Genomic DNA, 57671 nt, shown 5'->3' with positions numbered 1-57671 from the left:
CAGCGCAATTCCGCCTGGTTTAGTCACACGATAAGCTTCAGCGATCGCCCGTTGTGGATCGGGCCAATACTCAATGCTGCCAGCAGAAATGTAGCGATCGAATGTATCGGTAGCAAAGGGTAAATTCTCCACATCTCCGAGAAACTTCTCACAGTCATTAATTGCAGCTTTTTGTTTCGCTTTAGCTAACTGATGCGGACTTTGATCGAGCATTTTAACATGGTTAGAATTCACTTTTTCGACAATGCCACAAGTAGTGAATCCTGTTCCGGCTCCAGCATCTAGAACTTGTAAATCAGGGCGATCTAGTTGCGCGAGTTCCAGAGATTTCTCCCGCATGGGAATCGTCCAGAAAAACGGATTAATCAAATTATCGTAGCCAATCGACACAAAACGGTAAAACCAGAAGGCTTCTTTTTTATGTTGAATAAGTCTTGCCATTGTTGCTTTTTCCTCTAACGAATGTTGAACAGTTGGGATTCTTCCCATCTTTGAAAGTGAGTATTCATCATGTTTAACTTGAATGGGAAGGGTTGACGGAAGATTTATATTCAGAGCGTCGATCGCAGTTTCAAAAAGATTTACCGCGAAATATCAGTACGCTTCACAACAGCATCCGTTTCTAGTTGAAAATCTTCCCAGTGCTTGCACACAGTTTGGTAACAATCTGGAGGTGAAATCGGAAGATTTCTCAGATTCAAAAAGATAGCTTGATTGGCGCATTCCAACAGGAGAATAATATCCTTAAACGGATTATAATTATCCACTTCTTGAAGGATATGAGCATTCATGTGATGATGCTGAAGGATCACCGTATCAGGAGCAGCCAGCCACGCATTTAGGAATGGGGCGAGACGGGAACGCGGAACAAAATAGGAGTTAAATGTTTCACCTGCTACTCCTAAAAGTGGAGAATTAAGACTGCAAATTACTGCTCCGCGTTCACCTCCTAAGTAACCTATCCAGGCGTTGTAACCCAACGCCAATAAATTAGTAGCAATAAAGTCTTGCTGCCAATCGCAACCGTTCATTTCACTGTCCATCTTTTTCTAACAACTGCCAAAGCTGGATTTGATAACAGAGATTTGGTTTAGGCATTGGGAGAATAGGGTAAGTTTTAGGAACTCGGGCTTGGTGAGAATTCGTCCCAGCGTCTACAGACTTGTTCGTAACAATCAGCAGGTGCGATCGCCATTTTTCTTAATAAATTGACCTCGATTTGACGATTAACTTTCAGCACCAGCAGAATATCTTGCTCGGGATTGTAGGTGGCAACTGTTGCTTGAATAGATGAAATAGCCTCTGAGTCAAGGGATAGCGATCGCAAGTAAAATCCCATCAAATTCGAGGGGATAAACTGGATTGCGAACGGAACAGGTTCAAGATTTGTAATTGTAGAATGAATAACTTTAGTATCCACATCACAAACCACAACTCCCCGTCCAAAAGACTGAAATCCCTTCCATCCTGTATAACCAATCATCAGCAGATTTGTGTGAATGAAGCCATGTTGCCAGTAGCCAAAGTTTCCCTGCCAGATGCTATTTTCCGGTCGCATTTACTTCCTCCCGCAGCGTTTTGGCAGCTTCCACCATATTTTTTAAAGCCGGAATTACTTCTTCCCAACGCCGTGTTTTCAGGCCGCAATCGGGATTTACCCAAATTTGCTGCACAAGTAAATTGGCAATTCCAGTTCGCAACTGCTGCAAAATCTGTTCTGTTGTTGGCACTACTGGACTGTGGATGTCATACACGCCGTTACCCACTTGATAGGTGTAGCCTGCAGCGATGATTTCATGCAGCGTTTGGTTGTTGCTGCGACTATTTTCAATCGAAATCACATCGGCATCTAACCGTTCAATGTCTTTGATAATGTCGCCGAATTCGCAGTAGCACATATGCGTGTGAATTTGAGTCTGGGGATGAGCGACTGCGGTTGCCAAACGAAACGCATCTACTGCCCAAGACAGGTATTCACTCCAGCGCTCTAGCTTCAGAGGTAAACCTTCGCGTAATGCGGGTTCATCTACTTGAATTACCCTCGCTCCTGCTGCTTCTAAATCTGCCACTTCATCGCGCAATGCCAGCGCAATTTGAAACGCTTGTTCCTGTCGTGAAATATCGGTGCGCGGATATGACCAATTTAAAATTGTTACGGGAGCTGTTAGCATTCCTTTAACTGGTTTTTGCGTCAATGATTGCGCTACTTTAAACTCGCGTACAGTCATTGGGGCAGTACGAACGACATCACCGTAAATAATCGGCGGACGCACGTACCGACTGCCATAGCTTTGCACCCAGCCATTTTGCGTGAAGGCAAATCCATCTAACTGTTGTCCAAAGTATTCCACCATATCGGTGCGTTCAAATTCGCCATGCACTAGCACATCCAGCCCAATTTCTTCTTGGAGTTTAATGCTGTTGGCAATCTCAGCATCAATAGCTGCTTCATACTCTGGCTGACTCAATTCACCCTTTTTATACCGTACTCGCAGTTGTCGCACTTCTGATGTTTGAGGAAATGAGCCGATCGTTGTGGTGGGAAAAATGGGCAGAGAAATCTGTTTTGACAGCCGCAAACCGTAGGATAATTCCCGTAGAAAGTCATTTGTCGTAATGCTTTTCATGCGTGACTGCACGGCAGGATTGGCTGGACTAAATTGCTCGAATTTTGTCCAGGCATCGGTAATCTTGGCGCGATCGCTCTCAGTTTCTTCTCCTGTTAAACTGCGTGCCAAAAACTTCACCGCTTGCAGTTTTTGTTCTGCAAAACTCAACACATTGCGGAGAGGTTCTGGCAACTTTGTTTCCCGTTTGGCATCGTAGGGAACAAACTGCAATGATGCCGACGGCTGAATGACGATATTAGGCGTAATTCTTTGAATGTCTTGCAGCACTGGCAGCAATTGTTCTGGACGGATTTGCCAGATGTTGCGGGCATCCACAATGCCAACGCCCAGATGCTTATCTGGGGGAAATCCATATTGCTTGAGTAAATCTAAATTGCGTCCGCGAGTGAAGTCTAAACTAATCGCGGTAACAGGCAATGCCATCACCCAAGAATAAGCTTCACCCAAGTCATCAAAGTAAGTGACAAGATGCAGCGGTAAATCGACTTTAGCAAAGGCTTGATAAGCAGTTTGATAGTGTGCTTTGAAGTTGTTTGCATCTCCCAGAACTAAGGCAGGTTCATGTATCTGCACTTCGGCAACCCCAAGGGCTTTTAATTGCGTCAAGAGTTCGATGTAGCGCGGCAGCAATTGCGCTAGAGAATCTTCCATTGCGCCATCTAACCGACTCAACCGCAGTAGCGTACAGGGGCCAAGAACGATCGGCACTGCCCGCTCCCCTAACGTCGCTTTTGCCCGCTGCACCGTCTCCAGAAAATCGCTGAAATCTGCTGGTTGCAGTTGGGTTGGAATTTCAGGCACGAGGTAGTGATAGTTGCTATCAAACCATTTGGTCATCTCTAGGGCCGGAATTCCTTCTTTGCCCCGTGCCATTGCAAAGTATCGATCGAGTCCTGATAACCCCTGAAAGCGTTTGGGAATTAGACCTAAACGAATTGTCCAGTCAAGCACGTGATCGTAGAGTGTAGTATCGCCTACACCGATGCGATCGATGCCTGTCTGTAGCTGTGTTTTCCAGTTTTCTATTTCTACAGTTTGAACAGTAGACAGTAAAGTATTTGCCTCTAATTTGCCACTCCAAAAACCTTCCAAAGCTTTCTTGACTTCACGGTTTTTACCAATGCGGGGATATCCAAGAGTTGCCGTTAAAATTGACATAATTGCTCCTAATTTGGGGTTGTCAATTGATTCATCAGTCAATAGAAACTCTGTCGGAAACCAAGAGGTATCCGATGCCGAATTTCCGACAGCAATGCCATTAGATTGCAAGGCGCATCAAAGGCAAAAGCATCTGAATTTCCAACAAAGCTATAAAAAAGCTGTTAGAAATTACAGCAGGCAAAGGCCCAGCAAGATTCCTTGCATCTGAAACTAGATAATGCTGTTCATGTTAGTTTTTCAAACTTGCTATCTCGCCCTAGAAACCAATTCCACCACAGGTTTCTCACGGGTTAAGGAGTATAATCGCCGATCGCGCAGCGTCTCTGAAAGAGAATCGAATTGAAAACAAAATGCTGAATACATCCGTACCTCGCAGATGGGTTAAATGAAACGATACAATCGGCGGGCATCCTGACTAAGAAACGATTGTACGCTTCATCACAGTTGCGGGACAGCGCCGGGTTCGCACCGGACTTTCCCCGTTTCCTCTAGTGGGTGATCTCCACCAGAACCGATTACTTCTGACAATACCACATTTCTGAAAATTTGCAACCCCTCAGACAAATAGCGCGATATGTAGAGTTTTTCGATCGTCGGCTGTTCATCTGCTCCCACGGTCGCCGCCTTCTGGTAAATGGGTTATTGTAGTTAACGAGTTCGATCGTTCCGCAAATCTAAACGGAGGACATATCGCACTTTATTTTTTAAATTCAAGTGGTGTAATCTAGTGAATTTGCAAAAAATCTGGCTAAAATATCGAGTTTTTCAGGCAGTTATATTCTTAGGATTGGGTTTGCTGTTAACCATCGCTCTTTCGCTTTCTTTTGGTGCGGTACCGATGAGTACCGATCAATTGTGGCAAGCATTTCTGCACCGAGGCGATGCTGTCAATCAGACTATTTTCTGGGAATTGCGTTTGCCCAGAGTTGGGGCAGCGCTGACAGTTGGTGGGGCTTTGGGAATGTCGGGGGCTTTGCTGCAAGGTTTGCTCCGCAACGGTTTAGCCGATCCTTTTGTATTAGGAATTTCGGCTGGTGCAGGGTTGGTTGCGATTACCATGCTGACTTTGGGAATATTTCAAACTTGGGTGCCTTTGGCGGCTTGGATAGGTGCTATTTTAACTTCGATGCTGGTCTACTTTTTGGGAAAAACTAAAACGGGGATTTCTGTTGAACGTTTAGTTTTAGCTGGTGTGGCTGTGAGTTCTCTGTTTGGGGCAATACAAACTACACTGCTGCTGTTAGCTGAAGACAGCCGCTTGCAAGCTGCTTTGAATTGGTTGATCGGCAGTTTGAACGGTCGCGGTTGGTCAGATTTGCAGGTTGCTGCACCTTATATTTTGGCTGCTTTGCTGTTAGGATGTTTTTTGGGGCGATCGATAAATTTGCTGGCTTTGGGCGACGATTTAGCTGTTGGTTTGGGGGTTTCGCTGGTACGATCGCGCTTGTTGATTGGGGGTGTTGCTACTTTGCTAGCTGCGAGTGCTGTCAGCATCGGCGGATTAATTGGTTTTGTGGGATTGGTTGTGCCTCACGGGGTGCGTTTGTTGGTTGGTAATGATTATCGGTTTGTGTTGCCGCTGAGTGCGATCGGCGGTGCTTGGGTGTTGACTTTTGCGGATTTTTTGGCTCGTTTGGGTGCGGTAGAATTGCCTGTGGGTACGGTTACGGCTTTGTTGGGTTCTCCGCTGTTTGTCTGGCTGCTTTATCGGCGTTCTAGTCAGTAGGAAAGAAGGAAGAAGGAAGAAGGAAGAGGGAAGAAGGAAGAGGGAAGAAGGAAGAAGGAAGAAGGAAGAGGGAAGAAGGAAGACGCAAAATTAATTACCGATTACCGATTACCGATTACCAATAACCAATAATAAAATATAATGTCTTTACAAATTCAAAATTTAACTGGGGGTTACGGCGAAGTTGCGATCGCCCACAACATCACTTTATCTTTGCAACCTGGTGAGTGGTTGAGTCTCATCGGTGCCAACGGTTCTGGTAAGTCTACTTTCTTGAAGTTAGTTAGCCGCATCCTAACTCCGCAGCAAGGAAGTGTGTTGCTTGATGGCAAGGCTATTCATACTCAACCTGCGGCTGTTGTCGCTCAAAAATTAGCGATTTTGCCGCAGCAGCAAACAGTACCGGAAGGTTTGACGGTAAGGCAATTAGTTAGTTTGGGGCGTTCTCCTCATCAGGGTTGGTGGCAGTGGGAATTGAGCAAGGAAGATGCGGAAAAGGTGGAAGTTGCGATCGCTCAAACTGGGATTGAGGAATTTCGCGATCGCCCTGTCGAACAACTCTCAGGAGGCGAACGCCAGCGCGCGTTCCTCGCCTTAGCTTTGGCTCAAAATCCGCAAGTTTTGCTATTAGATGAGCCTACTACTTATTTAGATATTTGCTATCAGTTGCAATTGTTAGAGCTGCTTAACCAACTAAATCTAGAACAAAAATTGACGATTATTACGGTGCTGCATGAAATTAATTTAGCGGCTAGGTACAGTTCGCGGATTGCCATGTTAAATAAAGGGGAACTTTTTTGTGTAGGAACTCCCGCAGAAGTTTTAACTCCTAATAATTTAGCTAAAATTTTTGGCGTAGAAGCTATCATTTTAGAAACTTCTGTAGGCTTGCAGATTTGTGCGATCGCTCCCACTCTTCACACTTAATACTTTTATGATAAGTATAACCTTTTCCTCGCACTAAGTTCCAAACTTATTCAGAATTATTTCTATTAACTTATTGCCCCAATCCGCTATTCTATACTGAGTGCCACAGGCTTTAAACTATTGCCTAGTAGTGGTTCTAAAGGGTAGAATAAAACTTAAGAGATACTTAAAAAATCCGAGTGCAGGCAAGAAAGGCGGTTTTTTATACAAAATCTACCGTAAACTATTGATATTTAAATCATTAAGCGCTAAAGTGCGATCGAACTTCCCATCCGATCGTTTCCGGTTGCATCGGTATTGTTCAAATATCCAAACAGTCAACAGTCAACAGTCAACAGTCAACAGTCAACAATCATTTCGTGCGATCGAACTTCCCGTCAATTCTGTCTCAACCTGGCCTACACTTGCTGTAACTCCCGCCTAAACTATGTACAAAACTTTGTTTTCTCGTACCGCTATCCTGTTGCTGAGTTTAGCATTTACCGCTTGCTCCGCCGCCACTTCACCCCAAATTCAGCCATCAACTCCTACTGTTTCGCCGCCAGTTAATCAACCACAAACAACTAACAGGGAATCAGCACAAAAAGTTGTAGCTTTAACACCTTTAACTGCCGATATTATCCATCAACTCGACCCAACCAAACTTGTAGGAATTCCCGGCAGCGCATTAGTCAGCAGCAACCCCAAATTTACAGGGATTACCGCAGTCACTGCCGAACGCACCCCTCCTAATTTAGAAAAAATCATCGCATTGAAACCGGATTTGGTAGTAGGTGCGTCGGGATTTCATGACCAAACAATGCAAAAATTGCAGCAGCTTGGAATTAAAACTTTACTCACTAAAGTTGATAGCTGGAAATCCCTAGAAGAGTTAACAACAACCTTAGCTAAATCCCTCAATACGAATCCCGAACCTCTGTTAAAACGCTACCAAACATTTTTAACAGACATTCCGAATCAAAGCCCCGCCACTTTAGTTTTGGTAAGCAGACAACCGATTTTATCGCCGAATCAAAGCAGTTGGGCTGGAGATTTGCTGGGTAAGTTTAACGTGAAAAATGTCGCAGCCCAATTGCAAGGAGATAGCCCTATGCGAGGCTACGTGACGCTTTCAGCGGAAAAGGTTTTAGAGGCTAATCCTGAAGTAATCATTATAGTCGATCGGGGAGAAGGAATTTTAGATCAATTTAAATCTGATTCATTTTGGAATAAACTAACAGCCACAAAAAATAATCGAGTTTACGTTTTTGACTACTACGGATTGGTCAACCCAGGTAGTATAGAAAAAATTGAGCAAGCAACTGCTCAACTTAAACAAGTTCTAGCTAAAAAGTAGAGACCCGGTTTTGAGAGATAAAAAATCTCTAGAAATCCTGCAACAAATTGACTACAATTTCTTTAAAAGTGAGAAAGCTAAAGGCATTCCAAAGCCCGCAGCGATCGGAAACCAGGTTTTTGAGACTGACTCCCAATGCTGTTTGATCGATCGGCCTCAAGTCAGATCCAGAGGCGGCACACCGCGTAACTGTCGCAGCCTGTTGATACACGCCTGGCAGTCGCAGCCAAACAGCACCGCCGCCGCATCACTTTCTTCTTCCGAAAAATCCAGCATCGCCACCCGTTCTTCGCCCGGGCGCTGCCAACTAATTCTCGGCTTAGAAGCCGCAGCAGCAGACTTGCCAGGAAGCCGCACGCAAGTCAGGCGCTGAGTGTGAGGCGATCGCACGCAGTTGGGCGAATCAGCCGATTTGCCTGGTGTTTCGCCAATTTGAGCGGGATTTGCGATCGCGCTCAAAGACATCACAGATCCAAACAGCGTCGGACTTACCAATAAAGTGAGGAGCAATCGATTCATTTGTCGTCCTTCAGAAGTTCAACGTATACAGTAGCGGATTATCTGTTGCAATTCAACAAGGTTTTCGCCCGAAATCAGTACATTTTGCCGCTATTAAGGCTTAAAAGCTCAATATTTGTCGCCCAAATATCGAATATTTTTCCGGGTATTAGCAACCAGCATTTTCTGATAAGTATCACTTTGCCTCCCCAGTTTAAGATTTGTTGCAATTTGAGTAAGTTTAGCTTGCCAGTGATAACAAACTCATCCAAGGCGGGTAAACTGATTTCAGCAAGGGTTACTCGAAGCAGCGAACAAGTTTACCTCAGAAACCAGGTGGGTAGTGATGAGTACAGTTTTAGTGGTGGAAGATTCCCGCAGCCAGCGGGAGTGCATTTCACATCAGTTGAGATGCAGCGGATTGAATGTAATTCAGGCATCTGACGGTGTGGAAGCGCTGGCTAAACTTGAGAAAAATTGCCCTGATTTAGTATTATTAGATGTCATAATGCCCCGTCTGGACGGCTACGGGGTTTGTCGTTTAATTAAAGCTAATCCCGAAACTCGGAACATACCCGTGGTATTTTTAACAGGCAAGGGACAGCAGTTAGCTTTATTTGCGAGGTTCCAGGGCGATCGCGCGGAGGCTTATGTTAGCAAACCTTGGCAGCCAAGGGAACTTTTGGCAACGATCAAAAAAGTTTTGCTCAATGCCAATATTAAGTTCGATCGAGCTTCAGCGGACGCTTGGACAGAATACGGAATTTTAAATTTAAGTACAGTCGAACTGTATCAAAGCCATGCCGATGCTTGGACAAAATACAGTTCTCAAATTATTAAATTGTACGATTCCAGCTTAGCAGCTTTCGAGCAAGCGTTGGCAATTGAACCGAGTCACTCGAATGCCAACAAGTATCGCAACCGAGTCCAGACAATTCGGGCAATTTTGATGAAAAAATTAGAGCAAACTAAACCCTGCAAAGTGTGCGATTATTATTACGGCAGGGATGGCATCACTTGTGCAGTGCATCCTGCTGGCCGCCCTCAAGAACTGTGTCGCGATTGGGAATTTAATTAAACTAAACCAAAATGAAAACAAATAACCGCGCTAACTTGGAAAAGTTGCTGCAAGAAAGAAACGAATATCCCGAAAGAATTGCTGAAATTGATGAAAAAATTAATGCCACTTTTCGCAAAAATTACGCCATTTTAGTAATGGATATGTCGGGATTTTCGCGCACGACAGTCCGCTACGGAATTATTCATTTTTTGGCAATGATTCACCGGATGCACGGAATTGTCAAACCGCTAATTTCCGAATACGGTGGCACTGTAGTTAAGGAGGAAGCAGACAATATTTTTGCAGTTTTTCCAGATGTAAAATCAGCGGTGGAAGCTGCGATAGACTCTTTGAAACACACGGCGGCTGTCAACACGACACTGCCCCCGGAAATGGATATTTACCTCTGCATTGGTATTGGCTGTGGCGATGTTTTGATGCTGGAAGGAGAGGATATGTACGGATCGGAATTTAATCTGGCATCAAAGCTGGGAGAGGATTTGGCGGAACGCGGAGAGATTTTGCTCACCTCAGCAGCCTTTGAAAAGTTGGAAGGTGACAAGGAAGACTGGGAAAAAGTGGAACTTTCGGTTTCAGGTTTGGAGTTGGTGGCATATAAACGGATACTGTCTGCTTAATTTATACATATCGGCGATTAAAATCGCATTTACACAAACTCTCGTCCGCCTGTACAGACTAAAAAATAAGTGGGATTTGGTATTAAATGATTGACGATCGCAAAAATTGGCAACTTATGAATTTAGCTGCCATTCAACAGCGGCTGGCTTGGCTGCAGCAACAGCCAGACAAAGTTATTTTTTGCAAAGAGTCTGGTGTTCACTATGTTGCAGTCACAAAAGAGCGATCGCACATTAAGCTATCTTTAGTAGAAAAAGTAAATCAGCAAACAGATTTACTACAATCTGTTTTGGATTTAAACAATCCTTTACATCTAGTGTCTGAATATACTCAGGCGATGATGTTGGGTTTAGTGTGGCAAAGCCAACCTCAAAGAATCTACATAGCTGGATTTGGCGGCGGCAGAATTCCCTTAGTTTTGCACCACTATTTGCCGGAAACTGTTATAGAATGTACGGATGTCGATCCGATCGCGATCCAAGCAGCTACACAGTGTTTCGGGGTGCAGTTTGACGATCGGCTGACTGTAACAATTCAAGACGGCAGAGAGTATTTAGAGCAGCAAAAATCAGATACTCAGTACGATATCATCATGATCGACGTAGCTTTTGGCAACGGCTACTTTCCGCACCGCCTAGCCACCAAAGAATTTTATCACCTCTGCGAAAAACGCTTGTCAAGCGAGGGAGTTGTGCTAGTAAATATGCTGCAAAGAGATAAGTTTTATGCCGATAAAATCAAGACTTTTCAAAGTGTGTTTTCTCACGTGTGCGTGTGTGTTTGCCAGGAAAGTAATAGCATTTTAATTGGTAGCAACAGCCAGATTTTGGAGAAAGATGAGATTGTTGCTAAGGCAAAACATTTGCAAGATAGCCATCAATTTTCCTTTCCATTAACAGACAGGGCGCTTGAGGTAAAAGTAGGTAGAGAATTGGCGGAGGCTGTACCTACTTTAAACAAAGCTCAAATTTTTCATGACAATTCGCCGCCCGCTGGTTATTTTGATTGCTGGTTATTCTGATAAGTGAGCAACGGCTCAAAAAACAGGATATCCTGAACCCCGCAGCACTGTAAGGGCTGCAGGTATCGAACAGCAATTGCATTCATTTTACATTATCCTTTCATACATTCACCCATCTGCTGTTCCAGCTTAGCCAACAATGTATCAACATCTGTTGCGGCTTCCTCAAAACAAACAGGAGGTTCAGGCTTAGGTTCAAAAAAAATCAACTTAATTTGACCTTCGCCGATCGCCAAAATCGCCACTTCCTTCTCAGGTTTGTGAGCGTTCAACACACCTACAACTTCCTGAATATGACTTTTTACTTGACGGTTCAACTCCTCAACCGCCTCTTTCTTACAATACACAAAACGCGCAGTTTCTGCAATATCAATTGCTAAAATCTCCTCGCTTTCCTCTCCCCTTTCCAGAAATAGCCCCCAAGCCAAAGCAGCCAATTCATGTTGATTAGCTTTCACGAATTTATCTAATTTGCGGCTCCAGCTATTTTCGTTGGGTTTGGACTCAGGGCTATCAAATAGAAACATTTTCTCTTCTTGTTTGTATAAACTAATATTTTGCAGTCAGTTGTCAGTTAGCAGTTGGCAGTTGGCAGTTGTCATTAGTTAGGATTCAAATTACCAACTATATCATGTCTGGTTGATTCGCGATCGGATAATTTTCGATCTCGTAGGGGCGGGTTTTACCAACAATCTACCTGTCAAACTAATTATCTCATAAACCCGCCCCGCCCATATACTTATGATGCTACCAGACATGATATTACCAATTACCAATTACCAATTACCAATTACCAATTCCCAATTCCCAATTATTCAAAACCGCTGCGTTTCTATCTTATACCAGATTGCACGCGCCAGAGCGCCGCATAAATTCCGTCCTGTTCGATCAGTTGTTCGTGCTGCCCCGATTCTACCACCAGCCCCTCTTCCATGACACAAATGCAATCGGCATTGCGGACAGTAGAAAGACGGTGGGCGATCGCAATTGTAGTGCGATTCTTGGTAATTCGTTCGAGCGATCGCTGAATTGCCGCCTCAGTCTCGTTATCCACCGCTGAAGTAGCTTCGTCAAGAATCAAAATCGGCGGATTCTTCAAAACAGCCCTGGCAATTGCAATTCGCTGCCGCTGACCCCCCGACAATTTTTGACCGCGTTCCCCTACAATAGTGTTGTAACCATCCGGCAATTGGGCGATAAACTCGTGAGCCTCCGCAATTTTCGCAGCATTTACTATCTCTCGATTGCTTGTCTCAAAACTGCCGTAAGCAATATTTTCTGCCACCGTACCGTGAAACAAAAACACATCTTGACTCACCAATCCGATCGATCTCCGCAAATCTTTTAAATTCAGGTTATTTAATTCTATACCGTCGAGATAAATATTGCCGTACTGTACCTCGTACAGCCTCAAAATTAGCTTCACCAGCGTACTTTTTCCCGAACCAGTAGCCCCAACAATCGCAGTAGTTTTTCCCGCCGGCAGAGTCAAGGAAAAATACTGCAAAATCGGTTTTCTTTGATTATAAGAAAAGGTAACATTTTTAAATACCAACTCGCCCTTAATCGAACTAACCGGCAGCCGAATATCGCCCGTGCGAATGGCGATCGGAGTATCCAACAACTGCATCACCCGATTAGTAGAAGCCATGGCGCGTTGGTATTGATCGAGAGTATCTCCCAGACGAGTCAGCGGCCACAGCAACCGCTGCGTCAGAAACACCAAAACGCTGTAAGTTCCCACAGACAATCGGCCCGCCACCACCTCCAAACCACCCAGAAATAGTGTTGCAATAAACCCCAAGAAAATCACAACCCGAATCAGCGGAATAAAAGCTGCCGAAAGTACGATCGCCCGCCGGTTGCTTTGCTGATAAGCTTGGCTTTGTGTTTCGATGCGCTTAATTTCATAATCTTCGGAAGTAAAACTTTTAATAGTAGTAATTCCCATCAAATTATTCGACAGTTGCCCGTTCAGAAAACTCACCTTGTCCCGCACGTCAGCATACAGAGGAGCAAGGCGATTTTGAAAGGCTATCGAACCCCAAATAATAAAAGGTATCGGTAGCATTGACAGCCCAGCCACACCAGGAGATGCAGCAAAAAAAGCCGCGCCAATCACAATAACCGTTGTAATTACCTGAATCACCTCATTAGCGCCGTCGTCCAAAAAACGTTCGAGTTGATTGATATCATCATTGAGAATAGAAATCAAACCGCCCGTGCTGCGTTCTTCAAAATAAGCTAATTCTAATTCCTGCAAATGGCTGTAAGCTTCCAGACGCAAATCGTGTTCAATATCCTGAGCCAAATTGCGCCACAAATAATCATAGGCATATTCAAAAACCGATTCCAACGTCCAAACAATCGCGCTCACAAGAGTGATAATTGCCAGTTGCCAAAAGACATCTTTTATGCCCCACTGAGCGAGGATAGAATCTTGCTGTTTCACCACCACATCAACGGCAATACCGATTAATGCTGGCGGCGCTAAATCAAAGAATTTATTCAGCAACGAACAAATACTTGCTAGCCAAGCTTTCACGCGGTAGCGGCGCCCGTACTTTAGCAGCCGCTTTAGGGGATGAACAGGTTTTGATGGATTTGGTGATGCTTGAGAATCATTCATAGGGCATGGGGCATGGGAAATAGGGCCGAGAATTAGAAATTAGTAGGGTGCTCGGCGCGCACCTTACCATTGTTTAATTTTTAATTCTCAAAAGCCCGGTTCCTAGGCTTTAAACGTTAACACTCGCTTCACTCTAACAATTCTAGATTTTAAAGCGACAAAAAATTAAACGCTACGAAAATATACTTTGGTGTCCTACCGGACAGGTGGCGGAATTTTTGCAGGGGCCAAATTATATATTTGACACTTCGCCGGAAATCTTGCGGCCCCTGACAAAAACCCCGCTAGAAATTAGATTTTAGATTTTAGATTGAACAAGCTCAAGCACAAATTCCTTGAACAACAACTTAACAGCTTTAGCCGCCACACGCGATCGCACTAACCGCACCGGCCGACCGCTGAGTTTTTCCGCATCCATGATTGCACCGAGCCGATCGCCAATATCATTATGAAGTCGAGCACGAACTGGTTCAATCCTAGTGAATATCCATTGCCAGAGCGCGCGCCGACACAAATCACTACCACCACTGACCTTGGATTTTTGCAAATCACCGCTGGACTCTTGAGATGGAGCGTACCCCAAAGCCTTACAAAATCGCCGAAGTGACAAATGCCGCTTAGTAGGTTTACCAGAATTTCGGCCTTTACGAATCTTCACATCTGGTTTGCCGTCGAGCAGATAATTTTCAAATGGGTATATTTGCGACAATAAAAGGGCCTCGACTCTGCGACCAAATCCAAACCGGGCAAAAACTTTACGGTAGGGTAAAAACTGAGGCTCGGAAACAAGCTTGGAAAGTTGAAATTCAAGCACCATCTCTTCTCGCTGGATGTCGCAAATACGCGCAGCGTGGCGGCGAAGTTCATCAGTTAATCCGAGTCCAATCGACTTTTCGAGCATCAAATCATACTTAACAGACTGCCGCTGTTCACACAACCAGCCCCACAACAACGGCACTTTTTCTCCAGTCCGCACCGATCGCACAAGCGCGACCTCTGGAAACTGCCAAGCTAAATCTTGACGAGCACGGTTGATAATAGGCGATTGAACACGATTCAAGTGAGCAAGCCGAAGGACAAGCCGGCGAATTTCGACAATTGTTTGCGATCGCACTTGGACAAATCGCCGGGGAACTTCAAGAAAATCCCAACCATAAATCGCCAGGGCAAGAGCATCGGCATCATCATCTTTGTCAGGCAATCCCAAATGGTGCTCGCGGAACGAACGCAACTCTTTATGACCGACAAGGCGCACTTCCACGCCAGCGCGAGCAAGCTGAGTTCCCCAGAGGCGAGAATAATTTACCCCAGTCGGTTCCATAATTGCGATCGTGTTACCTGTATCGCCACCAATCAAGGCCAGCAATCCAGAAATTCCAGAAGCCGTAGCGTCAAATTTGTGAAAGTCGCAATCGTAATAAAATTGTCGAGGTTCAGTTGGTTTTTCTAGCAAAAGGCAAGCAGAAACTGAGGCCTTGCTGATGTCAAGTCCGATAATTTGCATTCAATTTTTACAGGTGATAGTTTCCAAATCCCCATAGCAAAGCTTATGAATCACCCAAAGGCCAGAAGCCTAATTCACTCTTAAAGCTATAAATTGCAGGGAAGATTGCAATCAATCAAGTAATAACTGAGCTTATGAAGCGAGAAAAGCCACTACAGCTTGTTTCATTTTTAAAGCCCTAAGTTACAAACTGATTGACTGACGGATGATTTGGACTCAATCCGCTACTCCTCCCTTTTTTAAAGAGGGGAAGTTTCGGCCGCTGAGTTAAACGACCATCATCAGGCGATTTCAAATCAAATTCAACACTATTTTTAAAAACAGTATCCAATTCCTCCAAAATTACTTTTTGCTCTAGGGTATATTCTGCATCAGCAATCTGTTCGTCCGATCGCCCACCGGGAAATTCTTCCTCTTCCTGATTAGATAACTCGTCTTCAGGAAGCAATCCACCAACAATCAAATACTCAAGATACTCTGATACAGACATTCCAGCAGCAGCAGCTTTTTCTTGCAGAAGCTTGTAAGCTTTACCCTTAATACGAACTTGCTTGGCTCTATCTTCAGGGTTTTCGTCTAAAGTCTCTTGAATTTTAGCAACAGTAATTTGGTGAGCTGGAATAGATTCAATAATCTCAGACCATTTTTCGGAGAGTTCAGAATTACCACCAGAATCAACTTTTGCAAACTTCCACAAAGGCATCGCTTGAGATACAGAAGTAGGCAAAATCTGAAAATTAGACTTAATCAAGTCCATACAAACTTTAGTGGCTTTGATAATTGTCTGGCAATAAGTAGAGGAACGCCCTAAAGCGTTCTTGCAGTAGTCGGCAAAGTCCTTGTACTGCCGTTTGTACAAACGATAACGACGGACAGCTTCAAGCATGATGCCTTGACGGCAATAATCCAAAAATGACCGCTTGATTTTCTGGGTTAAAAGTGAAAAGTCGTTGTGCGGAACTTCAGAAAAAATCTCAGATTCAAAATCTAGGAGAGGCTGATACTCAGTTGCAGGTGGCTCCCAAGTATCATCTAAAAAATCAGCAGTAACAAATTGCATGGTTAAAACTCGTGAGAAATATCTTCGTCCGTCTCAGAATCAAAAGGGATAGGGTCAACTTCTGCCTCCACAGCAACAGCAGAATCTATAGGTTTATCAGCGATAAACAAAGAATATGAATCAGGGTCAATCCCCAATCGTTGAAGAAAACTTTGAAGTCGCTGCAATTGATTTTTAGCAACTTGTATTTTTTTGTCGAGATGCTCAAGAGTCCTTTCTTTGTTAGCAATTTCTTTCTGCAAACCATGAAGATTAAGCAAAAGAGTATTCTCTGCACCTGACTGTTGCAACAACTCATCAATCTGAGTTCTTAGAAAAAGATAAGCTTCAGAAAAAGTTTCTGCATCAGCAGCAATTTCAACATTAGATTTGCGGTCGAATTGACCCCATTCATCGCGCTTGTAAACCGGAACAGTAATTTTAATGTTAATCATTGGAGTAATTGGTAGTTAGTACAGAAGAAGCGATCGCCCTTTATCCTCCAAAAAGCGATCGCACAAAGAAGCAAGATAGCAAGCTAGATGGAAACGAAAATCAAAATACAGCATCACCCACTGGAGGCGATCGAGCGCCGACAAAACCCTCAACTAACTGATGCTTATAACAAGGTATGAAAACAATGCGATCGGGAGCAATGTGAGTAACAGTGCTGCCATCACAGAGAATTGCAGGGACAGCACCACAAGGACAGCGCTTGACATCTTCAACTAGCGGCCAATACCACTCTTCGGGGCAAGGTGCCCAGTAAACCATAGAATCTAAAGAAACTTCCAAAAGCTCAAGATTTTCAGCATCCCAAGCAGACATCGCCTGACAAAAGTGATCAAGGCAATCAAAATCATCAGGGTCTGGCGGTTCATCAGTTGCCAGTACCTCAAAATCAAGCAAGGTCAATTGCCCGTTGACATCAGCTTGATAGTGAACTTCAGACTGAGGGGGAAAGTAACGAGCCAAAAATCTATCAGAAAAAGTGACACCGGGGGAAGTTTTGGCAGCTGATGCGATTGGCTGGTGGACTCGATCGACTTTGGAACCGGAAATTTCTTTCCGCTCGTGGACTCGATCGACTTTGGAACCGGAGGAAGTTTCAATCAACGCCAGGAGCGGAAGTTCGACGCCAACAATGGCATCAATCCAAGCTTGGCGGCACCGTCTGTCGCCTGACGGAACAATATCGAGCTCACGGGCGATCGACTTGAGTTCACCAAAGGTCTTTGATTCAAGTTGAAAAGCAGTGTAGGTGTACATAGTTTGAGGAAAAGGGCTTGAGCCTTCTAACACAAGCCCAGAGAGAGTTACAGGGGTATCTGAAACTAAACTAAATCTATTAGATGCCAGTATAAAGGCATATGTCAATATACTGACAGAAATAATTTAACAAACAATCTCAACCTTGCTCAGTAGACGAATCTTCGGGAACCCAATAAAGAAATTCCCCTGGTTGCAAACGAAAAGTCTTACAAATTATCTCCAAAGTCCTCTCATTAGGAACCCAATTTGGATCGTTGATTTTATCCGAAGTACCACGACCCAAACCAGTTAACTTTCCAAATCTATAAGGAGTCAACCTAGGTATTTGAAGCCTTTTCTCTAAAACTGGCTTAAGACAATTTCTCACCGGCATTACTGTAGAATCTCCTTTTATTATATGCCAGCGTATTGACATATGGCAATATAAAGGCACATAATAAATTAGTAAAAAACAACTCTCAGACCTTGAATTTGAGCCTCTAGGTCTGATTGAAGTCTCATTTTCTCAAACAAGCGAACAAATCCGTGTGATTAATCCCCCGCACCATCGGGACTCTCTGATGTATTAGCCGCCGGATAGGACAACGGCAGCTTTCGTTAATTAACTAAAAACTGGCGACACCTGCCAGGGGGTAAATTCAGAAGCGCGGACTCAGGAAAGAGCTTGATACCTGGGAACAACGAGGACTAGGGAAAGGCCTTAAGCTCAAAAAAGAGGAACATAAACCCCTTCCCCAATCAAAGTGGAGTGACAGCCGGGAGAGACCGGCACCTTTTTCCTTCTTCCTTCTTCCTTCTTCCTTAAACTGAAGTTACACATAGAAAAAACTGAAAACCGCTATAACTATGACAAAGACTGAATTTGAATGCTGCGTCCAGGAAGCTGCGATGTGTAGCTCTATAAACTGAATTAATTCAAAACAAGCTGGCGACACCTGCCAGGGCTAAACGCTAGACCCCTATAACTATTCAAATAACGGGAATGACACTGATACCCGAGGGGTTCCCAGACCGACAGGATTGGCGGCCGTGTCACAAAGTTACTTCCAAGCCAATCAAAGTGGAGTGACAGCCGGGAGAGACCGGCACTTATTTACTTACTGCATTACTACAAATGAACACCAACAGCGAAGAAGAAGACATCAAAGCATTTACCGATGAACTCAAACAAATCAAAAATTCACAGCCTATAGGGGTCAAACTCCCTGAAATCGCAGTATTTGCCATAATTACCCACATTCAACTTGCGAGTCGACACCCAAACGCGACCAGTGAATTTACAGAAATTGCAATTTGTACGGCACTGCAACTGCAAGAAATCTTCAAAAACTATCCAGTGACTTACAAAATCCTAGAAATGGGATGGAACCGGGAACATGATCGCCCAATAAGACATGAACAGTAATCAGCTTTCACTCTTTGACACAGACGCCGCGACCGGAAGCCTGTACAAAGCCGGTGATTATGTAAAACTGCGGAGAAAGCCAGCAGTCGCAGCATGGGTTAAACGCGGCGAAGTTTTCCGAATCAGCCAAATACACCCCATCAACGGCAGTCTCAAGTTCTGGAATCCCCACATTAATCAGTGGGATTTTTTATATCCAGAGGAAGTTAAATTAACTGTCGAGCCTGTTGTAGAGGAAATCTCCCCCGCAGCGCAATCAATTGCAGAGTCTGTTGTAGGGGAACTTGCAGCGACCAAGTTAACTGTCGAGCCTGTTGTAGGGGAAATCTCCCCCGCAGCGCAATCAATTGCAAAGTCTGTTGTAGGGGAAGAAGTTGCAGCAGCCAAAAACTACTACAACTCAGACAAAGGATACGGCGGCAACGGCTGGCTTGAAAGTCACTACAAAATCCGAGTTAACGGCAAACAGCATTCAATCAATTGCCCTGAAACGGGATGCACGGGCCCTTACTACAGTTACCGCTGGATGGAGGGGAAGCGGCAGCGGGCGAAATACTGTCCAGGCAGCAAATGTCCGGCAGTGAGGACAGCTCTCAGAAGCGGGGAACCAATCAGTAAAATCTTAGAAATTATCAACCAATGAAAATCTCAGAACTGCAAACTCGCTACGGCCTCGCCAGCAAACAATCTGTGTACGATCGCATGAAGGCACTGCAAATAACTCCAGTCAGTCGGGGCGAAATATCCAGCGACGCACTGGACGAACTGGACAAGCTGGACAAATTTCTGAAAAGCAACCCAGGAGCCAAAATCTGGGAATTTCCAAGGGATGTAGAATCTTTGTCTAGTGGACAACTAGACAAGTCAACTGGACAACTGGACAACTTCAACGAAACCTTGCAGTTAGTTGAGGCGATCGCCCGCCACTTCGGCGCCAAACAAGACCCGATCGCAAACTACAAAGCGCTGGAATATGCGGCTAATCACATAATCCTGCTACCCAGTTCCAAAATCAAGGAGCTGACGGGGGCAAAACCCAGCAAAAGTCAGTTTCAACGAGGGACTTTTGTTTTTACCAAAACAGACAACAAAATCGGGCGAGAAGCAGCTTGGAGGGTTCAGATGACAGCTAACGCATTCAGAGATGCAATGAGAAGCAAAACCGCAAACAATATCCGCTGGTTAGATCCTTAAGCGTCAGACCCATCGTCACAACTGTCCCTACAACAAGCTCTACAGTAGAAGCTAGTAGCGACGCTGGTAAAACTTCAGAGCGCAAGCCAAACACCGAGCTTGATAACGGTAAAAATCGCGTTCGCGCTTTAGCCGCGCAATCCGTTGAAACAAGACACGGATAAAATATTGTCTCTTCATACAAAATATAAAACTAAATGAGGCATATTATCACCTCTAGTGAATTTATGTCAACTTCTTTAGGTTATACCGGGTATTACTCACCCCGGTTGGCCTGCGGCGCCCTAAATCTTCACCGGCGCGGCCGGGAGGGCGGGCCATAACCCGGCTCCCCCCCCGGCCCACGTTTTTAACAAATCGGTTTATCACTTAAGTGATTTTTTGTAGGATATTTCTAGAATTCGTTTACAAGCCTCATCCGCTGTATAAGATTGCAAGCTATCTATCTCTAAAAGTACAGACTTAAAAACACGCGCTAATTTTCGCTTGTACACAGCTCGTTTTTTCATTGTAGCAAAAAATTATCTTTTCCCATCAGCAATACCGCGAGCGATAGCCCAATACATCGGCAAAGGCTTACCATCCCAATCAAACAACGCAAAAGTCGATCGATAATCCGAATCGATTTCATGTGAAAACCAAATCAGCGGAAAATTCCCCCACTCAACAATAAAATTTGCACCAGACCGAACAGCTTCGCGGTGAATCCAATAAGCCTGATGCAAAACAACAGCGCGGCGCAGTCGGTCGGGAACAAAAAACTCAATTTGAGAAATAAGCTTACCGCGATCAGAAGATTTATTAAAAGGGGTAATCAAACGCCGCCGCCAAACGCGATCGTATGTGGAAAACTCAGAAATCCCCCAAGGTATTTTATGCTGCCGAAAAAATTGAGCGAGTTGAGAAAACAATACCCCGTCAGACAAAGCAAGAAATTGCAAATCAAGCCATTGAAAGTGAAATTGAATCCCAACCTGAAAATTCAGATGTGGATGCTTAGCAGCCAAACCAACAACCCATTTTTCAAAAATAGCAAAATTAAGTTTGTGTTGCTGAAAAAATACAAGCGGCTCGTTAATTATTACTCGCGAACCTTTAGGCAAACTTTTTAAAAAATTATCCAAAGGAATCATAGCCACACCCTGATAAAAAGGATCTAAAAAATTACTGTTATTAATAAACCAATCATCTATAGTAAAACATTTAAAGTTTAACCTACGATTATCATTGTAAGCCATGCGATGAGCGCAGCAATTGCGAGTCTTGCACCATTCCTGAAGTCGAGGAGACTGATATTTTGAATCAGCGCGAAATTCAGCAGCAGGAATAAAAAAACTGAATTTAGACTCAACAACCAACCATGAAGGAGAAATCCGAAAATTTGCAGTGTCAGCAGTATCAAAAATTTTCAACCCAGATACAGCAGTTCCAAATTCAACAGCAAGTTTAAAATTAAAAGGTCGAGCGTATTGTTCTACAACCAAAATATAAAATATTGCCAAAACAATCGTAAAGATATTAAAACCAATTGCCGCCTTAAAAGATTGAAATAAAATCGATTTTAAATTCTTCATTTTACCTTTCGACTCCAGCCAGGCCGCCAACCCCGACACTCAGGATCGACATTCTCAGCAATCCAATAACCTTTATCCCAACCAGAAACAGACTCTAAATTTTTCCAATCAGTAGAACTAACACCGCGAAAGCGATCGCCCTTAACCAAATAATAAGATAAAGCCCTCTCAGTAACAAAAGGAGCAGGTAAATAAGGATTGTATTCAATTTCAACAGGAACATTGTAAGTATCCTGACTGTATGCAATTAAAAAACAACCTTTAGAATCAGAAGCTTTACCGCCAGGAGACCCCCAGACAACCTGAAGCCAAACCTTTTTACCAGCAGGGCAATCCATGCCGGGAGAGTCACTAGAACCACAACCACCAGAAGAAGGTGAAAACGATAAAAGCTCAGGATAAAGAGGAGGAAAAGGCTCACTAAGACCTGTATTAAGTCTTTCAAACTCACGAGATTCACAATTATTACGAGGGTAACAAGTAGAAGTAACACAAGTAAGACCTTGAATACCACCCCCACCACAAACTATACAAGAAACAGACTCAGCTTCGCTAGCACAAGTTACCTTAGATTGTTCAGCAGCACTTAAAGCTAATGCTTGAGCTGCAACTAAATAACTTTTATAAGGTCCATCACTCCAAGCTTGATAAGAAATTCGATAAGCTTCCATTATCTGAAGATTAATCGCTTCGATTCTAGCCATTTCGGCGCGATAATCCTCGCATTCACTGTTATTTGAAAATGAATTAAATGCACCAGTAACGCTAACTAAAAGAGCTACAACTGGCAACCAAACAGATAAAATACTGCCCAAACCAAAACCTATTATATAAAGACCAGAGCGAATGCTAATAGTAGAAACAGTAGTAACAACCAACGGGGCAGCAGTAGCAATCAACAGCCTTAACCCACCTGCTAATTTAGCATACCTTAAAAGCATATTATTTTCTAGAAGCTAAACGCCAAGCCTTAACAAGTCCTGCAATCATCATCACAGGCAAACCAGTAGAATAAAGCACAACCGCAGCGTACCGCATAATAGGGGAATTCACAGAGTCAATAGCTGCAATCATCAAAGCCGGTATTCTAATTGAATCAGGAGAAACTGGCATTAAATCAAGAACTTTGTCAGATAAAGCCAAACTACCACCTTTATTAAACAGACAATCATATTGCTCAAGCTCAGCAGCCGTTAAGTTGCGCCGCCAAGTATTGTTAAGCCAAAAAGCATCAGGGTCAGATGTAGATTGAGAACCATTAGAAATCACCAATTCTAAAGGCTTGTCCTCAGCGCGAATATCCCGAGTGTAAAAAGACTGACACAAACTTGACAAATCAACACCAACAGGCACATTACCCATGCCGTAAGCCGTCGAAATCATCTCTTTAGTATTAGTTTGTATCATCTGAAATACGCACCAAGTATAAACTGGAGGCGGAGCAGGCGCAGTCGCAATATAAAAAGGCAAAATCAAGTTAATCATGTTAGTCGCTAAATATAAACTTTATACCTAAACCCATAATCACAAAAGGTTTGAGCGCATTGACAATCATGCCGGGAAGGCAAATGCGATCGAAGTTAAGACCAGAGTTAATTTGAAAACAGCCATCACCAATATTGTCAAAATAAGCCTGCTCTGCAGGAGTTGGATTCACAATGTCAATCGGGAACTTTTGAGCAAATTGAAACGACAGCGGCACCGGCGCAGGGCAAGTTAAACCGCCAGCAATCGCCCCAGGAGTTTGAATTAAAAATAAAAACACTCCAAGTGCAGTCACACCCAAAAATTTAGCATTCTCCAAAATAGTGCGGTGACGCGGCTTCATCCGCAGCTTACCAGCCGCCAGCATCGATCGCATAAATTTGTCGAAACGCTCTGACCCCATAAATTCCTCAATCATCGCCAAAGTAGCGCAGTGCTTTTCAATAAAAGCAATCGAACGCTCAATGTCCAAATGAAGCGATGGAGCGGGAACAGATATGGAGCCATACTTGTAATCTTTGAAAAATTCTATATCCTCACGCTGTCGGGAAAAATTAATTTGACCGCAAACCACACCATTTAAAAATTTAGGCAATTCCTCAACAGGACAAGAAACCATCTCCTGCATAATCCATTCAGCGCGAGTACGTTTGAATTCAATCTCAAGCCGATCGTAATCTACACCATCAATATTCTTATCATAAATCCTCACAAATCGCTCTGACTCGCGAGAACCTAAATAAACTGTAGTACCAGGTCGGTTATTGCCAGAATTAGAAATGCGTTTAACAGCACGATAACCAACAAGCAAATTATCAGCCAAAAAAACCTCCCAGTAACGACGCGACAACCGAGGATTTTGGACGGGAAAATCAAGCGCAATATCAATTCTGTTGGCAATAAACTCTTCCTCAAACTGACAAAAAGCTAAAAGAGTAGCAATCTTGTTAAAACTAACACCCGCAAGAGTAGAGCCATTGAGGTCAACAAAATGCTTATAAGGTTCATGACTTCCAGCGGCAGGATAACGAGTACCTATCAAACTACCTTGGAATTCGTGAACTTCATGCCAAATTTTGTTTAAAGCAAGAATATTAGTATCACGAGCATCTTGCAATTGCTGCTGCTTACGCTCAAACGGTAATCCCAAAGTCCGCTCAATTTGTCGGAGCATAGGATGGTAACTAGACACCTGAAACCGCAACCAATCAATTCTAATGTTTCGAGAAAGATATTCCATATTACTTAAACATTTGAACAGGTAAATAAAAGGAGCCTGCGAAACAAACAAACGCTAACCAAAAATTTCTAGGTAGAAACACATTAACCATTAATGAACTAATAAAACATAATACTAACCCAATAAACACCCTACACATTATTTTATATCCATCTTTAACCTGTTTATCTAATTTATCCCAAATCAAACACTCCTTAGTAATTCGTAAGTCCAATTTTTTCAATCCTAAATAGCTAGCAGCAGGAAGCATATTCCACAAAGGAATCAACTTCTTTTGAAAAATATGAGGCCCTGGAAAAGGAATCTCACCCTGTAACTTCCAAGCAACAAAAGGATAATTATTGCTGGCTTCATAAATCCGCTTCTTCTTGAATCTATCAGCCTTATAGTATTGGTCTAGTTTTTCCTCTATTTCATCAAAAGTATGACCTTCATCAAGAAGGTCTTGTGCCGAAAGTTCAACAGAACAAGCAGAATCAATTACATAAGGCTGATAGCCAAAACTCTTATCAAGTGAAACTTTATCATCCTGCTTTTCAAGAAGGCCAAAGCTATCATAAATTCTAAAAGTATGAGCATCTAAAGCACTAATTATGCCTTTCCAATGCTTGGTAGCAAGAACCCAAACTTTAATAGGATTTTTACGAACTTTTGGGTCGCGAAACCAAACCTCAAACTCACTTGGCATAAATAAATGACAGTCCTTAAAAAGCAAGCGCTCGTTACCTAATTCCTCACTCCAAATGGTAGTCCCTTCAGCATATAAAATTTCTGAACAAATCTGATGCAGCGATGAATGTACCTGAGTAGGATATTGCGCTGCATACACTATATGTTGGCACATTTTGCGATTATTAGCAACTGCATTAAAAGCTTCAGCAGGCAGAGTCCAGGACTGTGCAGATGGAGCGTACAAACCCATCTCATCCAACAATATTACAGCTCTTTGAATTTGAAGAAATTGAGCAAAGTTTTTATTGCTAGATACATAATAAATAATGCCTTTAGGAATATTTTCCCAAACCCATTTTAAATTATTAATTTTACAGTAATAAGCTAAAGGTAAAGGGTCAAGGTTAAAGTTAGTAACAAGCCGCAACTTATACTTTTCAGCTATCCGCAATCCATGTTGCAACATCAACAAACTTTTGCCACGACCAGGAAGCCCATAAATAGCAGTGAAAGGCAAAATAACCTCCTTTAACTTAAAAGGCGATCGCCAAGCAAAACGACCGCCTTATGTAAAAATTACACTCCGAAATCTAAACGCGGCTCAAAACCATATTAAGAACTCTGAGCGTAACCATAAACCCCATGGGCGCAAGAGCCACACCAAACGCAGCCAACCCAATACCGTCAATAGCTTGAATCATATCAATCGCATTGGTCACACCCGCTGCGATACTACCAGCAGCAGCATCGGCAGCAGTTGCACCAGCGCCACCAGTAGCAGCAAAAGCCCCGCCACCAGTAAGAACGACCCCACCAACAACTACCGCAGCACCAGAAACAGCAACAGATTGAGCTAGTTTACTGTGATCAGCTTTCCAAAAAAGCTCATTAAGTTTACGAACTTGCTCAGGGTCAATAGATGAAAAAATCTCATCTGCAACCTCATCTCGAACTCGATCTTGAACTTGAACCATATTTGCCACCTAACCTAAAAAAGACTAATGAATTGAGAAAAGCAGGGGCTAAGCACCAATACCGCAACCCTGAAACGGTATCTCGCAGCAGCATTAACTACTGAAATTATAAGATTATTCATTTATTTAACAAAGGAAGAAGGAATAGGGACAATACAACGATTTACAATCGTCATTTGAGCTACAACTATGGCAGCATACAAAAACGCACACATAGCAAGTTGAGCCAAAAAAACAGCGCGGGTATCAATAATTTTGTCAGGTAAAGCCATATAACGCTCAGCCTGAGAATGAAGATTTTGAAAAAAATCTTTCATCAATCAATAAACCTCTTGGCTAACACAATAAACGCATGGGTAGAAGTAGCGGCTAAAGCAGCCTTCATTGCCCAATCCATAGAAAACTCGATAACTGGCTTAATATCTTCCTTAATGAAGTTCATAGCCTCAGCAGCGCTACCTGCAATGCTCGGAGTAGCCATCAAATAAACCGAAAGAAAAACAGCAATCCACATAATTAAGACCTCATTCTTATAGCTATGCCAAAAGCACAGGCAATCGCCATACTGCCAAAGTGATCGGCTATAAAATCCTGAGTGCTCAATTGCATATTTTCAGCAAATTGTTCGGGCGAACCAAGAACAGTCGATATTCTTTCCACTGCTTGAGCTCCAGTAATCCGATCGCCTGCTACTGCAAAGCTGAAAGTATCGCCCAAAAACCAAAAACCACAACCGAGAATAATAGAAAGTGCGGCCAAACGGCAAGAATGACAACCATTAAATCGATAGGCATTCATTAGCACCTCAATCAATCAATAAACAACCGAACTATCCGAAGAATCAAGGCAAGGCAAAAAAACTGAGTTAGTAAAATGAAAAGATTAGTCCAAATAAACTCAACAATAAGTGATATCAAATCATCATTGCTGTACGTTGTCAGGAATATCATCTACTTCTTCCTCTTCATCATCATCGCGAGAAACTTTGATTTTACCCCACTGAGTTTTAGTGATGTTAAGTAATGCAAAATAATCCTTAAAAACATCGCTAGGAGTAGCTCCCACTGCCTTAATCCAACCATCCCAATAAGGGGTTGGGTTATTGCCATTGCCAACAGCAGCAGGTTTAAGTGCTAAAACGAAACTGTAATACTCTCCCTCAATTAACTTACTAATATTGAGCGAAGGAGTAACGCCAACTTTGCAATTGTAAGGGTTAGCAACCTCCGACATAACCATATCAAGAGGAGTCTCGACGCTGGTTGCACCGTTATATTTTGTCAGCGGCATCTGACCAGTTTGTAAATATGGAAGAAATAAAAACGCCTTGTTATTTCCCGAAGCGTTCAATTCCGAACCACCCCAACGAGCCCAACACAAAATCACGGGATAGCCCGGAACGTTGGTTGTTTTCATTCCCTGACGAGCAGTTGTTTCAGGGCCGGTATCTCCAACCCTAAGAATGCTCGAAATTAAGTCACGACCTTCTTTAGTTACAGCCATTATTTAGAATTCTCCTTGTAACGCCGCCAAATTTTGTCACGCCAAGATCCATCAGAAGAAGGAGAAGGAGGGGGAGTATAAGTAGGTTTGGGCGGAGGAGTATAAGTAGGTTTGGGCGGAGGAGTTGTCACCGGTGGCGGTGGCGGCATTGTCGTAGTGCTTGCGGCGATCGAAACCGCTAAAATCAGTTCAATCATTTTGTTGCCCAATCAATAAATCCATCTTCGGAGGGATAGATGGTCAACACAACAGTAATCACACTTATCTTTTTGGCAACCCATTGCTTTAAATAAAGATGTTTACTAAAATTTAAGTGACGAATTGAAAAAAATCATGAGTAGAGTTGATGTATTTGTATTGGCAGTGTTATCTCGAAAAAATAGACTATCTCTATCAAGAATTGTAGAAGAAGTAAGAGGAATCAATTTAAATAAACCACCGTCACGAATTGGAATTTACAAAAGATTAAATGTGTTAAGAACTCAAAATTTAGTGGGCTTCGAGTGGAAGCAAGGAGAGAAAATCTACATAATTTCTGAAGAAGGTCGAGAAAAAATTAGTGAATTTATCAATCAATTAATAGGAATATCAGCATGAGTCAAAATGAAATCAAGTGGCTAGCAACGTTATTAATGGTGATTGACCATGTAGGTTTTTTGCTAGAAATAGAACCAATGCGTATTGTTGGTAGGTTAAGTTTCCCAATATTTGCTTGGGTGCTAGCACAAAACTGGAAGCGACGAAAGCCAGAGAGTAGCGCTAAACCTTTAATTACAAAACTGCTATTGTTTGGAATAATTAGCCAAGTTCCATACATCATATTGTTCAATAGGCTAGAGTTTAATATATTAATTAGCTTTGCGCTGGTTGTAATAATATTCACACAAATTCATAAAGTAGAAGTAAATAAAAAATTCCTAATAATGATACTAGGACTGATAGCAGCTCAGTTGTGGGGAGTAAGTTACGGATGGTATGCAGTCGGTTGCCCGCTACTAATGATTAACCTCAAAGGCAAAGGCGATCGGATGTGGTGGATTAGTTGGTGTTTGGTCAACGGAGTGTATGCAATAACATCAGGTTACTTACTTCAGATATTTGCAATGTTGACGCCGCTGATATTGGCTTACCACGACCCAGCCAAAGACCAAAAACCAGGTGCGATCGAAAAAAGATTTTTTTACTACTTCTACCCCATCCATCTGGCAGGACTAGCGGCACTGCAAACAATTTTGTAATTCTAAAATCACTACATATAGTGTTTATGAAGCTGCATATCAGCACTTGTAAACACTATATGTAGTTTCAATCCCTGGTAGGGTTTTAGGTTGGTTGTAACCGCAACTGACACCACTGCGTTAAGTTTCGGCGTCATTTCAATCCCTGATAGGGTTTTAAGCGACTACTACACGCAGCCGCCACCAACCACATATATATTAGCACTGGGGATTCATTTTAGCGACTACACCAACTATTTGCGCCTCAATCAGAATGTGAATTACTGGTTGAATTGGGTTGTAATTTTTGGCTCACAAGTTGTACTTCTGTCTTGCTTGTTGAGTCTGCTTCAGCTTGTGTTCGAGACTTTGCCAATTTTCGGCTTCGATATCGCTGATGAACCCGTCGAGACAGTCGCGGTAAATAGAGAGCGATCGCAACAATTCCTCTCGATTGTACTTTGCCACCATGACTCCCAGCTCGGGATTGCCGCCCCCAACCCGGCTCGTGTCCCGAAAACCTGAACTCGCCAAATGTTGGGCTAAATTAACAATATCCCGAGCGCCCTCAAGATCGCAGGCAGCAACCAGCGTCGCGCTCGCCATCAGCGGCAAATGAGAAATCCAAGCCACAGCTCGATCGTGTTCTTCCGGCTCACATCGGTAAACTTTAGCACCCAGCAACCGCGCAATTTCCTCAACCTTATCCACCGCAAGCGCCGGCGTCTGGGCAGTCGGCGTCACCACATAAGGCCGGCCCACAAACAAATCCGGCACCGCCGCCTCAATTCCGCTTTCAGCAGTCCCCGCCATCGGGTGTCCCCCCACAAAATTTGGCCACAGAGGAGACACGGCCTGCACTATGGGTGTTTTTACGGAACCGACATCCGTTACAATAGTATCAGGGGAAAGATAGGGCACCAACTCTCGGACGATCGGCTCGATCGACAAGAGCGGCGTGCAAATAAAAACCACATCGGCTGCTGCCATTAGAGACAGGTGTATGCTGGCTTCATTGACAACACCGCGAGCTTGCGCCCGATCACAAGTCTGCTGCCGACTCGAAACCCCAAAAACATTAAACCCGCGCGATCGCAAATCCAGCCCGATCGAGCCACCAATTAAACCCAGTCCTACAATACCGATATTCATAGCAATAAAATGGGGATATTTGATACGGTGCCGCCCCCATGACAGTCGAGGAACTCCTGAAAAAATATGCCGCCGGAGAAAGAAACTTTGCCGGAATCAACCTGACTGAGGCCAACCTCAGCGGCGTCAACTTGAGCGGAGCCAACCTCAAGGGTGCGAATCTGAGTGTAGCAAACCTGAGCGGAGCCAACCTCAGCAAAACAGACCTGACCGGTGCCAAACTCAACATCGCCAGACTCAGCGGCGCCCATCTCGGCGGCGCAAACCTCACCGACGCCGACCTCAACGTCGCCTACCTAGTGCGAGTTGACCTCAAAAAAGCCACACTCACAGGAGCCAAACTGATCAGAGCCGAGCTGATTCGAGCCGAACTCAGCGGCGCAAACCTCAGCGGCGCAAACCTCAGCGGCGCCACCCTCACCGAAGCCACCCTTCGAGGAGCCAACCTCGCTCAAGCCAACCTTCGAGGCGCTCACCTCAGCGGCGCGTGCTTGACAGAAGCCAACCTAGAACAAGCCAACCTGCAAGGAGCCGACCTTAGCCGAGCCGACCTCAGCGGCGCCGACTTGCGAGGCACAGAACTGAGACAAGCCAACCTCACTCAAGCCGTACTCAGCGGCGCCGACCTCAGCGGCGTTAATTTGCGCTGGGCCATCCTCAGCGGCTGCAATCTCCGCTGGGCAGACCTCAGCGAAGCCAAATTGAGCGGTGCCGACCTCAGCAGAGCCGACCTCTGCCACGCCAACTTGCTGAATGCCAGCTTAGTTCACGCCGACCTGTCAAATGCCTATCTGATCCGCGCCGACTGGATTGGAGCCGACTTAACCGGAGCCACCTTAACCGGAGCGAAACTTCACGCAGTTTCGCGGCTCGGCATCAAAACCGAAGGCATGACCTGCAAGTGGGTTGATCTGAGCCCCAACGGCGACCACAGCCAAATTTACTGGTTGAACTCTGGAGGAACCCACGACTTTTTTCACGAAACCTTGCCCACAGTTCGGATTGTGATTGACTCGCCCTTAGATCAAGGCGCTCATTTTGCACTAGCAGCAACTTATTACCAAATTGCCCAACAATACCCGAGTTTAAGTCAGCCTCCCACGATCGAAGTCAGCTCCAGACGCACCGTACTCGCCTTTAAAATGGACAGCGACGATAAATTATTTGCCACCGCTTACGTTGCCATCATTCCTTTTAACGACGCTGCCATAACTCAAAAAAACCTAATAGCTTTGATGAAAATGATTCAATCCCACGATGCAGGCAAACTTAACGTCAAAGAATCTAAACACGTCCAGTTATGTAGCAAAGCTCTCAACCAAGCTATCAGCAAAGTAGACCAAATCAAAATTTCCAGTTCTTTTCCAAAAATCGGTGAAAGCATCAATTTCTTTCAAATACCCACACAGATGAGCTTAATTAATTCCCGCGATCAAAGACTCAGCGTATATCACCACCCAGGCTTCGGCAAGCGCCTGATTAAAAAATACGATCTGAGTAACTCAACATCGGCTAAGTTAGCCGAAAGCACAAAATTGGCTCAAGCTAATATCACTAGCATTTTGGATTTTATAAAAGGCTTCCACAATATTGATGTCTAGGCATATTGCATCAAGTTACAAAAAATGCTTATTCTAGTTTAAAGGTTGGCACAATAAAGCTTTGTTCTAGCTAAGACATCAGGGAAATTGAAAAGCATGGATGCCGAAGAACTGATCACCAAATATGCAGCAGGAGAAAGAGATTTTACTGCCATCCTCCTTTGCGAGGCAAATCTCAGCAGGATCGATCTCAGCGGGGCTAATTTCAGTGAGGCAATCTTGAGCCTCACCAACATGAGCGGCACCAATTTGTCAAACGCCAACATGAGAAAAGCCAAACTCAATGTTGCCAGACTCAGCGGTGCTAATCTCCACAAAGCCAACCTCAGCGGCGCTATCCTCAACGTGGCTAACTTGATTAGAGCCGACCTCAGCGAAGCCAAACTCGTCGAAGCTACACTGATCAGATCCGAACTGATTCGAGCCAACCTCAGCAGTGCCAACTTGACCGGTGCAAATCTCAGCGAAGCAGATTTGAGAGAAGCAACCCTCAGAGAAGCCAATCTAGAGCAAGCCGACCTCAGCGGCGCTCACCTGAGAGGCGCTTTTCTAACAGCGGCCAACTTGGAACGGGCCAACTTGCACAGAGCCGACCTCAGCAGGGCAGACTTGCGAGGAGTCAACCTCTGCAATGCCGAACTCAGACAAGCTAATCTGTCTCAGGCAAACCTTAGCGGCGCTGACTTGCGAGGCGCTAATCTCCGGTGGGCTGACCTCAGCGGGGCGAACCTGACCGGTGCTGACCTCGATGAAGCGAGATTGAGCGGGGCCAACTTGTACGGGGCAAATTTGAGCAATGTCAACCTGTTGAACGCTACTCTGGTACACGCGGATTTGACTCAAGCGAATTTGATTCACGCTGATTGGGTGGGCGCTGATTTGACGGGGGCGGCTTTGACGGGGGCAAAAATTTACGCGGTGTCCCGGTTTGGTGTGAAAGCAGATGACATTACCTGCGATTGGGTTGACCTCAGTCCTAACGGCGATCGCAGCCACATTCAGCGCTTTACCGCCGAAGAATCTCAAAGGTTTTTCAATGCTACACCGCCGACAGTTCAAATTATTGTCGATCGACCCCTCGACCCCGATGCTAACTTTGTCCTTGCAGCTACCTACCGCCAAATTGCCCGTCAATACCCTGCTTTAAACCATCCTCCCAGTATCGAAGTTAATTCCAGACGCACAATCATATCATTTAGAATAGAACAGGACGAGCAACTATTTCCCACCGCTTTCGTTGCGATTATTCCCTTTAGTGATGCAGCATTTACTCAGAAAAATTTGATTACTTTGATCAAGATGATTCAACCCCAAAGTGGTAATAACCTGGGCGTCAGAGTCTCAAATATGGTAGTGCAATTAAACGTAGGCCTGACCAAAACAATGAGAAAAATAGGGGAAATGAAAATTCAGCCGATTCGCCTCGATCGCGAACCGATGTCAAGTTTTTTCCAATCGCCCACCCAAACTGTACTGGCTAACTCCAGCGCCGAAACTTTGATGATTCACTATCACCCAGATTTTGGTAGAAACTTGACAAATTTGCCCGGAGTCAACAAAACGTCTATCAGTCCTGCAATTAAAGCCCAAAGATTTACCACCCCGCCGCTAAATACGGTCATTGAGTTTGTCAAAAGCTTTTATCAGCTCGGTGAGTAAATACTATAAATTAATTTGATATCATTGCTATTCATGCCATATAAAAGTTAGCCGATTGCCATTTCATTCAGGTACAAAAATGGAAGCTGAAGAACTGCTAAAACGATTTGCAATCGTCAAAAGATACACTGAAGGCGACAGAGATTTCACAGGAATCAACCTGAATGAAGCTAATCTCAGCCGCATCAACCTCAGCCAATCAATTTTAAGGCGGGCTAGCTTATTTATCACCAACATCAGCGGCGCTAACTTGAGCGACGCTGACTTGACCGAAGCTAACCTGAATGTGGCTAGACTCAGCAGCACCAATCTCTCGCGGGCAATCTTAAACGGGGCTAATCTCAACGTAGCAAACTTAGTGAGAGCCGATTTAACTGCAGCTCAATTAATCGGAGCATCGCTGATTAGAGGCGAATTAGTCCGCTGCGAACTCAGCAAAACTAACTTCAGCGGCGCAAACCTGACTGAAGCAGATTTAAGAGAGGTAAAACTGACGGAAGCTAACCTGTGCGGTGCTAATCTTTCCGGTGCAAATCTCAGAGGTGCTTCGGCTGCTTCAGCTAATTTTCAAGAAGCTAACTTGCACGGTGCGGATTTGACAAAAGCAGAACTTAACGGCGTGAATTTAATCGATGCGGATCTGAGACAAGCTTGTTTGCAGCGGGTGAATCTCAGTGGTGCCAATTTGAGCGGAGCTAACCTCAAATGGGCCAATTTGAGCGGAGCTAACCTCAACGGCGCAGATCTGATCGATACTAAATTCAACGGAGCTAACCTCAACGGAGCGGATTTAAGAAATACTAATTTAGCAAATGCTAATTTGGTTCACGCAGATTTGACAGAAACTAATTTGATTAACGCAGATTGGGTGGGGGCAGATTTGACGGGGGCAATTTTAACAGGGGCAAAACTCTATTTGGTTCCCAGGTTTGGCATCATCGCCGATAATATTAGTTGCGAGTGGGTTGACATCAGCTCTGCTGGCGATCTCACTCAGATTCAACAATTTAATTCGCCGTCAGAATCGAGAAAATTCTTAAATCACACGCCGGGGTTAGTGCGAATTGTGGTTGATGCAGTTTTAGATTACTCAGCAAACATCACTTTAGCAACAGCGTATAGCGAAATAGCTCGGCATTACCGGGCAATGAATTTTCCTCCTAATATTGAAGTCGGCTACCGCCGCACAACTCTAACTTTTAGATTTGAGAGCGATGAGCATTTATTGCCAGCAGCTTTTTTAGCGATTCTTCCTTTTAAGGATGCTGTAGAAACTCAGATCAATATTATGGTTATTGGCAAAAATATCGAAAGTCAAAATATGGATGAAAAACGAATGTTGCAGTTGCGTAAAGCATTGAGTACAGCTACAAATAAATTAAATGAGTTGATAAATTTGGTTTATAATATATCACAGGTTAGTCAGCCAACAAAGTTTTTTGAGTCACCTACCCAAACTATTTTAATTAGTTCGGGACAGGAGAGTTTGATGGTGAATTCTCACGGGAATTTTGGGAAGGGAGGTGCAAATCATCAGCCGAGTAAATTCTGTTTGCCTCTCGGTCAAAAAGTAGTTGATTTTCTGGCAAGTTTTGATTATGTTGAGTGAGAAATGTCAATTTTAAAACCGATTGATTGAGGTAGAAGTCCACAACTCATTGCTCCGCTTCCTGCGATCGAACTCCGAGCCGCACTGGCCCCACCATTTAACGATGGCGCGGCTCGTGGCGCGGGCTTTGCGCTTGGGGCGCAGCGCTCTGATCCAAACGGGGCTTCCCGCTGGAGCTTACCGACAGCGGTATCGAGTCAGTTATTTGATGCCGATTTTGATGTGGCCGGAGCCTGTGATTTTAGTGGCGCCGACACGGGTGATCGAGCATTTGAGAGGAGTGGAAATTCCGCGTTTGCAAGAGTGGCTGCAAACTGATAAGTCGATCGAGATTTATTCGGATAATGCCACTGGACGAGGATTGACGCTAGTAGATCCGCAGTCTTGGCTGGCGGCTCGCTTGGCGGTGAATTCGCCACTTCACAGCAATATTCCGACAATTATTGACGGTGTGGATGACTTGGAAGTTTGGACGCGCCAGCAATTGACGGCGGGTTTGCAACCGGCTGATTGGAATGATTTAATGCAATCTCAGCCTTTGGAAGCCGATGCAATCCTCCAAGGGCGGGTAATGCTAACGCGGGCTTTGTTTCGGCATCCGGCGAAACCAGAGGAGTGCTATTTGCTGGAAACGGCAGAGCAAAATATTTTGGAGGGGCTGTTTGAAAGGATCGAGCCGAATTCGCTGATTCCGGCTGCTTGGAGCAATTTTTGGCAGCGGTGGGAAGCAAACGGAAAACTGCGGTGGGCGCAAATTCATCGGGAGGCTGGGTCATTTTCTCTGTTCTGCGCGCCGGTTCAGGTGGCTGAGGTTTTGAGCAAAATTTGGGATTGTCAGCCTGTGGTGTTGATTGGGGGGGCGGTGGATGTGGAACCGAAGGCTCCGATCTTCCGGCAAATGCTGGGACTGCCAGAATTGACGAGCGTTAAGTTTTCGCCCGATCGACAAAGCGAATTAATTCAACTGTACATTCCCAACTGGCTGCCGCTGCCAAATACGCCGGAATTTCAGGGTGTTTTAATTGAAGAAATTCGGACTTTGCTGTGCATGAGCGCGTCGGTGGCGGGTTTAACGGTGCTGATTGTTGGTGATGTACCGCTGAAGGCTCGGCTGGCGGCGATTTTGGCTTCTGAGTTCGGTTCTCGGGTGCAGGTTGAAAAAACAGATGTGGGGGAGAATGGGATTTTGGTGACTGGGTGGGAGTTTTGGCGGGAACATCAGGGGGAATTGAGCGCGCCTCACTTGCTGGCGATCGCAACTTTGCCGCTACCTTCTTTGGAAAATCCTTTGGTGACGGCGCGTGTGGCTTATTATAAGGAGCAGCGCAGGGATTGGTTTCGGTTGTATTTGCTGCCGGCGGCGCTGAATGAGTTGCAACGGGCGATCGCGCCTGTGCGAGAACGTCAAGGGGTGGTGGCGATTTTCGACAGCAGGGTGATTCACCGCAGTTACGGGCAGCAGGTTTTAGCGGCTTTGAGTCCTTTTGCGAGGATTGATTATTTGGATACGACGTGGCTGACGCAGGCTTGAGATGACCTGTTGGCGTATAATTTGGTTAGGTATCCAGTTGAAATCTAATTTAGTAGACAAAGATTATGGGTGAAGCTAAGCGTCGCAAAGAGTCGATCGGCGACGAATTCGGTAAAGAAGAGCGCATCGTTTCGTGGCTGCCAATCACGAAAACCCAAAGCGAAGATTTTGTGAGGTGGACATCTCGCGGAAGCTGGATCGGGATTAGCCTGTTGGTGGGTTGGTGGATTGTGGTGCGGTTTGTCGGCCCTGCGGCGGGTTGGTGGGTGGTTGATTGATGCCAGACTCGACAAATGCCTGTATTCTTGGCATTGTGTCGAGTTTTAACTCGGAAACCAGCGGCTGAATTTTTAGGAAAATTTTAGTTGCACATTTGGAGTTAGTATGGTATGGTAATTATCTGCGGGCAATTAGCACAGTGGTAGCGCACTTCCTTCACACGGAAGGGGTCACTGGTTCAAATCCAGTATTGCCCATTCAAAATTTATGGCGACTCATTTAGGCGATCGCCGGGATAGAGGTAACTCTATGATACAAATAATTCTGAACTCAGAACAAGAACAGTTACTAGCAGAAAAAATTAACATGAGCGGGAAACTTAAGAATAGTTATCAGCCCGATCCGCACCGACAAGCTTTAGCTGAAGATTTTAACAACTCATGTGAAGGAACCCAGGCTTTACACGCCGATTCTCCTTTAACTGATGAAGAAATTGCCGAAGAAATTGCAGTTTATCGGAGAGGAGAATGAGAAACGGACGGGAAATAAAAAGGAATTGGTGTTTAGCTTAAGCTTCAACATATTCGCAAATAGAGACCGGTTCGGGAATAGGAAAAGCATCCTCTTGTAGTCCTTCAATATGAAATGCGATCGCCTCTTTAATTAAATGCCTCACATCTTCTAAACTTTCAGCCACAGCTACACATCCCGGTAAATCGGGAACATACGCACCGTAGCTAGTTTCACCTTTTTCAATTACAACAGCATAACGCATTAATCTTCCTCCTCTAGTTGAGATTGTCGCAAAACACTTTTAAGCGTACCTATTGGCATATCAATGCCTAAATTACCTGACACAGTTACAGTTCCAGCCTTTTCTGGGTGTTTAAATTGACGGTGACTGCCCCTTGTTCTAGCTAAATACCAACCATCATCTTCTAACATTTTAATAACTTCTCTAACTTTCATTGTTCATCTATCTATAAAACTAATCAACTCCCGCACTTCTATCCCCATAATATGCTCTAACTTCAGCAACCTCTCCATTGTAACCTGCGCGACTGATAAAAACTTCATCCTGCTCAATCCGAAGACAATGTTTAACACGGCCAAAACAGCCTTAGCACGGGCTGCAAGCGGGACGCGATCGCCCAAAACCCCCTTTTTTTTATACTACATTATGCTACACTAACCTTGTAACTCATGCCCCCGCAGGAGGTTCCCTCATGGCAAATGCCAATATTTCCCAAAATTTCAACTTAATCATCCCCGCAGGAACCCAAATTGTCACCAAAATCGAAGTCAAAAATCCTGCAACTAGCGAATCTTGGAAACCGGGATTAGTAGGTGTCATAGTTCAATCGCCTACCGACAATTCCCACGCATATTTAGTCAAATTCCCAGACGGAACACAAGTTAGTCTGCGGCGACACGAACTCAGCATCCGCAAGCAGTTTCAGAGCGAAGGATTGCAGTCAGGAGGAGATTTTCTCGCCGAATATAACCTCTATGATTCTGTAATTTACCGCTGCATTGTTGGTTCCAGAGCTTACGGTTTGGATAACGAGCAATCCGATACAGACAGGCGCGGGATTTACCAGCCACCGGCAATTCTTCATTGGTCGCTTTACGGCATTCCAGAACAATTGGAAAACAAGGAAAATCAGGAATGCTATTGGGAACTGCAAAAGTTTCTGGTTTTGGCACTAAAAGCTAATCCAAATGTGCTAGAATGTTTGTACACGCCTTTAGTAGAAAAACTTTCTCCTGTAGCACAAGAATTGCTAGAAATTCGGGAAATCTTTCTGTCTCAATTAATTTATCAAACTTACAATAGCTACGTTTTGTCTCAATTTAAAAAAATGGAGCAAGACTTGCGGAATACAGGAGAAGTGCGATCGAAGCACGCGATGCACTTGATTCGGTTGTTGCTGTCAGGAATTACGGTGCTCAAGGAAGGGTTTGTGCCGGTGCGGGTGCAGGATTTTCGATCGCAATTGCTATCTATCCGCAATCAAGAAATATCCTGGGATGAGGTGAATCGCTGGCGGTTGAGCTTGCACGCAGAGTTCGATCGCGCTTTTGCAGAAACTTCCTTACCAGAACGTCCTAATTACGAGAAAGCTAATCAGTTTTTGATTAAATCTCGTAGAAGTGCGATCGGCTAAAAGTGCGATCGGGCAAATAACATAGAAAATCATGGTAGAATACATCTCTAATCTAGCCCAAATTATCTCAGTTCGACCTTATCCGCTGCTGTTTGCGACTGTCAGCGGATCGCACTTATACGGTTTTCCTTCAGCAGATTCTGATTTCGACTTGCGGGGAGTACATATCTTACCGCTACCGAAAGTAATTGGACTGATTTCGGGAGAAGAAACAATCGAAGTTTCGGAAGTTCGGGAGAAAATGGAACTCGATTTAGTCACTCACGATATTAAAAAGTTTCTTGAGTTGCTGTTGAAGCGCAACGGCTACGTGTTGGAACAACTGTATTCGCCGCTCATAGTTTACACTACCAAGGAACACGAAGAGTTAAAAGAACTCGCCTCGAACTGCATTACCAAGCACCACAGCCACCACTATCTCGGTTTTGCTCAGACTCAATGGAGATTGTTTGAGAAACAAAGCCCGCGTCGGGTGAAACCGCTGCTGTACGTTTACCGGGTGTTGCTGGCGGGGATTCATTTGATGCAAACGGGGGAAGTTGAGGCGAATTTGGTTAAACTTAACGACAAGTTCCAGTTGTCGTATATTCCCGATCTGATCGATCGCAAGCTGGCTGGTGCGGAAATGTCTGTGCTCCAAGATACAGATATTGAATTTTATCAGCAGGAGCGCGATCGGCTAATCAATGTATTAGAAGAGGCAAGTTTGACAAGCCATTTACCATCAAATCCTAATGCAAAGGTTGCTCTTAGCGATTTTCTGGTCAAGGTGAGAATGTCATCTGTGAACTAAGCTGTTCCACATCTAATTAGTCTTTTGGTGCAGCAAGTAGCCTATATATTAGTCGTTGTGTGCGCCAAATAGCGCAGAACCTCCAGCCCAGGAGGCATCAGTAGCAAATAAACCGGGTTTTTTATCGCGATTAAAGGCTTGAATGCAGTATTTTGTCGCTCAAACTCGGTTTCAACTGATTTACCTTGATACCCTTGTGTTTGCTGGTTCGCTAATGGCAGCTAGGCCAATATTTCGACCGTCGGTAAATTGTGGGTTTTTTTCTGGTATGTAAATATTCCAACTTACCCCGCCTAAATATGTCTTGATATATGAAATCAAGCCGTGAATAAATACGACGATGCCCACCATTTCTAATGACTCTTCAAGGGTCACTATTATCTGGTAAACTATATTATCCTCTCCCACTGTAGAAGCTTGGTATCCCCCTACCAGTTCCATCCCCAATGCTCCTCCAATATAAAGAGCGCAGGCTGCAACAAACAATTTTTTTGTAGGAGCAGGAAGGTGCAACATAAACTTACTGTAGGATATGAGAAATATCGCTACTAGAAAACCGAACGGCACAATCCAAGTAAAGTAAAGAAATCCTGTGGTGGCATTTAGGAGACTTCGCATTGGATTTATCAAGTTTTCGTGCAATTGACCAGCTTCGTCTATAGATATATATAAAAATATGAATGATAAAATTTTCCAGTGATTCTTGTACGGAGAACTATCCAAATTTTTCGCATAAGCGATCGTACCCAGCAAGAGAGAACTAAATAGCAATGCCAAAACTGAGTATGCCGTTGGAATGTTCCGCTCGGAATCAACGCTGAATACTTTTACTAAGTAGTTGTCAGACGGGCTACCAGGCAAGAAGTACACAGTCATCTCACTTAAGAAAGAAAGTACAGCTAGACAGGTCACCACTCGAAGCAAAAATTGGGTTACAGCCCCAGGAGCTAAAGGAATTTGGAATTTCATGTTCTCTTAACCGTTTGTTTAATTTTTGATTAAGCATATGTTATCCCAAAAAATCTTTTCTGGGTATATCTACGGGCATAGATGAGTCATCGCGGTGAAAAATTTATTTTTTTTATTGTAAAATTATCCTGGGATTAAGAAATGTAGCAGAGATCGATCGCCCGCAATTTTATTTTTGCAAATTAATAGAAATTTATTTATTGAGATGTAAATGAGATCTCTCCAAAAATGAAGCTGAAATCCTTACAGCGGTTGAGTAGAGCTCTAAATTTGATCGATCTCTGACAGAGAAACTCGGCTTCAGACAGCCGATTGCCCTAAGTACGGAGGATTTCTGCCATCAAAGGCGATCGCCAATCTCAGTGAAAACTCTGAGATGAAACAAGAGGCAGAATTAACCGGACATTCAAACTCCTAGACGCATTAAGACCAAAGAAACCGGGTTTTTGACCTGATCTTTCTGTCAAAACCCATAATTTTCGTCCATCAAACCCGGTTTCCGAGCACCCATGCCTCCAGGACTAATTAACTAAGTTCGCAGTCACAAAAGCCAGTCTTTAAAGATCGGGATGAAGTCCTGACTGCGAACTTAAATCGTACCTGCGCGGCGTGTACACCCAAACATCTCCTCCATATTTGCGGGGAATAATCCGAGTCTGACTCGAACCAACAATTACTAAAGTTCTCATATCCGCATCTTCCGGCTGGAATTCGCCGAGGGTGCAAACGCGCACGGATTGGCCTGGCCTGCCGAGGTTTCGCCCTAGTACGACGGGGGTTTTAGGATCGCGAGTTTGCAACAAAATCTCGATCGCCCTTGCAAGTTGCCAAATCCGCTGTTTCGAGATCGGATTGTAAAATGCGATCGCGAAATCTGCGATCGCAGCGGCCGAAATCCGCTGTTCAATGACCTCCCAAGGCTTGAGAATATCCGAAAGCGAAATCACGCAAAAATCGTGTCCGAGGGGTGCTCCGATCGCAGCAGCGGCCGCCTGCATCGCTGAAATGCCCGGTGCTACCCGAATATCGATGCCTTGCCATTCGGGTTTGGCATCAAAGTCGATCACCTCAAACACCGCTGCAGCCATCGCAAAAATACCCGGATCTCCTGACGAAACGACGGCGACAGATTTTCCTGATGCTGCTAAATCTAGGGCAAAATGGGCGCGATCGATCTCTTCGCGGTTGTCGGAATCGTGCCTGTTTTGTCCTTCCCGCAGGGTTCCGGCTAAGTCGAGATAGAACTTGTAACCCACCCAATCCGTGGCTTCCCGCAGGATTTGTTTGACTTCCGGCGACATCCAGGGCGCGCCTCCGGGCCCGGTACCGACGATCGCGAGTTGGCCGCGGCTAACTCCGATCGCGCTTGCATCAATCGGTTCTGCAGCCAGGGCGATCGCGCAATTCAGGGCTAAAGTGCGATCGCATTCGATTAACTGACTGTTTGCGCCGGCTGCTGTCAGCGCAATTTGTGCCGCCTGATTTTCGATGAATTCCATAGAGTTTAATTCGACAAGTTCCGATCGATTGAAAAAACGGACGGGAACTTTAAAATATGCTGAAACTGCTTCTAATGCCGGATTTCCCATCTCATCTTTTAAGGCAAAAAATCCAGCAATTGCAGCGGCCGCTAAATTTGTTTTTGCCAGTAATTCCCGCACGCAAGACAGGGCTATTTCTGGCTGCATATTCGATAGGTTCGCAAGTCCAACTGCCAGCTTTTTCGGATGGTAAACTAAACAATCTGCTGTTGGTAAAACTGCTTTTTCGGTGACGCGGATAGTCAATTTTGCATCAATGGCGATCCTCTCCGTTGGCGTAGCCCCCGTAGGGGCGGGCTGCGCTAACGGCAAATTGCTCTCGGAAAGCCAGCTTGCAGCACCTTCTAGGCGTACTTTCGCCCCGGCGAGCAAATTTGAAATAAAAGTTTTCGCATCGTCTGGATTCGCCAAATAATAGCCTTGGGGAGGACTTAGCAAGGCGGTGCGAAACCGAATATCTCCGGTTGTTGTAATTGCAGGCTGCACGCCGAGGGCTGCTGCAATCTCTCTGGCCAAGTCATTAACGCCGTGCAAACCGCCCAGCAGCGGTACTACGGCGCTTCCGTCTTCTGCGACTGCTAAAACTGGCGGTTCGGCGCGTTTGTCTGACAGCAGCGGGGCGAGGGTGCGGATGATGATTCCGGCGGCGCAGATGGCGATGATTGGGGTTTCTGTTGCGAACAATTCCCGCAATGTTTCGCCGAAGTTGCTAAAGTTGATGTTTGTGTTGGATGTGCGATCGGTTAAACCGTAAATCTGGGAACCTGGGAAATGTGCGGAGATTTTTTTGGCGATCGGCTGGCTGTTTTGACCTAAGATAACTATTGCGGGAGGAACTCGATTCACGGTTTTATATATGGCTGTGTTTGGATGGGTTTTATTTTATCTCTCGTTGTTTCACGAATGCGTATTTGACGAACCGCGAAGGCGCGAAGGGCGCGAAGGAAGAGAAAGAAAATAAGGAAGAGAAAGGAGAAGTTTATCTTTTTTATTCTCTGTCAGTGGCACAGGCATCTTGCCTGTGAATCTCTGCGATTAGTTTATCATTAAAATAAGCAAATATTCCGAGGTTTGGTTGTGAAACGGATTGTTTTAATTGCAGGGTTTGAATCTTTTAATGCTGATTTGTACCGGAAAGCGGCAGAATTGGCTGTTTCCGGGTGTCAGGGATTGGAAGTGCGCGTTTTTAGCGATCGCGCCCTTGCAGATGAGTCCGACGCTGTAGCAGCTGCCCTCTCGAATGCTGACGTATTTTTCGGGAGTTTGTTGTTTGATTACGATGCAGTAATGTGGCTGCGAGAAAGGGTGCAACACATTCCCATTCGCCTAATTTTTGAGTCGGCTTTGGAATTGATGAGTCTTACTCAAATCGGCGCTTTTAAAATTGGCGACAAGCCGAAAGGTATGCCGAAACCTGTTAAGTTTATTCTGGATAAGTTCAGCAACGGGCGAGAAGAAGATAAGCTGGCTGGTTATATCAGCTTTTTGAAGGTGGGGCCGAAGTTATTAAAGTATGTGCCGGTGCAAAAAGTGCAGGATTTACGCAACTGGCTGATTATTTACGGTTACTGGAATGCCGGCGGTGCGGATAATGTTGTCTCGATGTTTTGGATTATTGCCGAAAAGTATTTGGGGCTGAAGGTTGCAGAAATTCCGCCGCCTGTAGAAACTCCCAATATGGGTTTATTGCATCCTGATTATAATGGTTATTTTGAATCGCCTCGGCAATATTTGGATTGGTATCTCGGTAATCAAAGTGCTAGGGATGGTCAAGATGCCCGTTCCACAAAAGAGGCTAGACATCTTGATAGAAATGGTTCTAACGGGCAAGATGCCCGTTCCACAAAATTGGGAACCAATTTGTCTCAAAATTTAGATCGGGTTTCTAACTGGCAAGATGCCCGTTCCACAAAATTGGGAACCAATTGGTTCCCTAATTCCAATCAAATAAAATCTCCAGTTGTGGGCATCTTGCTTTACCGCAAGCACGTTATCACCAAGCAGCCTTATATTCCTCAATTAATTCGCTATTTTGAAGCTGCAGGAATTATACCTTTGCCGATTTTTATCAATGGCGTTGAAGGCCATGTGGCAGTGCGGGATTGGATGACGACTGCTTATGAAACTGCGCGGCGCAAACAAGGCAATATTGAAACTCTTTCGCTTTCTAAAGATGCTGTGGAAGTTGATGCGATTGTTTCTACTATTGGCTTTCCTTTGGTTGGCGGGCCTGCTGGTTCGATGGAGGGTGGAAGGCAGGTGGAAGTTGCTAAGCGCATTTTAACTGCTAAAAATGTACCTTATTTTGTGTCCGCACCTCTGTTGATTCAGGATATCCATTCTTGGACCCGTCAGGGAATTGGAGGTTTGCAAAGTGTGGTATTGTATGCTTTGCCGGAGTTAGATGGCGCGATCGATCCCGTGCCTCTCGGCGGTTTGGTGGGTGAGGATATTTATCTAATTCCCGATCGCGCCAAACGCCTGACAAGTAGAATTAACAATTGGGTGAAACTGCGGCAAACTCCGCCATCTGAAAGGAAAATTGCGATTATTCTCTACGGGTTTCCTCCCGGTTACGGGGGGGCGGGTACGGCTGCTTTATTAAATGTACCGAAATCGCTGCTAAATTTCCTGCACAAACTTCAAGCAGCAGGTTATACAGTTGGAGAAATTCCGGCTGACGGTGAGGAGTTAATTCGCAGGGTGAAAGAGGCGGATGAAGCTACTTGTGACGGGCAAGATGCCCGTACCACAAAAGAGACTGTTAATGTGAAAACTTTAGAAAAATGGCTGGGCTATCTGTTAACAAGTCGTATCGAAAAACAGTGGCATTCTCTAACTGGTACTGGAATTAAAACAAACGGCGACGAGTTCCAAATCGGTGGCATTCAACTGGGGAATGTTTGGATAGGTTTGCAGCCGCCGCTGGGAATTTCGGGCGATCCGATGCGCTTAATGTTCGATCGCGATTTGACGCCTCACCCTCAATATGCTGCTTTTTACAAGTGGCTGCAAAATGATTTTCAAGCCGATGCTGTGGTTCACTTCGGAATGCACGGCACTGTGGAATGGTTGCCGGGATCTCCTCTGGGAAATACGGGCTATTCTTGGTCGGATATTTTGTTAGGAAGTTTGCCGAATCTTTATATCTACGCTGCCAACAATCCCTCGGAATCGATGCTGGCAAAACGGCGCGGTTACGGTGTTTTAATTTCTCACAATGTGCCGCCTTACGGTCGCGCTGGTTTGTACAAGGAATTGATGGCTTTGCGAGATTTGATTGCGGAATATCGGGAAGATACAGCAAAGAATTATGTGCTAAAAGAGGCTATTTGTCAGAAGATTTTAGATAGCGGTTTGGAGGCTGATTGTCCGTTTGAGGATGCTCGCAAGTTGGGGATTGCTTTTAGTTTTGAGAATGTGGGAATGTTCAGTGCTGATGCTTTTAACCGCTATCTTGTGAAGCTGTACGAGTATTTGCAGGTGGTGGAATGTCGCTTGTTTTCTTCGGGTTTGCACGTTCTCGGGGAACCGCCTAATTCTGAGGAAATGACCTCTTATCTTGAGGCTTATTTTGGCGAGAGGTTATCACAGGAACAGGTAAAAGCAATTGTTTCACAAACAAGCACAGGCAAGATGCCTGTGCCACAAGAGGGGTTTGGTGGGGTTTTTGAGGAGGGTTTGTTGGTGCGGGATTTGTTGTTGCAAACGACGGATGAGTTGACTAATCTTTTGCGGGGTTTGAATGGGGAATATATTCTGCCTGCACCGGGTGGGGATTTGTTGCGGGATGGGGCTGGGGTTTTGCCTACTGGCAGGAATACTCATGCTTTAGACCCTTATCGGATGCCTTCTCCGGCTGCTTTTGAAAGGGGGCGCGAAATTGCTCAAAAAATTATTGATAAGCACCTTGAGGAACATGGGAATTATCCTGAGACTGTGGCGGTGATGTTGTGGGGTTTGGATGCGATTAAAACGCGGGGCGAATCTCTTGGAATTCTGCTAGAATTGGTGGGGGCTGAACCTCTTAAAGAAGGTACTGGACGGATTGTTCGCTATGAATTAAAACCGTTAGCTGATGTCGGTCATCCCCGGATTGATGTGTTGGGAAATCTTTCGGGGATTTTCCGTGATAGCTTTGTGAATATTATTGAATTGTTGGATGATTTGTTCGTGCGGGCGGCGGATGCTGATGAACCGGAATCGGAGAATTTTATTCGCAAACACGCTTTAATTTTGCAGGCACAAGGTGTGCAGAATTATTCGGCAAGGTTGTTTTCTAATCCGGCTGGGGATTTTGGTTCTTTGGTTAACGATAGGGTTGTTGATGGTAGTTGGGAATCGGGGGATGAGTTGGGGAAAACTTGGGAAAGTCGCAATGTTTTTAGCTACGGGAGGAAGGATAAGGGGGAAGCGAGGCCGGAGGTTTTGACTCAGTTGTTGCAAGGGTGCGATCGCATTATTCAAGAAATTGATTCTGTTGAATATGGTTTGACTGATATTCAAGAGTATTATGCGAATACTGGCGGTTTGAAGAAAGCCGCCGAAAAGCAGCGCGGCAAAAAGGTTAACACGAGTTTTGTAGAAAGTTTTTCTCAGGATACGACTCCGCGCAATTTAGAAGATTTGCTGCGCTTGGAATATCGAACTAAGCTATTAAATCCTAAGTGGGCTAACGCGATGGTCAATCAAGGTTCTGGCGGCGCTTATGAAATTTCGCAGCGGATGACGGCGTTAATTGGTTGGGGTGGAACGGTTGATTTTACTGATAGTTGGGTTTACGATCAGGCGGCGGATACTTATGCTTTAGATCGGGAAATGGCGCAGAAGTTGCGGGAGGCAAATCCTGAAGCTTTTCGCAATATTGTAGGGCGAATGTTGGAGGCTAACGGGCGGGGTTTTTGGCAGCCGGAGGCGGATAAGTTGCAGCAGTTGCGCGAGTTGTATGAGTTAACAGATGAGAAAATTGAAGGGGTGACAGTGTAGTTTTTTTTTAGTCTAAATATTTAGGGGCGGGCTAGAAGCCCAACCCCTACTCCCCACAATAGTTTCAAAAATTTTTAGGTGCAAGTTAGGGGCGCGGCTATTAAATACCCCGATCGCCCTGCGGTTTTGCCACAGGAACTGACGGTTTTTTATTGGGAGAATTAAAAGCTCGATCGACCATATCTCCAAAGGGAACAAACTGCGGTGCAGACGATTGAGCTCCGGTTCTGAACGTTGTCACGGGTCCGCTGCCGTCTTGGGCAAAATTAATCAATCTCGTTAAAGCATCACCGGGATTTTTAGCATTGCGCTTGTCTAGGGTGAACAGCAGATTTTGAGAGTTGCAGCGCCCCCGTCCGTTCACGTAACAAACTACTGGCAAGTTATTAAGAATTCCTGTTGTTAACTGCAAGTTGCTCAATCTTCCGCCATTCTGGGCAACAGCTTTGGTCAATCGATTGGAAACAATTTGACAGCGCTGCCAAGGTGTATATTCGCGGCCGAACTCGGTAGATTTCCAAAGAATCATCGGATCTGTGGTGACATTTCCCCGCCGCGCAATTGTCACAATATTGCGACCGGAAGTAACGCACTGAAATGTTGTTTTAGTGCTATTCCCAGAGTTGCTGGCTGGAGCTGCTTGCACTTGGCTGGCAAAGGCGACAGTACCGGCGAACACTAAAGCGGATGCTAATAAGGGTGCAGTCAATTTCATAATAACTCCTGCCGCTAAGGCAGCTAATGTAGGAAGTCATAGTTGTAGGGACAGAGCAGTGTCCTGTTCCTGCCTATTCAGATTCTGCTCGTTGGGTGTCACACCCGGATATTTTTCAAATATTAAATTAGGTTAGTTGCACCTCATATCTTTAGGTACAGGCCACTGCGGTGTCCTTGTTTTAAAACTTGGGAACGCGGCTGTAGAGACACGGCTCTGCGGTGTCCTTGTTTCAATACTTCGATACCACTGCGGCACAAACATCCGAGATAGTGTTTTTAGCTACATTCTGCAAAGCCTGGGCAGTCAACAATGGTAAGTAAAATTACAAAGGACAGCTCCGAAATTGGCTGGCAAATAACTTTTTATGAAACCTCGAATCATTGTTTGCGGGTTGGGCCACACGGGACACAAGATTTTTTGTTTGTTGAGACAGCAAGGAGCGATTGTGGTTGGTATTAGCGATCGCCCTATTCGCAGCGAAACTTCTGATGTGGTTGTCGGCAATTTGCAAGCAGCTTCTACCTTGTTGGCGGCTGGCATTCAAAACGCTCACACTTTAGTAATTGCAGGAGACGATGATGCTGTGAATTTGGCAATTTTGATGCAGGCGAGGATTCTCAATCCTCAGATTCGCATCATCAACAGATTGTTCAATACTAGCTTGGGCGACAGAATAGACCACACTTTGCCCGATCACGCTTCCATGAGCGTTTCATCATTGGCGGCTCCGGTTTTTGCCTTTGCGGCTCTCGGAAGTCAGGCGATCGGACAGTTGCGTTTGTTCGATCGCACTTGGCCGATTCACGAAGAATATATCGATGAAAATCATCCTTGGCTCGATCGAAATCTCAGCGATTTGTGGGACGATCGCTCGCGAATGTTGATTTATTATCTCCCGGCTGCTAACAAAACTGATTTAGTATCGGCGGTGCTTGCGGGCCGGCAGTGTCAGCAGGGCGATCGGCTAATTGTTGCCTCGGAGCCGACTCTCCGCAGCCCCCAAAAAACTTTGATTCAAAAACTGCTTAAAACCTTAACTAGCCTGCGCCGATTTCAGCAGCACAGCCAAGCAGTAATTGTGGTACTGACTCTGCTGGCAATGATTGGAATAGCTACTTCTATCTATATTTGTGTTGATGAAAATATCTCGATTGTCGATTCTCTCTATTTTTCGGTAGGGATGATTACTGGCGCCGGAGGCTATGAAAAAGTTGCCGAACAAGCTCCAGAAAATATTAAATTATTTACGGTGATGATGATGTTAGTTGGAGCGGGCATCATCGGCATCTGCTACGCCCTGCTCAACGATTATGTATTGGGAACTCGCTTTACCGAATATTGGGATATAGCGCGAGTTCCGCAGCGCAATCATTACATTATCTGCGGACTCGGAGGACTCGGCATCCAAATTGCTAAAGAACTGCACACTAACGGTTACGATATTGTGGCGATTGAGCAAGATCCAAACTGCCGGTTTCTGAATACGGCTCGCTCAATGAAAATTCCGGTCATTCAGGGAAGTGCCAGTTTACCTGCAACCTTGGAAGCTGCTAATGTTAAGCAAGCGGCAGCACTTTTGGCGGTAACAAGCAGCGATATGTCTAATGTCGAAATTGCCTTGAGCGCTAAAGGCTTGGCGCCCAAACTATCAGTTATTGTTCGCAATCAAGACCCACATTTTGCTTTGATGGTGCAGCAAGTTTTTGAGTTTGAAGGAGTTTTTAACCCGACGGAATTGGCGGCTCCTGCTTTCGCGGCGGCGGCGATTGGAGGCAGAATTTTGGGCAACGGAATGACTGCTGATAGTCTCTGGGTTTGCTTAGCCACATTGATTACGCCAAAACATCCTTTCTGTGGCCACCGTATTCAAGATGCTGCTAAGTCGGCGGACTTTGTGCCTCTTTATGTGGAAACTAAGTGTCAAACTCTTCATGGCTGGGATTTACTGAATTGTTGTTTGAGTACGGGGGATGTTTTGTATTTGACGATGCCGGCGAATCGGTTGGAGCAACTGTGGAGAACGACCTCGGAATTAATTAAAACTTAATGGTTTGACGCGGAAATTTATGTTGCATATCGCTCAATTGCAACTACAAACCTGATAAAATTGAGCCAGTAGAGTAAATTGGACTTACGGCTAATCCTCAGAAACCTGGTTTCTTCCCAGATTTCTCCCGGGTTTAGCGCAAGTCCTAGTATAAATAACCAACAGAGTCTCAATTAGTTGCGATATAGAATGAGAAAATTTTTAGGATTATGTGCGTTTGGCTTGATAATGGCGATCGCCTCTGTAGCTGTCGCCGTTCAACCTTTGTTCGTCGCTTATCCTCCCCCCAACCACAAAACAATAGCCGATCGCATCTTTTTAATCGGCACAGCGCCCCCACCGGGACAAGTATCGGTAAATGGCAACAAAATTTCGCGCACCGCATCCGGGCATTTCGCCCCGACTTTTCCGCTGCAAATCGGAGAAAATCTCTTTACATTTCGTTACGAAAATCAGGAAGTCAAAATCAAGGTGACGCGCGAGTCGAATCAGCCGGAATCCCCTGTAGGATTGGCTTTTGCTAAAGATTCCCTGACGCCGAAAGTCGATGTGGCGAGTTTACCGGGGGAATATATTTGCTTTGGGGCGATCGCCCAGGTGAATGCTTTAGTTGCGGTCAAATTGGCTGGTGTTACTATTCCTTTAAAAGCGCGATCGCAAGTCGAACTACCCGCCAACAACTCTATACTTTTAGGTGAAAACTCCCCGCTCAAAAAAGACGGTAGCCAACAGTATCAAGGCTGCGGGAAAACCCCTGAAAACTCCATCTCATCTCAGGGACAAAAAGTGGATTTAGGAGTGCCAGTATTTGAGCTAACAATGAATGATAAAACTATCAGCCAACAAGGTACTGGCAAGATTTCTATTCTTTCTCCGGCTGACTTAGAAATAGCCGAAGTAACAGCAGATCCTGGTGTCGCCAGAACCGGGGCGAGTACAGATTTTTCTCGGATGACACCGCTGCCGAAGGGAACACGAGCAACAATTATCGGGCGCGAGGGAGAATGGATTCGCCTCGATTACGGTGCTTGGATTAAAGCATCAGAAGTGCGAATCATCAAGGATTCAGTGCCTCCGCGATCGATTATTCGCAGTGCCAGTTCGCGTCAAGTTTCCGGCTGGACAGAGGTGTTATTCCCCTTAGAAATACCCGTTCCAGTCACCGTGCAAGAAGGAGAACGCACCTTCACTTTAACGCTGTACAATACCACCGCTCAAACTGACATTATTCGCGTCTCTGATGATCCGGTAATTTCACGTTTGGAATGGCAACAAATATCGCCGCTGCAAGTACAATACACTTTTAATCTCAAATCTGCCCAGCAGTGGGGCTATAAGCTGAGATACGATGGCACAACTTTAGTATTGTCTTTAAAACACCCGCCGGCGAATACAAGCATGATGCCGAATTCGCAAGCAAAACCCTTATCGGGAATTAAGATTCTCATCGATCCGGGACACGGCGGCCCGGAGGATGGTGGTGCAGTGAGTCCAGTAGGAATTAGGGAAAAAACAGTAGCTTTAACGGTGTCGAAATTGGTGCAACAGGAATTGGTAAACCGGGGCGCAAATGTGGTAATGACGCGGGTGGAAGATGTCGATTTGGATTTGCCGCCGAGGGTGGAAATGATTCAAAAAGAAGAACCGGCGATCGCAATTTCAATTCACTACAATGCTTTGCCAGATAACGGCGATGCCATTAAGACTAAAGGCGTCGGCGCTTTCTGGTTTCACCCGCAAGCGCACAGTTTGGCAATCTTTTTGCACAATTATTTAGTTGCCAAGTTGAACCGTCCGAGCTATGGTGTATTCTGGAATAACTTAGCCATGACTCGTCCTGCCGTTACTCCATCTGTTTTAATGGAATTGGGATTTCTGATCAATCCCGAAGAGTTTGAATGGATTGTGAATCCGACAGAACAGCAGAAGTTAGCCGAGGCGATCGCCCAAGGCATCACCGAATGGTTTGCCTCTGTCAAATAACAGTTAGTAATAAGGACTAAAGTCCTTCCAACACAAGGAAATTAAATAAATGCTAAGTTTTACTCAATCAAAAGCCTTTTTTATTGCAGCCGTCGTTGCAAGTTTTAGCTTCTCACTTTACAGTTTTCCTGTTTTCGGCAAGCAGCAAAGTCTTGCTCCCGCAAAAGCAGAAGCTTTAAAAAAGCAAACTCAATGCTCGTTTATTACAGGTGAAGGCGGCGCTGTTAACATTCGCAAAGGCCCAGGCAATAACTACCCGGTTGTAGCTAAACTCAAAAGAGGAGACGGAGTTCGGGCTGTCAGCAGACAAGGTGATTGGGTGAAAATTGCAGCCAGATTTTCGGGGAATCCTCCTAATGAAACTTTGACAATCCTTGACGGTTGGGTGAACAATCAATTTATTAATGGCTGTTCCGAAGACCAATTTGACCGGTGGCGGCAATAAACAATTTGGTTTGTAGTAATGACTTCATTCCTGAGTTTTGATGATGACTAAAGTCCTCACTACAAACCACACCGGAAGATTTTTAAAAGTAGTACAAAAAAGACGATCGCCCTGATTCATTCTTGCATTCTCAACCAGCTAAACACCTGTTCGGCGGTGATACTCAGGGGAATCATTTCGGGGACCGGAACGACATTGCTACCTTCGCAGAATTGTGGTTGTTGGTTGGGCAAAAATGCTAAAATAGATCGTCTGGATCGACTAGCCATCCCAACTGACAATTATGTTGCAGAGAGTAAATATTTTTTTTAGTAACGCGATTTTAGCTTTGTTGTGGCGACAGAATTGCGATCGCCCAATAGGGTGCAATTAGCACATCATCCAACGGTTCACCCTTCTGATCAAATTGAATTTGTGTCCACAATAGTACCGCAACATCTGGAACAATCGATCGCCCGCCAAAGGTGCACCGCAACTCAGGAAAAGCATAGGCTATCTTGAGAGTTTCAGTCACACGATTAATTGCATTGCAGGCTCTCGATCGCAATAGGCTATGCTTTGTGTTCGGCATAGGTTTTTGGATAATCTCGCCCTGAATGTATTCGCTGGCAGGTTTGGTTTCTGGCAGTTTCAGAAATTCTTCGAGGGTAAAGCGCTCAATTGCGATCATCATAAATAAATTGCTCAAGGCTACCTATCTTCAGTGTAAGCAAAAAAAATAGTTATCTTGCATAAAACTGGTGTAATATCGCCTAATTTTGCGGAACAATCTGCTGTTTAAACTCAAACAAATTAGGATTTGTAGGGTCATAAAAAGCCCGCAACCAATGCACGTTAGGAGAACCAAAAGTTTCAACTCTAGTAAAATTTTTCATTCTCGGTAGTTGAGTTTCATCGGTAAAATAGGGTAAAGGTTTATCGATGCGGAAATAGTGAGTATCGCCGTGGACGAATACAACTTGCCCTGGAAAATTGCCTGTTTCTGTTTCCAGAGTTGCGATAAAATCGTTGTAGCCACTTCTTCTTTTGTCCGTCGGATCGAGTTCAAATCCCGGATTTGCCTGTGCAACTAACACAATTCCTTTGCTGTTGCTGCGTTTGGCTAAAGCAAAACATTCTTTGATCCAGGCTAAGTTAGCTGAATTGCGATCGGCATATTCTGCATCTGCTTCGGGAGTGCGGCCAAAATTGTTGTTGCTTCCCGGCATATTAATCGCCAAAAACACAACTCCATGATAAATCCAGCGAACATTTTCGCGGAATTTAGCAAATTTCGGGTTTTCGCTTTGACGGGTGAGAGTTAAGGTGCGCTTTCCCAAACTTTGATTACCGTTGCTAAATATTTCCCGCAGTTTAGCGAGTCTTTCGACTGGATCATAAGTGCCGTTTTTGGATCGGTGGCAATCCGTCCATTCATTATCGCCATAGGCGAGAATAAACGGCATATCAAAATTATTAAATAACTGCTTGCGGCTGACAAAAGTTGCATCATCGCAGACACTAGAACCGTTTTTAATGTCGCCGTCGTGGACTACAAACGCTGCGGGCGATCGATTGATATCTGCAATCAAACTAGGAAATTGTGCTTCCTGTTCGGCACTGTAGGGCAAATCGCCAATCAAGGCAAATTCAAAAGGTCGATTTCCCGAAGTTTGAGCGTAAGTTAAAACCCCAAAACCCATAATTGCTACAAAAACAATCAAGGCAAGAATTAGATAATTTTTTTTCATCTTTTGAGCCGTAACTAAATTAGTTATGATATCATATAAGCCGAAAAATTACTCTCAAAAATCATGAATTTTCGTCGGTTGATCTCAGTAATTGCCATGCTTTCGATCGCAGGCTGCAATATTCAAACGCCACAAACCAACACACCGCCTACAGAAAGTCGATCGCCAATAGCAACACCTGTTCCCGCCAAACCCCAGTCTGAAATCAAAGAAGCAAAACTAATTGCTGTCGGCGACATCATGATGCACAGTACCCAAACGCGATCGGGCTACGACGCAAAAAAGCAAACATACAATTTTGACAATTTCTTCGCACCAGTTAAAAGTATCCTATCAACAGGCGATTGGGTCATCGGAAATCTCGAAACACCTTTAGCGGGCAAAGATGCAGGCGGATATACGGGCTATCCGCTATTTAACGCACCGGCTCAATTAGCAGATGCTGCTAAAAAAGCCGGATTTAATATCTTGACAACCGCGAATAATCATGCTTTAGACCGTGGAGAAAAAGGGGTAATTAGGACGATCGCAAATTTGGGCGATCGCAAAATTGCCTCAACAGGAACAGCCACATCTACCGCCGAGGCTTCACGTACTTTAATCATCACCAAAAACAATATTTCACTAGCCATGCTAGCCTACAGCTACGGTACAAACGGCATCCCCATACCCAAAGGCAAAGATTACTTAGTTTCCCTAATCGACGAAAAAAAAATAGTCAAAGACATAGCCAAAGCCCGCAAACAAGGAGCAGATATAATCGCAATTTCCCTGCATTTTGGCGACGAATATCAGCGACAGCCAAACCCCCAACAAAAACAATTAGTGGAAAACCTATTAAAAGCCGGTGCAGACATCATTCTCGGTAGCCATCCCCACGTCGTCCAACCTTACAAAATTTTTAAATTCCCCGGAAAAAATGGCAAAACCCGCAAAGCTGTAGCAATTTATTCAATGGGAAACTTCATTTCCGGTCAGAATAAAAAATATACAGACTTAGGCGTAATTTTGCAAGTAAATATTCGCAAAACATTTCCCGAAAAAACCACAGAAATTACCAGCATCAAAACCATTCCGACTTGGGTACACCGCTATACTCTAAACAATAAAACGAACTATCGCGTTTTGCCATTAGAAACAACTGTCACCCAGAAAAAAGATGCACTGCTAGCAACTTCACAGTATCCAATTTTATCAAAATATTTGCAGGATATGAACAATCATCTTAATTCTTTGAAGAGTCAGAAAAAATCAAAGTAATTTGGTATTTAGAATTGCTGATTGGAATTGAAGGCATAGCCGAGAGATTTATATTCCCAGGCAGTGTCCATTGCGAAGGTAACAACTTAAGCTAGGGAAGCATTTGTCAATCAGCAATTATGCTCATAATTTACTCAAATTTTGGGTAGAAAACTTGGATTTTGGCGATCGAACAATCATGCCGAATCTTCAGCAAATAAATTTACCCAAGCTTGGATATCCTTTCCAATAAGTGCAAAATGGACAGCAGAATAGCGCGTCATATCAACTCCGCTAGCATCGGAATTGTACAATCGAACCAACAGTCAATACTCAACTATCATTCAGTTTGTTGACTGACAGTCAACAGTCAACAGTCAACAGTCAACAATAATTCCGGTGCAACCGGAATTTATATCAATTGACCCCTGGTAAGCTTTGGAAGCAATTAAGTATCCAACGGAAGAGGGTGTAGTGGAGTAGAGTGACTTTTCTTTTTGTGATTATATTCTTCCGATACGCCAAGATAATCGGATGCTTGATATCTGCCGAATATCTCAGCGAAAATGTTAGGTAATTTTCGGTAAGGAGAAACACCCATATCTTTAAGCATGATGTCAATATATTGTTGAAAGCGAGTGTTAATTGCACAGGATCGCGAAGGTTCAAATTGAATATTTGCGCGTTTCCACTGGCGGATATATTCAATACTTTTTTCCATATTTTCGCTGGAAGGTAACTCAAGTTCACCACGCAAGTAAGCACACAGCCATTGTGTGGCAATTTCGACTGCTGGTACGTGCATATATCCATGATTGAACCCGGCAAAGGCAATGCCAGGAATGCGAGGATGAAGCAAGTGGCGATATAACTGCACGCCATCGGGTTCGATTTCCAACATTTTTCGATATTGATCAGGCAAAAAGGGAAAAATTGGCGCTTGCGAACCCAAAGATAGAATGACTAAATCGCATGGAATCTCGCAACCATTTTTCAACTTTACTGCTTCTCGCGAAAAACCAGATAATTCTGCACGGTGGGGCGAGATTTTTCCTTCTGCAATAAAGGGATAGTAATTTTCAGGCGCAACCGCTGTGGCTGAACGTAAATCAGGCAATAGTTTGTGATCTGGTTGTACAGCTTGGATGCGGCGCTGGGCCTCTTGACCTTTTCCAGAAACATTTCGCTGAACTTGAAAGCGGAAGATGGATGCAATCAAATCCCAAAAACCTGAAACAATGAAACCAAGGCGATTGTGCAGGAAACGTTCAATGGCGGTTGGATGTGCCCAACTTGTCATCATCACTGTTCCAAAACGGCTGAATAATGCGTGGGTAAAATGTACGCCCAAAATCCATTCTGGGATAAGCCAGCGCGGTGTACGAAATACATGATTTACTTGTGCGCCTTGTTTAGCCGCGAAAGTCGCCATGTCCAAAGCACTTTTTCCGAAGCCAAGGATTACAACTCGTTGATTGTCGAATATATCAAGGGTGTGGACATCCCGTTCAGTGATGATTTTGCCGCCGAAATTTTCTATACCTGGAAATTCAGGTTGATACTTTCCTTCTGTATATTGCCCAACTGAGATAACGACGTATCCAAATAATTCTTCGTGAACGCCATCCTGGTTTTTATATTTTAATAGCCAACCATCTTCTGTTTCTTTGAGTTCGATAACTTCGTGATTTAACCGCACATCAAGATTTAAATGGTTGACCGCTTGCTCCAAATAATTCAGGATTTGTTCTCCAGTGGGATGTAAATCAGGGGTGAATGGCCAGGGAAAATCAGATAAATGATACTGTTCCTTGATATTTTGCAGGTGTACGTTTGGGTATGCAAGTGCCCATACTCCGCCAACCTGTTGGGATTTCTCGAAAACAACTGCTTGGAAACCATTTTTCTTGAGAATATGGGCTGTCGTAATGCCTGATATTCCCGCGCCAATAATGGCAATTGGCATACCGTTTTTGTATTGCATATATTTGAGTCTCCTTATTTGGTATGGGTATTAGAATAATTTTACTGAGGCAGTGGCCAGCAACCGGAAAGCCTTGCACTTAGAAGAGTTTAAATCGATCGCTCTTAAAAAGACAGAAGCGTTGTCACCCCGTCAGATCCGCGACCTTAACCCCAACTGCTGATAGTAGCCTAGCTGATTAGACACTAAGGAATGAGAATTAAATAACTTCCACAAGTTGGTGGGATGAGCGTCCCGCCCGTCCAAAAAGGACGGGCGGGACGCCCATCCCACAATAACAATTAAAATTGTAAGTTATTTAATTCGCGATCCTAAGAGGGAGAGCAATTCTTGCAGTCTGGCTGCTACAACCTCAGTTTCTGAATCTGGCACATTCCGATCGCCAAAAGGATGTAATTAATAACTAATAACTCATAACTGCTCAACTAGCCAAGAAATCGCCCCTTCAACATCAGCAACCTGCTCAACATCGGGAATCTGCGGCCGCTGCACCATCACAACCAGAATTTCCAGTTCCCTAGCCACAGAAATTTTAGGATAAGTAGCACCGCCGCCGCTGTTTTTGCTAACAATTGTATCAAAAAACCCCCT

The 57671-nt window shown here is 44.6% G+C and carries 56 protein-coding genes, 1 tRNA gene and 1 riboswitch (2 of these 58 cut by a window edge); of the genes, 25 read left to right on the top strand and 32 right to left on the bottom strand.

Annotated features, from left to right (window positions below; genetic code table 11):
* The 4 genes from QUA58_RS03295 to metE form a co-directional block, all read right to left on the bottom strand.
* On the bottom strand, positions 1 to 441 hold the 5' portion of the coding sequence (locus tag QUA58_RS03295) for a methyltransferase domain-containing protein (RefSeq protein ID WP_333393025.1). 396 nt of this gene lie to the left of the window's left edge; 441 of the gene's 837 nt are visible here — the first part of the coding sequence; the start codon lies at positions 439 to 441; its stop codon lies beyond the left edge, outside the window.
* A 140-nt stretch (positions 442 to 581) separates the two neighbouring features.
* Positions 582 to 1043 carry a hypothetical protein gene (locus QUA58_RS03290; RefSeq protein WP_333393024.1) on the bottom strand — a complete coding sequence of 154 codons (462 nt, stop codon included), beginning with the start codon at positions 1041 to 1043 and terminating at the stop codon, positions 582 to 584.
* A 74-nt stretch (positions 1044 to 1117) separates the two neighbouring features.
* Positions 1118 to 1558 (bottom strand): hypothetical protein, encoded by a 441-nt coding sequence (locus QUA58_RS03285; RefSeq protein WP_333393022.1) that lies wholly within the window; start codon positions 1556 to 1558, stop codon positions 1118 to 1120.
* Complete coding sequence (gene metE, locus QUA58_RS03280; protein WP_333393021.1) at positions 1542 to 3788, bottom strand: 5-methyltetrahydropteroyltriglutamate--homocysteine S-methyltransferase; 2247 nt, start codon at positions 3786 to 3788, stop codon at positions 1542 to 1544. The genes QUA58_RS03285 and metE overlap by 17 nt, the downstream gene beginning before the upstream one ends.
* A gap of 387 nt (positions 3789 to 4175) precedes the next feature.
* Positions 4176 to 4322, bottom strand: a riboswitch (cobalamin riboswitch).
* Positions 4323 to 4518: 196 nt separating this feature from the next.
* Between metE and QUA58_RS03275 the strand changes: the two genes are divergently transcribed.
* The 3 genes from QUA58_RS03275 (at position 4519) to QUA58_RS03265 (ending at position 7780) form a co-directional block, all read left to right on the top strand.
* A complete protein-coding gene (locus QUA58_RS03275; RefSeq protein ID WP_333393020.1) occupies positions 4519 to 5517 on the top strand; it encodes an iron ABC transporter permease in 999 nt (332 codons plus the stop codon).
* 141 nt (positions 5518 to 5658) lie between these two features.
* Complete coding sequence (locus QUA58_RS03270) at positions 5659 to 6444, top strand: ABC transporter ATP-binding protein (protein WP_333393019.1); 786 nt, start codon at positions 5659 to 5661, stop codon at positions 6442 to 6444.
* Positions 6445 to 6871: 427 nt separating this feature from the next.
* On the top strand, positions 6872 to 7780 hold the full coding sequence (locus QUA58_RS03265) for an ABC transporter substrate-binding protein (protein WP_333253086.1): 909 nt from the start codon (positions 6872 to 6874) through the stop codon (positions 7778 to 7780).
* A 156-nt stretch (positions 7781 to 7936) separates the two neighbouring features.
* Here QUA58_RS03265 and QUA58_RS03260 read toward each other — a convergent pair whose 3' ends face one another.
* Positions 7937 to 8299, bottom strand: coding sequence for a hypothetical protein (locus QUA58_RS03260; RefSeq protein ID WP_333253084.1), 363 nt, complete (start codon positions 8297 to 8299; stop codon positions 7937 to 7939).
* 325 nt (positions 8300 to 8624) lie between these two features.
* Here QUA58_RS03260 and QUA58_RS03255 point away from each other — a divergent pair, with 325 nt between their 5' ends.
* From QUA58_RS03255 to QUA58_RS03245, 3 genes are all read left to right on the top strand, one after another.
* Positions 8625 to 9356 carry a response regulator gene (locus QUA58_RS03255; RefSeq protein WP_333253082.1) on the top strand — a complete coding sequence of 244 codons (732 nt, stop codon included), beginning with the start codon at positions 8625 to 8627 and terminating at the stop codon, positions 9354 to 9356.
* A gap of 11 nt (positions 9357 to 9367) precedes the next feature.
* Positions 9368 to 9976, top strand: a complete 609-nt coding sequence (locus QUA58_RS03250) for an adenylate/guanylate cyclase domain-containing protein (protein WP_333366562.1) — start codon at positions 9368 to 9370, stop codon at positions 9974 to 9976.
* An 86-nt stretch (positions 9977 to 10062) separates the two neighbouring features.
* Positions 10063 to 10998, top strand: a complete 936-nt coding sequence (locus QUA58_RS03245) for a fused MFS/spermidine synthase (RefSeq protein WP_333393017.1) — start codon at positions 10063 to 10065, stop codon at positions 10996 to 10998.
* 92 nt (positions 10999 to 11090) lie between these two features.
* On the opposite strand, the gene ccmS is transcribed toward QUA58_RS03245, so the two are convergent.
* The 6 genes from ccmS to QUA58_RS03215 form a co-directional block, all read right to left on the bottom strand.
* Positions 11091 to 11525, bottom strand: a complete 435-nt coding sequence (ccmS, locus tag QUA58_RS03240) for a beta-carboxysome assembly chaperone CcmS (protein WP_333253078.1) — start codon at positions 11523 to 11525, stop codon at positions 11091 to 11093.
* A 305-nt stretch (positions 11526 to 11830) separates the two neighbouring features.
* Positions 11831 to 13627: an ABC transporter ATP-binding protein gene (locus QUA58_RS03235; RefSeq protein WP_333253077.1), complete on the bottom strand. Its 1797-nt coding sequence runs from the start codon at positions 13625 to 13627 to the stop codon at positions 11831 to 11833.
* Positions 13628 to 13925: 298 nt separating this feature from the next.
* Entirely contained in the window at positions 13926 to 15131 is a 1206-nt protein-coding gene (locus tag QUA58_RS03230; RefSeq protein WP_333393016.1) for an IS110 family transposase, read from the bottom strand.
* A gap of 178 nt (positions 15132 to 15309) precedes the next feature.
* The gene (locus QUA58_RS03225; protein WP_333393015.1) at positions 15310 to 16191 is read right to left on the bottom strand and encodes a hypothetical protein; all 882 of its coding nucleotides are present in this window, start codon (positions 16189 to 16191) and stop codon (positions 15310 to 15312) included.
* A gap of 2 nt (positions 16192 to 16193) precedes the next feature.
* Positions 16194 to 16625 carry a hypothetical protein gene (locus QUA58_RS03220; protein ID WP_333393013.1) on the bottom strand — a complete coding sequence of 144 codons (432 nt, stop codon included), beginning with the start codon at positions 16623 to 16625 and terminating at the stop codon, positions 16194 to 16196.
* Between the two features lie 100 nt (positions 16626 to 16725).
* Positions 16726 to 17439: a hypothetical protein gene (locus QUA58_RS03215; RefSeq protein WP_333393011.1), complete on the bottom strand. Its 714-nt coding sequence runs from the start codon at positions 17437 to 17439 to the stop codon at positions 16726 to 16728.
* Between the two features lie 1117 nt (positions 17440 to 18556).
* On the opposite strand from QUA58_RS03215, the gene QUA58_RS03210 reads away from it, so the two are divergent.
* The 3 genes from QUA58_RS03210 to QUA58_RS03200 are packed head-to-tail and all read left to right on the top strand — an operon-like array spanning position 18557 to position 20041.
* On the top strand, positions 18557 to 18847 hold the full coding sequence (locus tag QUA58_RS03210) for a hypothetical protein (RefSeq protein ID WP_333393009.1): 291 nt from the start codon (positions 18557 to 18559) through the stop codon (positions 18845 to 18847).
* Positions 18837 to 19490, top strand: coding sequence for a hypothetical protein (locus tag QUA58_RS03205; protein ID WP_333393008.1), 654 nt, complete (start codon positions 18837 to 18839; stop codon positions 19488 to 19490). Before QUA58_RS03210 ends, QUA58_RS03205 begins: the two co-directional genes overlap by 11 nt.
* A complete protein-coding gene (locus QUA58_RS03200; RefSeq protein WP_333393007.1) occupies positions 19487 to 20041 on the top strand; it encodes a hypothetical protein in 555 nt (184 codons plus the stop codon). The genes QUA58_RS03205 and QUA58_RS03200 overlap by 4 nt, the downstream gene beginning before the upstream one ends.
* Positions 20042 to 20562: 521 nt before the next feature.
* Here the strand turns inward: QUA58_RS03200 and QUA58_RS03195 are convergent.
* The 11 genes from QUA58_RS03195 to QUA58_RS03145 form a co-directional block, all read right to left on the bottom strand.
* Positions 20563 to 21615 (bottom strand): hypothetical protein, encoded by a 1053-nt coding sequence (locus tag QUA58_RS03195; RefSeq protein ID WP_333393005.1) that lies wholly within the window; start codon positions 21613 to 21615, stop codon positions 20563 to 20565.
* Entirely contained in the window at positions 21612 to 22556 is a 945-nt protein-coding gene (locus tag QUA58_RS03190) for a hypothetical protein (protein WP_333393004.1), read from the bottom strand. The genes QUA58_RS03195 and QUA58_RS03190 overlap by 4 nt, the downstream gene beginning before the upstream one ends.
* A gap of 1 nt (position 22557) precedes the next feature.
* A complete protein-coding gene (locus tag QUA58_RS03185) occupies positions 22558 to 23100 on the bottom strand; it encodes a hypothetical protein (protein ID WP_333393002.1) in 543 nt (180 codons plus the stop codon).
* 1 nt (position 23101) lies between these two features.
* Complete coding sequence (locus tag QUA58_RS03180) at positions 23102 to 24274, bottom strand: replication initiation factor domain-containing protein (protein ID WP_333393001.1); 1173 nt, start codon at positions 24272 to 24274, stop codon at positions 23102 to 23104.
* A 67-nt stretch (positions 24275 to 24341) separates the two neighbouring features.
* Complete coding sequence (locus QUA58_RS03175) at positions 24342 to 25529, bottom strand: hypothetical protein (protein ID WP_333393000.1); 1188 nt, start codon at positions 25527 to 25529, stop codon at positions 24342 to 24344.
* Between the two features lie 73 nt (positions 25530 to 25602).
* On the bottom strand, positions 25603 to 25986 hold the full coding sequence (locus QUA58_RS03170) for a hypothetical protein (protein WP_333392998.1): 384 nt from the start codon (positions 25984 to 25986) through the stop codon (positions 25603 to 25605).
* A gap of 122 nt (positions 25987 to 26108) precedes the next feature.
* Positions 26109 to 26303, bottom strand: a complete 195-nt coding sequence (locus QUA58_RS03165) for a hypothetical protein (RefSeq protein WP_333392997.1) — start codon at positions 26301 to 26303, stop codon at positions 26109 to 26111.
* Positions 26303 to 26500, bottom strand: coding sequence for a hypothetical protein (locus tag QUA58_RS03160; protein ID WP_333392995.1), 198 nt, complete (start codon positions 26498 to 26500; stop codon positions 26303 to 26305). Before QUA58_RS03160 ends, QUA58_RS03165 begins: the two co-directional genes overlap by 1 nt.
* A gap of 2 nt (positions 26501 to 26502) precedes the next feature.
* Positions 26503 to 26784 (bottom strand): hypothetical protein, encoded by a 282-nt coding sequence (locus QUA58_RS03155; RefSeq protein WP_333392993.1) that lies wholly within the window; start codon positions 26782 to 26784, stop codon positions 26503 to 26505.
* A gap of 123 nt (positions 26785 to 26907) precedes the next feature.
* The gene (locus QUA58_RS03150) at positions 26908 to 27489 is read right to left on the bottom strand and encodes a hypothetical protein (protein ID WP_333392992.1); all 582 of its coding nucleotides are present in this window, start codon (positions 27487 to 27489) and stop codon (positions 26908 to 26910) included.
* The gene (locus QUA58_RS03145; protein WP_333392990.1) at positions 27489 to 27686 is read right to left on the bottom strand and encodes a hypothetical protein; all 198 of its coding nucleotides are present in this window, start codon (positions 27684 to 27686) and stop codon (positions 27489 to 27491) included. The genes QUA58_RS03150 and QUA58_RS03145 overlap by 1 nt, the downstream gene beginning before the upstream one ends.
* A 136-nt stretch (positions 27687 to 27822) precedes the next feature.
* Here QUA58_RS03145 and QUA58_RS03140 point away from each other — a divergent pair, with 136 nt between their 5' ends.
* Both QUA58_RS03140 and QUA58_RS03135 read left to right on the top strand, forming a co-directional pair.
* Positions 27823 to 28086, top strand: coding sequence for a hypothetical protein (locus tag QUA58_RS03140; protein ID WP_333392989.1), 264 nt, complete (start codon positions 27823 to 27825; stop codon positions 28084 to 28086).
* A complete protein-coding gene (locus QUA58_RS03135; protein WP_333392988.1) occupies positions 28083 to 28727 on the top strand; it encodes a TraX family protein in 645 nt (214 codons plus the stop codon). Before QUA58_RS03140 ends, QUA58_RS03135 begins: the two co-directional genes overlap by 4 nt.
* Positions 28728 to 29018: 291 nt before the next feature.
* Here QUA58_RS03135 and QUA58_RS03130 read toward each other — a convergent pair whose 3' ends face one another.
* Positions 29019 to 29858, bottom strand: coding sequence for a prephenate/arogenate dehydrogenase (locus QUA58_RS03130; protein ID WP_333253076.1), 840 nt, complete (start codon positions 29856 to 29858; stop codon positions 29019 to 29021).
* 38 nt (positions 29859 to 29896) lie between these two features.
* On the opposite strand from QUA58_RS03130, the gene QUA58_RS03125 reads away from it, so the two are divergent.
* The 7 genes from QUA58_RS03125 (at position 29897) to QUA58_RS03095 (ending at position 37008) form a co-directional block, all read left to right on the top strand.
* Positions 29897 to 31459: a pentapeptide repeat-containing protein gene (locus tag QUA58_RS03125; protein WP_333253075.1), complete on the top strand. Its 1563-nt coding sequence runs from the start codon at positions 29897 to 29899 to the stop codon at positions 31457 to 31459.
* 96 nt (positions 31460 to 31555) lie between these two features.
* Positions 31556 to 33118, top strand: a complete 1563-nt coding sequence (locus QUA58_RS03120) for a pentapeptide repeat-containing protein (protein WP_333253073.1) — start codon at positions 31556 to 31558, stop codon at positions 33116 to 33118.
* A 79-nt stretch (positions 33119 to 33197) separates the two neighbouring features.
* Positions 33198 to 34727, top strand: coding sequence for a pentapeptide repeat-containing protein (locus QUA58_RS03115; RefSeq protein ID WP_333392987.1), 1530 nt, complete (start codon positions 33198 to 33200; stop codon positions 34725 to 34727).
* A gap of 22 nt (positions 34728 to 34749) precedes the next feature.
* Entirely contained in the window at positions 34750 to 36258 is a 1509-nt protein-coding gene (locus QUA58_RS03110) for a helicase C-terminal domain-containing protein (protein WP_333392986.1), read from the top strand.
* 65 nt (positions 36259 to 36323) lie between these two features.
* Positions 36324 to 36536, top strand: coding sequence for a DUF2839 domain-containing protein (locus QUA58_RS03105; protein ID WP_332970082.1), 213 nt, complete (start codon positions 36324 to 36326; stop codon positions 36534 to 36536).
* Between the two features lie 126 nt (positions 36537 to 36662).
* A tRNA-Val gene (locus QUA58_RS03100) sits at positions 36663 to 36734 on the top strand.
* 52 nt (positions 36735 to 36786) lie between these two features.
* Positions 36787 to 37008, top strand: coding sequence for a hypothetical protein (locus tag QUA58_RS03095; RefSeq protein ID WP_333309837.1), 222 nt, complete (start codon positions 36787 to 36789; stop codon positions 37006 to 37008).
* Between the two features lie 37 nt (positions 37009 to 37045).
* Here QUA58_RS03095 and QUA58_RS03090 read toward each other — a convergent pair whose 3' ends face one another.
* Positions 37046 to 37252, bottom strand: a complete 207-nt coding sequence (locus tag QUA58_RS03090) for a type II toxin-antitoxin system HicB family antitoxin (protein ID WP_333210762.1) — start codon at positions 37250 to 37252, stop codon at positions 37046 to 37048.
* The gene (locus QUA58_RS03085) at positions 37252 to 37446 is read right to left on the bottom strand and encodes a type II toxin-antitoxin system HicA family toxin (RefSeq protein ID WP_333253065.1); all 195 of its coding nucleotides are present in this window, start codon (positions 37444 to 37446) and stop codon (positions 37252 to 37254) included. The genes QUA58_RS03090 and QUA58_RS03085 overlap by 1 nt, the downstream gene beginning before the upstream one ends.
* Positions 37447 to 37703: 257 nt before the next feature.
* Between QUA58_RS03085 and QUA58_RS03080 the strand changes: the two genes are divergently transcribed.
* Together QUA58_RS03080 and QUA58_RS03075 are read left to right on the top strand one after the other, a co-directional pair.
* Entirely contained in the window at positions 37704 to 38645 is a 942-nt protein-coding gene (locus QUA58_RS03080; protein ID WP_333392985.1) for a DNA polymerase beta superfamily protein, read from the top strand.
* A gap of 31 nt (positions 38646 to 38676) precedes the next feature.
* The gene (locus QUA58_RS03075) at positions 38677 to 39438 is read left to right on the top strand and encodes a nucleotidyltransferase domain-containing protein (RefSeq protein WP_333392984.1); all 762 of its coding nucleotides are present in this window, start codon (positions 38677 to 38679) and stop codon (positions 39436 to 39438) included.
* Positions 39439 to 39618: 180 nt separating this feature from the next.
* Here QUA58_RS03075 and QUA58_RS03070 read toward each other — a convergent pair whose 3' ends face one another.
* Positions 39619 to 40407, bottom strand: coding sequence for a hypothetical protein (locus QUA58_RS03070; RefSeq protein ID WP_333392983.1), 789 nt, complete (start codon positions 40405 to 40407; stop codon positions 39619 to 39621).
* Between the two features lie 557 nt (positions 40408 to 40964).
* Positions 40965 to 42794, bottom strand: a complete 1830-nt coding sequence (gene cobJ / locus QUA58_RS03065) for a precorrin-3B C(17)-methyltransferase (RefSeq protein WP_333392982.1) — start codon at positions 42792 to 42794, stop codon at positions 40965 to 40967.
* A gap of 231 nt (positions 42795 to 43025) precedes the next feature.
* Here cobJ and QUA58_RS03060 point away from each other — a divergent pair, with 231 nt between their 5' ends.
* Positions 43026 to 46934: a cobaltochelatase subunit CobN gene (locus QUA58_RS03060; RefSeq protein WP_333392981.1), complete on the top strand. Its 3909-nt coding sequence runs from the start codon at positions 43026 to 43028 to the stop codon at positions 46932 to 46934.
* A 100-nt stretch (positions 46935 to 47034) separates the two neighbouring features.
* On the opposite strand, the gene QUA58_RS03055 is transcribed toward QUA58_RS03060, so the two are convergent.
* Positions 47035 to 47649, bottom strand: a complete 615-nt coding sequence (locus QUA58_RS03055; protein WP_333392980.1) for a COP23 domain-containing protein — start codon at positions 47647 to 47649, stop codon at positions 47035 to 47037.
* A gap of 367 nt (positions 47650 to 48016) precedes the next feature.
* Between QUA58_RS03055 and QUA58_RS03050 the strand changes: the two genes are divergently transcribed.
* The 3 genes from QUA58_RS03050 to QUA58_RS03040 all read left to right on the top strand — a co-directional run bounded on the left by QUA58_RS03050 (position 48017) and on the right by QUA58_RS03040 (position 52127).
* The gene (locus QUA58_RS03050; protein WP_333392978.1) at positions 48017 to 49699 is read left to right on the top strand and encodes an NAD(P)-binding protein; all 1683 of its coding nucleotides are present in this window, start codon (positions 48017 to 48019) and stop codon (positions 49697 to 49699) included.
* Positions 49700 to 49888: 189 nt separating this feature from the next.
* The gene (locus tag QUA58_RS03045; protein WP_333392977.1) at positions 49889 to 51682 is read left to right on the top strand and encodes an N-acetylmuramoyl-L-alanine amidase; all 1794 of its coding nucleotides are present in this window, start codon (positions 49889 to 49891) and stop codon (positions 51680 to 51682) included.
* A 49-nt stretch (positions 51683 to 51731) separates the two neighbouring features.
* On the top strand, positions 51732 to 52127 hold the full coding sequence (locus tag QUA58_RS03040; protein ID WP_333253047.1) for an SH3 domain-containing protein: 396 nt from the start codon (positions 51732 to 51734) through the stop codon (positions 52125 to 52127).
* 322 nt (positions 52128 to 52449) lie between these two features.
* Here QUA58_RS03040 and QUA58_RS03035 read toward each other — a convergent pair whose 3' ends face one another.
* Both QUA58_RS03035 and QUA58_RS03030 read right to left on the bottom strand, forming a co-directional pair.
* Positions 52450 to 52800: a Uma2 family endonuclease gene (locus QUA58_RS03035; protein WP_333253045.1), complete on the bottom strand. Its 351-nt coding sequence runs from the start codon at positions 52798 to 52800 to the stop codon at positions 52450 to 52452.
* 79 nt (positions 52801 to 52879) lie between these two features.
* Complete coding sequence (locus tag QUA58_RS03030) at positions 52880 to 53857, bottom strand: hypothetical protein (RefSeq protein ID WP_333253043.1); 978 nt, start codon at positions 53855 to 53857, stop codon at positions 52880 to 52882.
* 63 nt (positions 53858 to 53920) lie between these two features.
* On the opposite strand from QUA58_RS03030, the gene QUA58_RS03025 reads away from it, so the two are divergent.
* On the top strand, positions 53921 to 55117 hold the full coding sequence (locus QUA58_RS03025) for a CapA family protein (RefSeq protein WP_333392976.1): 1197 nt from the start codon (positions 53921 to 53923) through the stop codon (positions 55115 to 55117).
* A gap of 427 nt (positions 55118 to 55544) precedes the next feature.
* Here the strand turns inward: QUA58_RS03025 and QUA58_RS03020 are convergent, their stop codons facing one another.
* Entirely contained in the window at positions 55545 to 57080 is a 1536-nt protein-coding gene (locus QUA58_RS03020; RefSeq protein ID WP_333392975.1) for an NAD(P)/FAD-dependent oxidoreductase, read from the bottom strand.
* A gap of 411 nt (positions 57081 to 57491) precedes the next feature.
* Positions 57492 to 57671, bottom strand: partial view of a precorrin-6A/cobalt-precorrin-6A reductase gene (locus tag QUA58_RS03015; protein ID WP_333392974.1) — the 3' portion only. The gene runs 81 nt beyond the window's last position; the window shows 180 of its 261 coding nt (coding positions 82–261); its start codon lies beyond the right edge, outside the window — the gene reads right to left on this strand; it ends in the stop codon at positions 57492 to 57494.

Origin of the sequence: Microcoleus sp. N9_A1 (assembly GCF_036701795.1) — a bacterium.
Lineage (GTDB): Bacteria > Cyanobacteriota > Cyanobacteriia > Cyanobacteriales > Microcoleaceae > Microcoleus.
This window is presented reverse-complemented; position numbering and strand designations above follow the sequence as displayed.

What these genes read in the sequence shown, in the direction of transcription:
- QUA58_RS03205 (WP_333393008.1), top strand. Translation starts at nt 18,837, where the DNA reads ATGAACAGTAATCAGCTTTCACTCTTTGACACAGACGCCGCGACCGGA.
- QUA58_RS03270 (WP_333393019.1), top strand. Translation starts at nt 5,659, where the DNA reads ATGTCTTTACAAATTCAAAATTTAACTGGGGGTTACGGCGAAGTTGCG.
- QUA58_RS03040 (WP_333253047.1), top strand. Translation starts at nt 51,732, where the DNA reads ATGCTAAGTTTTACTCAATCAAAAGCCTTTTTTATTGCAGCCGTCGTT.
- QUA58_RS03220 (WP_333393013.1), bottom strand. Translation starts at nt 16,625, where the DNA reads ATGATTAACATTAAAATTACTGTTCCGGTTTACAAGCGCGATGAATGG.
- QUA58_RS03185 (WP_333393002.1), bottom strand. Translation starts at nt 23,100, where the DNA reads ATGATTAACTTGATTTTGCCTTTTTATATTGCGACTGCGCCTGCTCCG.
- QUA58_RS03050 (WP_333392978.1), top strand. Translation starts at nt 48,017, where the DNA reads ATGAAACCTCGAATCATTGTTTGCGGGTTGGGCCACACGGGACACAAG.
- QUA58_RS03130 (WP_333253076.1), bottom strand. Translation starts at nt 29,858, where the DNA reads ATGAATATCGGTATTGTAGGACTGGGTTTAATTGGTGGCTCGATCGGG.
- QUA58_RS03260 (WP_333253084.1), bottom strand. Translation starts at nt 8,299, where the DNA reads ATGAATCGATTGCTCCTCACTTTATTGGTAAGTCCGACGCTGTTTGGA.
- QUA58_RS03135 (WP_333392988.1), top strand. Translation starts at nt 28,083, where the DNA reads ATGAGTCAAAATGAAATCAAGTGGCTAGCAACGTTATTAATGGTGATT.
- QUA58_RS03155 (WP_333392993.1), bottom strand. Translation starts at nt 26,784, where the DNA reads ATGAATGCCTATCGATTTAATGGTTGTCATTCTTGCCGTTTGGCCGCA.
- QUA58_RS03215 (WP_333393011.1), bottom strand. Translation starts at nt 17,439, where the DNA reads ATGTACACCTACACTGCTTTTCAACTTGAATCAAAGACCTTTGGTGAA.
- QUA58_RS03025 (WP_333392976.1), top strand. Translation starts at nt 53,921, where the DNA reads ATGAATTTTCGTCGGTTGATCTCAGTAATTGCCATGCTTTCGATCGCA.
- QUA58_RS03090 (WP_333210762.1), bottom strand. Translation starts at nt 37,252, where the DNA reads ATGCGTTATGCTGTTGTAATTGAAAAAGGTGAAACTAGCTACGGTGCG.
- QUA58_RS03225 (WP_333393015.1), bottom strand. Translation starts at nt 16,191, where the DNA reads ATGCAATTTGTTACTGCTGATTTTTTAGATGATACTTGGGAGCCACCT.
- QUA58_RS03200 (WP_333393007.1), top strand. Translation starts at nt 19,487, where the DNA reads ATGAAAATCTCAGAACTGCAAACTCGCTACGGCCTCGCCAGCAAACAA.
- QUA58_RS03160 (WP_333392995.1), bottom strand. Translation starts at nt 26,500, where the DNA reads ATGTGGATTGCTGTTTTTCTTTCGGTTTATTTGATGGCTACTCCGAGC.
- QUA58_RS03250 (WP_333366562.1), top strand. Translation starts at nt 9,368, where the DNA reads ATGAAAACAAATAACCGCGCTAACTTGGAAAAGTTGCTGCAAGAAAGA.
- QUA58_RS03115 (WP_333392987.1), top strand. Translation starts at nt 33,198, where the DNA reads ATGGAAGCTGAAGAACTGCTAAAACGATTTGCAATCGTCAAAAGATAC.
- QUA58_RS03285 (WP_333393022.1), bottom strand. Translation starts at nt 1,558, where the DNA reads ATGCGACCGGAAAATAGCATCTGGCAGGGAAACTTTGGCTACTGGCAA.
- QUA58_RS03070 (WP_333392983.1), bottom strand. Translation starts at nt 40,407, where the DNA reads ATGAAATTCCAAATTCCTTTAGCTCCTGGGGCTGTAACCCAATTTTTG.
- QUA58_RS03030 (WP_333253043.1), bottom strand. Translation starts at nt 53,857, where the DNA reads ATGAAAAAAAATTATCTAATTCTTGCCTTGATTGTTTTTGTAGCAATT.
- QUA58_RS03095 (WP_333309837.1), top strand. Translation starts at nt 36,787, where the DNA reads ATGATACAAATAATTCTGAACTCAGAACAAGAACAGTTACTAGCAGAA.
- ccmS (WP_333253078.1), bottom strand. Translation starts at nt 11,525, where the DNA reads ATGTTTCTATTTGATAGCCCTGAGTCCAAACCCAACGAAAATAGCTGG.
- QUA58_RS03080 (WP_333392985.1), top strand. Translation starts at nt 37,704, where the DNA reads ATGGCAAATGCCAATATTTCCCAAAATTTCAACTTAATCATCCCCGCA.
- QUA58_RS03125 (WP_333253075.1), top strand. Translation starts at nt 29,897, where the DNA reads ATGACAGTCGAGGAACTCCTGAAAAAATATGCCGCCGGAGAAAGAAAC.
- QUA58_RS03235 (WP_333253077.1), bottom strand. Translation starts at nt 13,627, where the DNA reads ATGAATGATTCTCAAGCATCACCAAATCCATCAAAACCTGTTCATCCC.
- QUA58_RS03140 (WP_333392989.1), top strand. Translation starts at nt 27,823, where the DNA reads ATGAGTAGAGTTGATGTATTTGTATTGGCAGTGTTATCTCGAAAAAAT.
- QUA58_RS03195 (WP_333393005.1), bottom strand. Translation starts at nt 21,615, where the DNA reads ATGAAGAATTTAAAATCGATTTTATTTCAATCTTTTAAGGCGGCAATT.
- QUA58_RS03120 (WP_333253073.1), top strand. Translation starts at nt 31,556, where the DNA reads ATGGATGCCGAAGAACTGATCACCAAATATGCAGCAGGAGAAAGAGAT.
- QUA58_RS03165 (WP_333392997.1), bottom strand. Translation starts at nt 26,303, where the DNA reads ATGAAAGATTTTTTTCAAAATCTTCATTCTCAGGCTGAGCGTTATATG.
- QUA58_RS03055 (WP_333392980.1), bottom strand. Translation starts at nt 47,649, where the DNA reads ATGAAATTGACTGCACCCTTATTAGCATCCGCTTTAGTGTTCGCCGGT.
- QUA58_RS03180 (WP_333393001.1), bottom strand. Translation starts at nt 24,274, where the DNA reads ATGCTCCGACAAATTGAGCGGACTTTGGGATTACCGTTTGAGCGTAAG.
- QUA58_RS03020 (WP_333392975.1), bottom strand. Translation starts at nt 57,080, where the DNA reads ATGCAATACAAAAACGGTATGCCAATTGCCATTATTGGCGCGGGAATA.
- QUA58_RS03245 (WP_333393017.1), top strand. Translation starts at nt 10,063, where the DNA reads ATGATTGACGATCGCAAAAATTGGCAACTTATGAATTTAGCTGCCATT.
- QUA58_RS03210 (WP_333393009.1), top strand. Translation starts at nt 18,557, where the DNA reads ATGAACACCAACAGCGAAGAAGAAGACATCAAAGCATTTACCGATGAA.
- QUA58_RS03170 (WP_333392998.1), bottom strand. Translation starts at nt 25,986, where the DNA reads ATGGTTCAAGTTCAAGATCGAGTTCGAGATGAGGTTGCAGATGAGATT.
- QUA58_RS03105 (WP_332970082.1), top strand. Translation starts at nt 36,324, where the DNA reads ATGGGTGAAGCTAAGCGTCGCAAAGAGTCGATCGGCGACGAATTCGGT.
- QUA58_RS03255 (WP_333253082.1), top strand. Translation starts at nt 8,625, where the DNA reads ATGAGTACAGTTTTAGTGGTGGAAGATTCCCGCAGCCAGCGGGAGTGC.
- QUA58_RS03145 (WP_333392990.1), bottom strand. Translation starts at nt 27,686, where the DNA reads ATGATTGAACTGATTTTAGCGGTTTCGATCGCCGCAAGCACTACGACA.
- QUA58_RS03045 (WP_333392977.1), top strand. Translation starts at nt 49,889, where the DNA reads ATGAGAAAATTTTTAGGATTATGTGCGTTTGGCTTGATAATGGCGATC.
- QUA58_RS03085 (WP_333253065.1), bottom strand. Translation starts at nt 37,446, where the DNA reads ATGAAAGTTAGAGAAGTTATTAAAATGTTAGAAGATGATGGTTGGTAT.
- QUA58_RS03290 (WP_333393024.1), bottom strand. Translation starts at nt 1,043, where the DNA reads ATGGACAGTGAAATGAACGGTTGCGATTGGCAGCAAGACTTTATTGCT.
- QUA58_RS03190 (WP_333393004.1), bottom strand. Translation starts at nt 22,556, where the DNA reads ATGCTTTTAAGGTATGCTAAATTAGCAGGTGGGTTAAGGCTGTTGATT.
- QUA58_RS03265 (WP_333253086.1), top strand. Translation starts at nt 6,872, where the DNA reads ATGTACAAAACTTTGTTTTCTCGTACCGCTATCCTGTTGCTGAGTTTA.
- QUA58_RS03035 (WP_333253045.1), bottom strand. Translation starts at nt 52,800, where the DNA reads ATGATGATCGCAATTGAGCGCTTTACCCTCGAAGAATTTCTGAAACTG.
- QUA58_RS03075 (WP_333392984.1), top strand. Translation starts at nt 38,677, where the DNA reads ATGGTAGAATACATCTCTAATCTAGCCCAAATTATCTCAGTTCGACCT.
- QUA58_RS03150 (WP_333392992.1), bottom strand. Translation starts at nt 27,489, where the DNA reads ATGGCTGTAACTAAAGAAGGTCGTGACTTAATTTCGAGCATTCTTAGG.
- metE (WP_333393021.1), bottom strand. Translation starts at nt 3,788, where the DNA reads ATGTCAATTTTAACGGCAACTCTTGGATATCCCCGCATTGGTAAAAAC.
- QUA58_RS03230 (WP_333393016.1), bottom strand. Translation starts at nt 15,131, where the DNA reads ATGCAAATTATCGGACTTGACATCAGCAAGGCCTCAGTTTCTGCTTGC.